This is a genomic window from Trinickia sp. (assembly GCF_051953405.1).
Classification (GTDB): Bacteria; Pseudomonadota; Gammaproteobacteria; order Burkholderiales; family Burkholderiaceae; genus Trinickia.
Genome location: NZ_JBQCIV010000034.1, coordinates 1 through 44,009, shown reverse-complemented (window position 1 = coordinate 44,009; position 44,009 = coordinate 1). Strand labels below are relative to the sequence as shown.

At 64.3% G+C, this 44,009-nt stretch carries 41 protein-coding genes and 1 pseudogene; 16 read left to right on the top strand and 26 right to left on the bottom strand.

Annotation, left to right across the window (positions count from 1 at the left end):
* The coding region (locus ACTHN9_RS05985) for an APC family permease (RefSeq protein ID WP_440535833.1) at nt 1-1,055 on the top strand (1,055 nt) is incomplete at its 5' end.
* Between the two features lie 145 nt (nt 1,056-1,200).
* Here ACTHN9_RS05985 and ACTHN9_RS05980 read toward each other — a convergent pair.
* From ACTHN9_RS05980 to hemA, 8 genes are all read right to left on the bottom strand, one after another.
* The gene (locus tag ACTHN9_RS05980) at nt 1,201-1,482 is read right to left on the bottom strand and encodes a hypothetical protein (RefSeq protein WP_440535832.1); all 282 of its coding nucleotides are present in this window, start codon (nt 1,480-1,482) and stop codon (nt 1,201-1,203) included.
* Nucleotides 1,483-2,064: 582 nt separating this feature from the next.
* Nucleotides 2,065-2,847: a DODA-type extradiol aromatic ring-opening family dioxygenase gene (locus ACTHN9_RS05975; protein ID WP_440535831.1), complete on the bottom strand. Its 783-nt coding sequence runs from the start codon at nt 2,845-2,847 to the stop codon at nt 2,065-2,067.
* 175 nt (nt 2,848-3,022) lie between these two features.
* Nucleotides 3,023-3,619 carry a UbiX family flavin prenyltransferase gene (locus tag ACTHN9_RS05970; RefSeq protein WP_440535830.1) on the bottom strand — a complete coding sequence of 199 codons (597 nt, stop codon included), beginning with the start codon at nt 3,617-3,619 and terminating at the stop codon, nt 3,023-3,025.
* A gap of 61 nt (nt 3,620-3,680) precedes the next feature.
* On the bottom strand, nt 3,681-3,992 hold the full coding sequence (grxD, locus tag ACTHN9_RS05965; protein WP_440535829.1) for a Grx4 family monothiol glutaredoxin: 312 nt from the start codon (nt 3,990-3,992) through the stop codon (nt 3,681-3,683).
* 84 nt (nt 3,993-4,076) lie between these two features.
* Nucleotides 4,077-6,158 (bottom strand): PAS domain S-box protein, encoded by a 2,082-nt coding sequence (locus ACTHN9_RS05960; protein ID WP_440535828.1) that lies wholly within the window; start codon nt 6,156-6,158, stop codon nt 4,077-4,079.
* 172 nt (nt 6,159-6,330) lie between these two features.
* Nucleotides 6,331-7,194: a peptide chain release factor N(5)-glutamine methyltransferase gene (prmC, locus tag ACTHN9_RS05955; protein ID WP_440535827.1), complete on the bottom strand. Its 864-nt coding sequence runs from the start codon at nt 7,192-7,194 to the stop codon at nt 6,331-6,333.
* 27 nt (nt 7,195-7,221) lie between these two features.
* Nucleotides 7,222-8,304: a peptide chain release factor 1 gene (prfA, locus tag ACTHN9_RS05950; protein ID WP_440535826.1), complete on the bottom strand. Its 1,083-nt coding sequence runs from the start codon at nt 8,302-8,304 to the stop codon at nt 7,222-7,224.
* Between the two features lie 84 nt (nt 8,305-8,388).
* Nucleotides 8,389-9,690 (bottom strand): glutamyl-tRNA reductase, encoded by a 1,302-nt coding sequence (gene hemA, locus ACTHN9_RS05945; RefSeq protein WP_440535825.1) that lies wholly within the window; start codon nt 9,688-9,690, stop codon nt 8,389-8,391.
* 380 nt (nt 9,691-10,070) lie between these two features.
* On the opposite strand from hemA, the gene ACTHN9_RS05940 reads away from it, so the two are divergent.
* Genes ACTHN9_RS05940 through ACTHN9_RS05930 form a run of 3 tightly spaced genes read left to right on the top strand, consistent with a single transcriptional unit; the run spans nt 10,071 to nt 12,843 of the window.
* Nucleotides 10,071-10,325 carry a hypothetical protein gene (locus ACTHN9_RS05940; protein ID WP_440535835.1) on the top strand — a complete coding sequence of 85 codons (255 nt, stop codon included), beginning with the start codon at nt 10,071-10,073 and terminating at the stop codon, nt 10,323-10,325.
* 14 nt (nt 10,326-10,339) lie between these two features.
* Entirely contained in the window at nt 10,340-12,175 is a 1,836-nt protein-coding gene (locus tag ACTHN9_RS05935) for an aminopeptidase P family protein (RefSeq protein WP_440535824.1), read from the top strand.
* Nucleotides 12,176-12,213: 38 nt separating this feature from the next.
* Nucleotides 12,214-12,843 carry an HAD family hydrolase gene (locus ACTHN9_RS05930; RefSeq protein ID WP_440535823.1) on the top strand — a complete coding sequence of 210 codons (630 nt, stop codon included), beginning with the start codon at nt 12,214-12,216 and terminating at the stop codon, nt 12,841-12,843.
* A gap of 71 nt (nt 12,844-12,914) precedes the next feature.
* Here ACTHN9_RS05930 and ettA read toward each other — a convergent pair whose 3' ends face one another.
* Both ettA and ACTHN9_RS05920 read right to left on the bottom strand, forming a co-directional pair.
* Nucleotides 12,915-14,582, bottom strand: coding sequence for an energy-dependent translational throttle protein EttA (ettA, locus tag ACTHN9_RS05925; protein ID WP_440535822.1), 1,668 nt, complete (start codon nt 14,580-14,582; stop codon nt 12,915-12,917).
* 97 nt (nt 14,583-14,679) lie between these two features.
* Nucleotides 14,680-15,342 carry a TetR/AcrR family transcriptional regulator gene (locus tag ACTHN9_RS05920; protein WP_440535821.1) on the bottom strand — a complete coding sequence of 221 codons (663 nt, stop codon included), beginning with the start codon at nt 15,340-15,342 and terminating at the stop codon, nt 14,680-14,682.
* Between the two features lie 101 nt (nt 15,343-15,443).
* Between ACTHN9_RS05920 and ACTHN9_RS05915 the strand changes: the two genes are divergently transcribed.
* Nucleotides 15,444-16,733: a glycosyltransferase gene (locus tag ACTHN9_RS05915; RefSeq protein ID WP_440535820.1), complete on the top strand. Its 1,290-nt coding sequence runs from the start codon at nt 15,444-15,446 to the stop codon at nt 16,731-16,733.
* Between the two features lie 280 nt (nt 16,734-17,013).
* On the opposite strand, the gene ACTHN9_RS05910 is transcribed toward ACTHN9_RS05915, so the two are convergent.
* Entirely contained in the window at nt 17,014-17,409 is a 396-nt protein-coding gene (locus ACTHN9_RS05910) for a GFA family protein (RefSeq protein ID WP_440535819.1), read from the bottom strand.
* 118 nt (nt 17,410-17,527) lie between these two features.
* Here ACTHN9_RS05910 and ACTHN9_RS05905 point away from each other — a divergent pair, with 118 nt between their 5' ends.
* Nucleotides 17,528-18,430 (top strand): LysR substrate-binding domain-containing protein, encoded by a 903-nt coding sequence (locus ACTHN9_RS05905; RefSeq protein WP_440535818.1) that lies wholly within the window; start codon nt 17,528-17,530, stop codon nt 18,428-18,430.
* Between the two features lie 45 nt (nt 18,431-18,475).
* On the opposite strand, the gene ychF is transcribed toward ACTHN9_RS05905, so the two are convergent.
* Nucleotides 18,476-19,570 carry a redox-regulated ATPase YchF gene (gene ychF / locus ACTHN9_RS05900; protein WP_440535817.1) on the bottom strand — a complete coding sequence of 365 codons (1,095 nt, stop codon included), beginning with the start codon at nt 19,568-19,570 and terminating at the stop codon, nt 18,476-18,478.
* A gap of 321 nt (nt 19,571-19,891) precedes the next feature.
* Here ychF and ACTHN9_RS05895 point away from each other — a divergent pair, with 321 nt between their 5' ends.
* From ACTHN9_RS05895 to ACTHN9_RS05865, 7 genes and pseudogenes are all read left to right on the top strand, one after another.
* Complete coding sequence (locus ACTHN9_RS05895; RefSeq protein ID WP_440535816.1) at nt 19,892-20,443, top strand: hypothetical protein; 552 nt, start codon at nt 19,892-19,894, stop codon at nt 20,441-20,443.
* Nucleotides 20,444-20,689: 246 nt separating this feature from the next.
* Nucleotides 20,690-22,198, top strand: a complete 1,509-nt coding sequence (locus ACTHN9_RS05890; RefSeq protein ID WP_440535834.1) for a sensor domain-containing diguanylate cyclase — start codon at nt 20,690-20,692, stop codon at nt 22,196-22,198.
* A gap of 163 nt (nt 22,199-22,361) precedes the next feature.
* On the top strand, nt 22,362-22,673 hold the full coding sequence (locus ACTHN9_RS05885; RefSeq protein ID WP_440535815.1) for a cupin: 312 nt from the start codon (nt 22,362-22,364) through the stop codon (nt 22,671-22,673).
* 171 nt (nt 22,674-22,844) lie between these two features.
* Nucleotides 22,845-24,017, top strand: a pseudogene (locus ACTHN9_RS05880) (UbiH/UbiF family hydroxylase).
* A 119-nt stretch (nt 24,018-24,136) separates the two neighbouring features.
* Complete coding sequence (locus tag ACTHN9_RS05875; RefSeq protein ID WP_440535814.1) at nt 24,137-24,865, top strand: DsbC family protein; 729 nt, start codon at nt 24,137-24,139, stop codon at nt 24,863-24,865.
* Nucleotides 24,866-24,922: 57 nt separating this feature from the next.
* A complete protein-coding gene (locus ACTHN9_RS05870) occupies nt 24,923-26,758 on the top strand; it encodes a M61 family metallopeptidase (protein ID WP_440535813.1) in 1,836 nt (611 codons plus the stop codon).
* A 244-nt stretch (nt 26,759-27,002) separates the two neighbouring features.
* Entirely contained in the window at nt 27,003-27,602 is a 600-nt protein-coding gene (locus tag ACTHN9_RS05865) for an FMN-dependent NADH-azoreductase (protein WP_440535812.1), read from the top strand.
* 72 nt (nt 27,603-27,674) lie between these two features.
* Here ACTHN9_RS05865 and ACTHN9_RS05860 read toward each other — a convergent pair whose 3' ends face one another.
* The 8 genes from ACTHN9_RS05860 to rpe form a co-directional block, all read right to left on the bottom strand.
* Nucleotides 27,675-28,631 (bottom strand): uracil-DNA glycosylase, encoded by a 957-nt coding sequence (locus ACTHN9_RS05860; protein WP_440535811.1) that lies wholly within the window; start codon nt 28,629-28,631, stop codon nt 27,675-27,677.
* On the bottom strand, nt 28,628-29,254 hold the full coding sequence (locus ACTHN9_RS05855) for a CYTH domain-containing protein (protein ID WP_440535810.1): 627 nt from the start codon (nt 29,252-29,254) through the stop codon (nt 28,628-28,630). Before ACTHN9_RS05855 ends, ACTHN9_RS05860 begins: the two co-directional genes overlap by 4 nt.
* A 38-nt stretch (nt 29,255-29,292) precedes the next feature.
* On the bottom strand, nt 29,293-30,078 hold the full coding sequence (gene trpC / locus ACTHN9_RS05850; RefSeq protein WP_440535809.1) for an indole-3-glycerol phosphate synthase TrpC: 786 nt from the start codon (nt 30,076-30,078) through the stop codon (nt 29,293-29,295).
* Nucleotides 30,079-30,131: 53 nt separating this feature from the next.
* Nucleotides 30,132-31,163 carry an anthranilate phosphoribosyltransferase gene (gene trpD, locus ACTHN9_RS05845; RefSeq protein WP_440535808.1) on the bottom strand — a complete coding sequence of 344 codons (1,032 nt, stop codon included), beginning with the start codon at nt 31,161-31,163 and terminating at the stop codon, nt 30,132-30,134.
* A gap of 80 nt (nt 31,164-31,243) precedes the next feature.
* The gene (locus tag ACTHN9_RS05840) at nt 31,244-31,828 is read right to left on the bottom strand and encodes an anthranilate synthase component II (RefSeq protein WP_440535807.1); all 585 of its coding nucleotides are present in this window, start codon (nt 31,826-31,828) and stop codon (nt 31,244-31,246) included.
* A gap of 13 nt (nt 31,829-31,841) precedes the next feature.
* Nucleotides 31,842-33,335 carry an anthranilate synthase component I gene (gene trpE, locus ACTHN9_RS05835; protein ID WP_440535806.1) on the bottom strand — a complete coding sequence of 498 codons (1,494 nt, stop codon included), beginning with the start codon at nt 33,333-33,335 and terminating at the stop codon, nt 31,842-31,844.
* 291 nt (nt 33,336-33,626) lie between these two features.
* Nucleotides 33,627-34,388, bottom strand: coding sequence for a phosphoglycolate phosphatase (locus tag ACTHN9_RS05830; protein ID WP_440535805.1), 762 nt, complete (start codon nt 34,386-34,388; stop codon nt 33,627-33,629).
* On the bottom strand, nt 34,385-35,080 hold the full coding sequence (rpe, locus tag ACTHN9_RS05825; RefSeq protein ID WP_440535804.1) for a ribulose-phosphate 3-epimerase: 696 nt from the start codon (nt 35,078-35,080) through the stop codon (nt 34,385-34,387). Before rpe ends, ACTHN9_RS05830 begins: the two co-directional genes overlap by 4 nt.
* Nucleotides 35,081-35,357: 277 nt before the next feature.
* Here rpe and apaG point away from each other — a divergent pair, with 277 nt between their 5' ends.
* Both apaG and mltA read left to right on the top strand, forming a co-directional pair.
* Nucleotides 35,358-35,732 (top strand): Co2+/Mg2+ efflux protein ApaG, encoded by a 375-nt coding sequence (apaG, locus tag ACTHN9_RS05820; RefSeq protein ID WP_440535803.1) that lies wholly within the window; start codon nt 35,358-35,360, stop codon nt 35,730-35,732.
* Nucleotides 35,733-35,746: 14 nt separating this feature from the next.
* The gene (mltA, locus tag ACTHN9_RS05815; protein ID WP_440535802.1) at nt 35,747-36,868 is read left to right on the top strand and encodes a murein transglycosylase A; all 1,122 of its coding nucleotides are present in this window, start codon (nt 35,747-35,749) and stop codon (nt 36,866-36,868) included.
* Nucleotides 36,869-36,922: 54 nt separating this feature from the next.
* Here the strand turns inward: mltA and paaK are convergent, their stop codons facing one another.
* From paaK to paaN, 5 genes are all read right to left on the bottom strand, one after another.
* Nucleotides 36,923-38,221, bottom strand: a complete 1,299-nt coding sequence (gene paaK, locus ACTHN9_RS05810; RefSeq protein ID WP_440535801.1) for a phenylacetate--CoA ligase PaaK — start codon at nt 38,219-38,221, stop codon at nt 36,923-36,925.
* A gap of 131 nt (nt 38,222-38,352) precedes the next feature.
* Nucleotides 38,353-38,832, bottom strand: coding sequence for a hydroxyphenylacetyl-CoA thioesterase PaaI (gene paaI / locus ACTHN9_RS05805; protein ID WP_440535800.1), 480 nt, complete (start codon nt 38,830-38,832; stop codon nt 38,353-38,355).
* Nucleotide 38,833: 1 nt separating this feature from the next.
* Entirely contained in the window at nt 38,834-39,625 is a 792-nt protein-coding gene (paaG, locus tag ACTHN9_RS05800) for a 2-(1,2-epoxy-1,2-dihydrophenyl)acetyl-CoA isomerase PaaG (RefSeq protein ID WP_440535799.1), read from the bottom strand.
* Nucleotides 39,626-39,718: 93 nt separating this feature from the next.
* Nucleotides 39,719-40,921, bottom strand: a complete 1,203-nt coding sequence (gene pcaF / locus ACTHN9_RS05795; RefSeq protein ID WP_440535798.1) for a 3-oxoadipyl-CoA thiolase — start codon at nt 40,919-40,921, stop codon at nt 39,719-39,721.
* A 107-nt stretch (nt 40,922-41,028) separates the two neighbouring features.
* The gene (gene paaN / locus ACTHN9_RS05790) at nt 41,029-42,738 is read right to left on the bottom strand and encodes a phenylacetic acid degradation protein PaaN (RefSeq protein WP_440535797.1); all 1,710 of its coding nucleotides are present in this window, start codon (nt 42,736-42,738) and stop codon (nt 41,029-41,031) included.
* Between the two features lie 162 nt (nt 42,739-42,900).
* Here paaN and ACTHN9_RS05785 point away from each other — a divergent pair, with 162 nt between their 5' ends.
* Nucleotides 42,901-43,677, top strand: coding sequence for an enoyl-CoA hydratase (locus ACTHN9_RS05785; RefSeq protein ID WP_440535796.1), 777 nt, complete (start codon nt 42,901-42,903; stop codon nt 43,675-43,677).
* 143 nt (nt 43,678-43,820) lie between these two features.
* On the opposite strand, the gene ACTHN9_RS05780 is transcribed toward ACTHN9_RS05785, so the two are convergent.
* A partial coding sequence (locus ACTHN9_RS05780) for a hypothetical protein (protein WP_440535795.1) occupies nt 43,821-44,009 on the bottom strand: 189 nt, incomplete at its 5' end.

Sequence of the window (44,009 nt, the reverse complement as noted above, 5' to 3'; positions counted from 1 at the left end):
CGGGCTTTCATAGCGAGAACTTCGGCACCACGAGTTCGTTCGCGCCGTATGGCTGGTCCGCCGTGTTCACGGCAGTCGCCACGAGCGGCATCGTGTTCAGCTTCAACGGCTTCCAAAGCCCCGTGAACCTCGCGGGCGAAGCGCGCAACCCGTCGAAGAGCGTGCCGTTCGCCGTGATCGGTTCGATTCTGCTCGCGCTCGTGATCTACGTGCTGCTGCAGATCGCCTATATCGGCGCGGTCAGTCCGGCCGATGTCATGAAGGGCTGGAGCCACTTCAACTTCGCTTCGCCGTTCGCCGAACTGGCCCTGGCGCTGAACCTGAACTGGCTCGCCATCTTGCTGTACGTCGACGCCTTCGTGAGCCCGAGCGGCACGGGTACGACGTACATGGCCACCACCACGCGCATGATCTACGCGATGGAGCGCAATAACACGCTGCCTAAGATGTTCGGCAACGTGCACCCGTTCTACGGCGTGCCGCGCAACGCGATGTGGTTCAACCTGCTCGTGTCGTTCATCTTCATGTTCTTCTTCCGCGGCTGGAGTTCGCTGGCTGCCGTCATCTCGGTGGCGACCGTCATCTCGTATCTGACGGGGCCGATCAGCTTGATGGCCTTGCGCCGCACGGCTCGCGATATCGAGCGTCCGCTGCAGCTGCCGCTCATGAACCTGATCGCACCGTTCGCGTTCGTTTGCGCATCGCTCGTGCTGTACTGGGCGAAGTGGCCGCTGACGGGCGAGATCATCTTGCTGATGGTCGTCGCGCTGCCGGTCTACTTCTACTACCAGGCCAAGTCGGGTTTCAGCGGCTGGGGGCGCGATTTGAAGGCCGCTTGGTGGCTCGTCGCCTACCTGCCGACGATGGCCGTTCTCTCGGTCATCGGCAGCAAGCAGTTCGGCGGCTTGGGCTACCTGCCTTACGGCTGGGACCTGCTCGTCGTCGCGCTGATCTCGTTGGGCTTCTACTTCTGGGGCGTGAGCACCGGCTATCGTACGAGCTACCTCGACGAACGCGAATCCGAGGAAGATATCCTCGAAGGCGTCGGCGTTTAACACGGTGCATCGCCCGCGGCTAGTACGCGGGCGAGGGCCCAAATGCGCAAAGCCCCGTCTGACGGTGAGTCAGGCGGGGTTTTTTTGCTTTAGGCGGTGCGCTTCACTGAAAGGGGCGATCGGCGCGCGGTTTAGCCTGCGGCGATCATTGCGTCAATTTCTCCGCGAATGCTCGGATCGAGTCGGGATTCCAATCGGTTCCCCCGGTGGCAGCCTTCGTGTCCTCGAGGTACAGCGAGTAGTGTTCGGCGTCCGTATTCCACCCGACTGTCCAAAGGCGCCTCGGATCGGTCGCACTCTCGGACAGCGATAGCACGGCCGGCCTTTTCGCGACTTCGAAGGTTAGCGCTTCCTGCATCGTATACATCTTGCCTTGATCGGCCTTGTAATCCCATACGGCGAGCATCCCGAGCTTGCCTGTGGGCAAGCTAAAAAGAACCGATGCTCGTCTACCGGCGTCAGGCAGCAAGCCTATGACAGAGGCTCCAATCCTTTTGAGTTCCGACGTTTGCGCCATGATTCTGTCCAATTCCACCGATCCGAGAGACTGATGATTGGAAACCGTGGGGATGAGAGCGCGAAGCTCTTGAAGCAGGTTCAGTTCTTCGGATGAGGCAGATAACACTAGATACGTTGCGTTTTGTTCGATCAAATTCTGTTCGAACAACGCGCGCTGTGCGGACGATCCCACTGGCGCAACGATCACAGACGAACTCGCAGTCTCCATCGCAGCCGTTATTTCGTTTAAAGCGCGGTCTTGCATGTTTCGTCGATCGCCCGAGTGGCACCCGAGAAGGCACGCGAGTACCGAGAGTGAAATGATGTGCCTCATGGTCTAGGCCATCCCTCGCTGAGATTGCAATCTTCGGGCACCGATCCGTTCAACACAGCGTTCGTCCGCGTCCTTGGGGGATAGTAGTGGTGAGACTAGCGTTCGCCGCAGACGAACGCTATCGAACGCGCGAAAAATCGGACCTCATCCTGGCGACGGACGTCGTCGATGTATGAATCAGCCCTCAAACACATAGTTCGTCATAGCCAACGCGCGCTGAAACGTCCCGAGCGATTGAATGTCGAGCGCGTAATCGTCGCTCGCTGCACCGAGCGACGCGAATACCGGCAGCAAGTGTTCATCGGTCGGATGCATGAACGCGGCGTGGGGTGCCCGCACTCGATAGTCGAGCAACGCATCGAGATCCCGTTCGCCCAGTCGCGTCTCGAACCAATCCGTGAATTCGGCCACGCGCGGATCCGCATCCTCCGGCTTGGCGCCGAAATCGGCCGCCCGCAGGTTGTGGGTGATTTGCCCCGAGCCGACAATCAGCACGCCATCGTCGGCCAACGGCCGCACCGCCCGTCCGACGGCGTAGTGATGCGCCGGATCGCGATGCGGCTGAATCGACAACTGCGCAACCGGGATATCGGCTTGCGGGTACATCAGCAACAACGGCACCCAAGCACCGTGATCCAGCCCGTGGGGCTGTGTAGTCGTCCGAATACCCGCGCCATCGAGCAGACCGGCCGCGGCCCGAGCGACGTCGGGCGCCCCCGGCGCCGGATAGCGCAGCTCGTACAACGCGCGCGGAAAGCCGTAGAAATCGTGGATCGTCTCGGGCGCCTCGGCGGTGCTGGCCACGGGCATATCCGTTCCCCAGTGCGCCGAGAGCATCAAGATCGCGCGCGGACGCGGCAAGCGAGCACCCAGCGCCGTGAACGCGCCCGACGGCATCGTAGGGTCGATCGGCAGCGTCGGTGCGCCGTGGGACAAGAAGAGCGAGGGCAGTCGGGACATGGTGTGAGAAACGCGCAAGCGCAAACGAGTAGGGGCAATGTCGGAAGACTATATGCCGACGCCCAGGGGCGCGAAACCCGCTTTCAGGAAAGGGATCGTGTCGCGCTGGTTGCGACCGTGGCGATAACGTCCGATCCGGCTAGCAACCCGCAACCCGCACCCGGGCCGGCGTTTCTCACGCCTCGCCGCGTAGCCCCTGCCAAGCGGCCGCTAGCGCGGGACCGAGCGCGAACATGTCGAGCACCCGCGCGACGGTATCGTCGACCATTTGATCGATTGTCGTCGGCCGGTTGTAGAACGCGGGTAGGGGCGGGAAGATCACTCCGCCCATTTCGGTGACGGCCGTCATATTGCGCAGATGCGCGAGATTGAGCGGCGTCTCGCGCGCCAGCAGGACCAGGCGCCGACGCTCCTTGAGCGTGACGTCCGCGGCGCGTGCGATCAGGTTATCGGACAGGCCGTGGGCGACGCTGGCCAAGGTTTTCATCGAACACGGCGCGACGATCATGCCGTCCGTCGCGAACGAGCCCGATGCGATGCTCGCGCCCACGTCGCGCACGCTATGGACGACATCCGCCAGCGGATAGAGGTCGTCCTTCGTCAACCCGAGTTCATGCTGAAGATTGAGCCAACCGGCGCTGGACACGACGAGGTGCGTTTCGAGCCCTTCGATGCGCCGCATCGTTTCGAGCAGACGTACGCCGTAGACCGAGCCGGTGGCACCGGTGATGGCGACGATTAGCCGGCGCGGCGGCACCCTGGCGAAAGACATGGCGGAACCGTAAGAGAATGCGAGCGCGCCGGCGAGCCGCCGGCCGCGCCGTGCGTTCGGCTCAGGCCGAAGCGAACAATTGCTGCAGCTCGCCCGATTGGTACATCTCCATCATGATGTCCGAACCGCCGACGAATTCGCCCTTCACATACAGCTGGGGGATGGTCGGCCAGTTCGAGAATTCCTTGATGCCTTGACGCACTTCTTCGTCTTCGAGCACGTTGACGGTCTTGAACTGATCGACGCCGCATGCCTTCAGGATTTGGACGGCGCGGCCCGAAAAACCGCACATCGGAAACTGCGCGTTGCCCTTCATGAACAGGACGACGGCGTTTTCGTCGACGATTTGCTTGATGCGTTGTTGCGTATCCATAACTGACCTTGTGCTGCGCGCGACGCGCAAAACGGAAAAATTAGAGGGCAATGATAGCGGATTTCGCTGCCGTCAGCCGATGCGCTACCGCGGCGCACCGGGCGCGTCGGCGAGCATTCGGCTCAATTTGTCCGCCAACTCGGCATACGTGAACGGCTTCGGCAGCAAGTTGATGCCGGGATCGAGCCGGCCGTGGTGGACGATCGCATTGCGCGCGTAGCCCGTCGTGAACAGCACCGGCAGGTTGGGGCGGCCCGTGCGCACGGCGTCGGCGAGCTGCCGACCGTTCATGCCGCCGGGGAGCCCGACGTCCGTAAACAATAGGCGGATTTCGGGCCGTTCGCCGACGAGGCGCAGCGCGCTGGCGCCGTCCTCCGCCGTCACGACCTGGTAGCCGAGTTCGCGCAGCATGTCGCTCGTCGCCGTCCGCACGTTTTCGTCGTCTTCAACCACGAGGATCGTTTCGCCGACGCGGCTGGCCGGCACGGGCCGGTTCTCTACTCGGTCATCCTCGGCGGCGTCGCCGGCCAAGCGCGGCAAGAAGAGTTTGATCGTCGTGCCTTCGTCCACTTCGCTGTAAATGCGCATGTGTCCGCCCGATTGCTTGACGAACCCGTAGACCTGGCTGAGCCCGAGGCCGGTACCCTGGCCCACGTCCTTCGTCGTGAAAAACGGCTCCATGGCGCGCTCGAGCACGTCTTTCGTCATGCCGGTGCCGGTATCGCTCACGGCGATCATGACGTACTGGCCGGCGCTGAGCCCCTCGAAACGCGAGACGTACAATTCGTCGAGCACGCAATGGGCCGTCTCGATGGTCAGTTTGCCGCCGGCGGGCATGGCATCGCGCGCATTGACGGCGAGGTTGAGCAGCGCACTTTCGAGCTGGTTCGCATCGACCGACACGCGCCAGAGTTCGGGCACATTGACGGTTTCGATCGAGATCGCTTCGCCGAGCGTTCGACGAAGCAATTCCGACATGCCCGAGACGAGCTTGGCGACGTCGGTCGGCTTCGCATCGAGCGCTTGGCGCCGCGAGAAAGCGAGCAGACGACGCGTGAGATTGGCAGCCCGCTCGGCGCCGCGCAGCGCGTTTTCGACGAAGCGCGTCATGTCCGCGGCGTGCGGCAAGTGCTCGAAACCGCCGACACGCCGCTGGAGCCCTTCGAGGCTGCCGATCACCACTTGCAGCAAATTGTTGAAATCGTGCGCAATGCCGCCGGTCAATTGGCCGATTGCTTCCATCTTTTGCGACTGGCGCAGTTGAGCTTCGACGTTGCGTTTTTCGGTCAGATCGCGGGTGACCTTGGCGAAGCCGATGACTTCGCCCCCCGGCCCGACGATCGCATCGAGCAGCACGTTGGCCCAAAACCGCGAACCGTCCTTGCGCACGCGCCAGCCTTCGCCCTCGAACTTGCCGACGCGAGCGGCGCGCGCCAGGACCGATTGCGGCACGCTGTTGCGCCGGTCTTCCTCGGTATAAAAGCGCGAGAAATGCTGGCCGATGATTTCGTCGGCCCGGTAGCCTTTGATGCGTTGAGCCCCCGGGTTCCAGCTCGTGACATAGCCGTCGACGTCGAGCATGAAGATGGCGTAATCGACCACGCTGTCCACCAGCAGCCGAAACCGCTGCTCCGACTCCTGCAGCCGGATGGATGCTTCTTGGCCGCGATGCGCCTGCTCGCGGCTGACGCGCAGCGCGGCTTCGTCGTGGCGCTGCTGCGTAGCCTCGTGCGCTTCCAGTAACACGAATGCGATTCGTCCGGCATCGTCGCGCACCGGGCGCACGGTGGCATCCAGGATGACGGAAGGATTGCCTGGCGCAATCGAAGGCAGATTCAAATCGAACCGCACGGTCTCGCCCGCCGCGGCTCGCGCGAGGGTGCGTCGAAGCGTGTCGCGCAAACGTGGCTCGTCGGCGGCGCTCGGGAATGCATCGGCGAGTGGGCCGCCGATCAGTTCGGCCTGCGGCTGCAACAGCGCGCCGAGGTCGTCGCGGTTGCATTCGAGCACCGTGCCGTCCGGGCTCACTAAAGCGACGAACGACGAAATCTCTTTCAGCGCGATGCGCGCGAACTTGCTTCGCCTGACATCGGGCGCGTCATCCGGGCGAAGCTCGGTATCGCGAACGATCAAAGGCTCGCTGGTCGGCGGCAAGGGACACTTCACCGTGGGCTCCGCTTGAAGTTCGATTGAGATGCGCCTGAACGAGTCCGGCCGCGCACAGGCGAAGGTTCATCATAACAGTGCCAACCATGCATCCAACTATGTTAGATGCAGATCGGACCGATGGGAATGCGCCGGTGGACGCACTGCACCGGGCCGGGACGCGCCCGGCCGGTTATACGCGCGTGCCGCCGGTCGTGCGCTCGATGCCTGCGAGATCCTTGAGCGAGCGCACATTCGCAAAGCCGGATGCCGCCAACAGGTTGCGAACATGATGGGCCTGATCGTAGCCGTGCTCGATCCATACCTGAGCGCTTTTAGCGAGAAATGGGCCCGCACCCCGTACGATGGCGCGAATGGCCGAGAGTCCGTCCGATTCGTCCGTGAGGGCGCCGCGCGGCTCGAAGCGCAGATCGCCTTCGGCCAGATGCGGGTCGCCCGCGGCGATGTAGGGCGGATTGCTGACGACGACATCGAATTCGGGCGCCGCGCAACCGGCGAGGGCGCCGTACCAGTCGCCTTGCAGCCAGGTCAAAGGGCCGCCCGGACGCGCCGGATCGAGCAGCTTGGCCGCGTTGCGTGCGGCTACCGCGAGCGCCGCGGCCGAGCGGTCCACGGCCCAAACGCGCGCGTCGGGCCGCGCCGAGGCGATGGCGACGGCGATCGCGCCGCTACCCGTCCCTAAATCGAGCACGTGCGGGTGTGCCTTCGATTCGAGGGCGGCCAGTGCCGTTTCGACGAGCAGTTCCGTTTCCGGGCGCGGGATCAGGACGTCCGGCGTGACATTGAAGGCGAGGCCAAAGAACTCGCGCACGCCGACGAGCTGCGCGATCGGCTCACCCTCGGCGCGCCGCGTCTGTAGAGCACGAAAGGTCGCCACCGCGCCGGCATCGAGCGGCTCGTCGTCGCGCGTGATGAGTTCGGTGCGCCGCCAGCCCAGTGCGTGACACAGCAGCACGCGCGCCTCGAGCGTGGGCAGCGGCGAGGCGCGCAACAATGCGCTAACCGTAACGCGGGAAGTAGCGGGGCCGGACGTCATGAACGCACGCGAGATCGGAGGGCGGGCTCAGTCGGCGTCGCCGAGCGAGGCCAGCAGTTCCGCTTGATGCTCGCTGACGAGCGCGGCGATCAGTTCGTCGAGGTCGCCGTCCATGATCGCGTCGAGCTTGTAGAGCGTCAGGTTGATCCGATGGTCGGTCAGCCGCCCTTGCGGGAAGTTGTAGGTGCGGATGCGCTCGGAGCGATCGCCCGAGCCGACCAGGCTCTTGCGCGTGGCCGCTTCCTTCACATGCTGCTCCTGGTACTGCTTGTCCTTGATGCGCGCCGCGAGCACCTTCAGCGCGCGATCTTTGTTCTTGTGCTGCGAGCGGTCGTCCTGGCACTCGACCACAATCCCCGTGGGCAAGTGCGTCACCCGCACGGCCGAATCGGTCTTGTTGATGTGCTGGCCGCCGGCCCCCGACGCACGGAACGTGTCGATCCGCAAATCGGCCGGATTGATCTCGACTTCGCCGATCTCATCGGCTTCGGGCATGACGGCCACGGTGCACGCCGAGGTATGGATCCGGCCTTGCGTCTCGGTGGCCGGCACGCGTTGGACGCGGTGGCCGCCCGATTCGAACTTGAGCCGCGAATACGCGCCTTGGCCGGCGATCCGAACGATGACTTCCTTGTAGCCGCCCAGATCGGAGGCGCTCTCCGACATCATCTCGACCAGCCAACGCTGGCGCTCGGCATAGCGAAGGTACATGCGCAGCAGATCGCCCGCGAACAGCGCCGATTCGTCCCCGCCCGTGCCGGCGCGGATTTCGAGGAAGATGTTGCGCTCGTCGTTCGGATCCTTGGGCAGTAGCATCTTGCGCAGATCTTCTTCGAACTGCGTCATTCGGTCGCGCGATGCCCGCACTTCTTCCTCGGCGAACTCGCGCATCGACGCGTCCGACAGCAGCTCTTGGGCCGTCGCGGCATCGAGCCGCGCCTGGCGCCAGTGTGCGTAATGCTCGACGACGGGGCCGATTTCGGCGTGCTCGCGGGTGAGCTTGCGGTACTGATCGAGATTAGCCGTGACGTCGCTTCGGCTCAGGAGGTCGTTCAGTTCGGCCAGCCGCGTCGTGAGCTGGTCGAGCTTGTGTTGCATGCTCGTTTTCATGTGCGGAGCGAGGCTCCCCGAAAAGATAGTGGAAGAATGAAGCGAGGAGGGCGCACGACGTGCACCCGAGCGCGGGGGGCGCCGCTAATGCTCGGACGAATCGGGATTGCCCGGCTTGGCGTGGCCGTAGAAGCCGCCGAGCAGTTCGACGAGCGTCGCCCGTTCGTCGCTGCCCGCGCGGTTCAGTGCGTGCGTCGGGCCGTGAATGAGCTTGTTCGTCAGCGATTGCGACAGCGCTTCGAGCACCGCGGCGGGATCGTCGCCGCGCGACAGCATTTTCATCGCGCGTTCGAGTTCGGCTCGGCGCAGCAGGTCGGCCTGCGTGTGCATGTGCCGGATCACCGGCACGACGCTGCGCGTGTCGAGCCATTGCATGAAGCTCTGCACGCGCGTCTCGATGATCGCCTCGGCTTGAGCGACGGCCGCTTGGCGCGAGGCGTTGCCTTCGCGCACGATCGCTCCCAGATCGTCGACCGTATAGAGGAAGACGTCTTGCAGCTCGGCCACTTCGGGCTCGATATCGCGCGGCACAGCCAGATCGACCATGAAAATCGGACGGCGGCGGCGTGCCTTGACCGCACGTTCGACGGCGCCCAGGCCGATGATCGGCAAGGTCGACGCCGTGCACGAGACGATGATGTCGAACTCGTGCATGCGCGCCGGCAGATCCGAGAGCGGCATCGCGCGGCCGCCAAGGCGCTCCGCCAATTTGGCGCCGCGCTCGATCGTGCGGTTGGCGATGGCGAGTTCCCGGGGCTCTTGCGCCGCGAAGTGCGTCGCGCACAGCTCGATCATCTCGCCCGCGCCGATGAACAGCACGCGCTGGCTCGAGATTTTGTCGAAGATCCGTTGCGCCAGCCGCACGGCGGCCGCCGCCATCGACACCGATTGCGCGCCGACGGCCGTATTGCCGCGCACTTCCTTGGCGACGGCGAACGTGCGCTGAAAGAGCTGGTTCAGATAGGTGCCGAGCGCCCCTGCCTCGGACGCCGAGCGCACGGCGTTCTTCATCTGTCCGAGGATTTGCGTTTCGCCGAGCACCATCGAGTCGAGGCCCGAGGCGACCCGGAACGCGTGGCGCACCGCTTCCGATTGCGGCAGGGCGTAGACGTGGGGGGCGAGTTCGTCCACCGATAGCCCGTGGTAGCTCGACAGCCATTGCAGCGCAGCGTCGCGCGCGGCGCGATCGTCGGTGGCGCAGTACAGTTCGGTGCGGTTGCACGTGGACAGAATCGCCGCTTCGGGGGCGGAGAGCGACGCGCGCCCTCGCCATATCCCCTGGAACGCGTCCAGAGCCGGCTTCAATTGCTCGAGCGGAAACGCCACGCGTTCGCGCAACGCGACGGGCGCCGTGTGGTGGTTGATTCCGATCGTGAGCAGTTGCATACGTGGGGGTGCCGTGTCCGCCCCGTCACCGGGCGGCGCTGATATTTCAGCCGGTTATTATAGCGGTTCCACCCCGAGGCTCGCCGGGCACGTGCGCGCCCGCGCGCCGTCGAAAAATGGGGCAGGGCCGGCCGCCAGCGCGAGTTGCGGTCGGTGGGCGGCGCCTCTACACTCGCCCGCTTCGCCCGTGCAAGGCGCGTTTCGCGGGTCCGGCTCGGTCGCCGTACCCCGGCCGGCGGGGCGTTTCGATGCCGACGTGCGAGGTCACGTCGGATCTTCTTAAATAGAGACAATAAGAGACTCACCATGCGATTTCGCGGTTTCCTTCGTGGCGCAGTGCCCGCCATGCCATGGGCGGGGCACGCCGCGGGCAGGTCTTGATGGGCTGGCCGGGCGTGATCGTCTTGGGGTTCGCCGTCGGATTGGCGGGCTGGTGGTTTCATCCGCTGCGCCGCGCAAGCCGCGCGCGCGTGTCCGTCGCCCTAATCGCGGGCATCCTGGCCGCAGCCGCGGCCAAGATGGCCGGCGATGTTTCGGGTCTTTTTCACGACGGCGAAACGCTCGAATGGCCCGTTTGTACGGGCCTGGCGCTGATCGCCGTTGCCGTGGCGGTGGGGCTTTCCCCTCGCCGATGAACTCAGGTGTTCTGATGAACGATCGTGTTTCCCATGCCAGCGGGCTCGGCGGATCCCAGCCACCGAGCGCGGATCGCTTGGCTCGCCTGCGCGAGGCGATGGCCGGCGCCGGGCTCGCCGCTTACGTCGTACCGTCCTCGGATCCGCATTTATCCGAGTATTTGCCGCGGCGCTGGCAGGCGCGCCAATGGCTCTCGGGCTTCACCGGCTCGGCCGGCACGCTCGTCGTCACGCACGATTTCGCCGGTGTGTGGGCCGATAGCCGCTATTGGGTTCAGGCCGAATCGCAGCTTGCCGGGACCGGCATCGAACTCATGAAAATGACGGGCGGCGCGCAGGCGCAAGCCCATGTGGAGTGGCTCGCGCAGCGCCTGGCCGCGGGCGAGCGCGTCGGTGCGGATGGCAACGTGCTCGGTCTGGCCGCCGCGCGCACGCTTCAAGCGGCATTGGGTGCGCGTGGGATCGCGCTCGTGACCGAGTTGGATCTGCTCGAAGCGGTGTGGACCGATCGCCCGGTGCTGCCGGACAGCCCCGTGTTCGAACATGCGCTGACGGACGCGTGTGTCGCAAGAGGGGAGAAGCTCGCTCACGTGCGAGCGGCGATGTGCGAAAGCGGCGCGCAGTGGCATTTCGTTTCGACGCTGGACGACGTTGCCTGGCTCACGAATCTGCGTGGCGCGGACGTCAACTTCAATCCGGTGTTCGTCGCGCACGTGCTCGTCGGGCTCGATGAAGCGACGCTCTTTGTCGGGACGGACAAGGTGCCGGCCGAGATCGCCAGCTCGCTCGCGCGCGATGGCATTCGGCTAGCGCCCTACGAGCAAGCGCGTGCGGCGCTCGCGGCACTGCCCTCGGGTTCGACGTTGCTGATCGACGCACGGCGAGTGACGGTTGGGCTGCGCGAAGCGGTGCCCGCGTCGGTGACGATCGTCGAAGCCGTGAACCCGTCCACCTTCGCCAAGTCGCGCAAGATACCCGAACAAGCCGAGCGCGTGCGGCGCACGATGGAGCAAGACGGCGCGGCGCTGGCGGAATTCTTCTCGTGGTTCGAGGCGGCACTCGGGCAGGAGACGATCACCGAACTTACCATCGACGAGCAGTTGACGGCCGCGCGTGCGCGCCGGCCCGGCTTCGTTTCGCCGAGCTTCGCAACGATCGCCGGCTTCAACGCGAACGGCGCGATGCCGCACTATCGCGCAACGTCGCGTGCCCACGCGACGATCGAGGGCGATGGGCTTCTGCTGATCGATTCGGGCGGCCAATATCTGACGGGGACGACCGACATTACGCGCGTCGTGCCGGTCGGCACGGTGTCCGATGCGCACAAACGCGACTTCACGATCGTCCTCAAGGGCATGATTGCCTTGTCGCGGGCGCGCTTTCCCACCGGGATCCGCAGCCCGATGCTCGATGCGATTGCGCGCGCGCCGATGTGGGAAGCCGGCCTGGACTACGGTCACGGCACGGGCCACGGGGTCGGCTATTTTCTGAACGTGCACGAGGGGCCGCAGGTCATATCGCACTACGCGCCGGCCGAGCCGTACACGGCGATGGCAGCCGGCATGATCACGTCGGTCGAGCCCGGCGTTTATCGGCCGGGGCAGTGGGGCGTGCGCATCGAAAACCTGGTGCTGAGCCGTGCCGACGGCGACACGCCGTTCGGCGCCTTTCTCGCTTTCGAGACGTTGACGCTGTGTCCGATCGATACGCGCTGCGTCGAACTTTCGCTGCTGCGCGAGGACGAGCGGGCCTGGTTGAATGCCTACCACGAGACGGTGCGCTCGCGCGTCTCGCCGCTGGTGGACGGTGCCGCCAAGGCGTGGCTCGACGCGCGCACTCGACCGATTTGATCGAACTCACACTCGCACGATAAAAAGGAACGAACGTGATGAAACCGAGGGTTGTCGTCTTCGATTTCGGTGGGGTGCTGATCGATTGGAACCCCGACTATCTTTATCGCCAGTTGATTCCCGATGCTAACGAGCGGCGGCGCTTCCTGACGGAAGTGTGCACGATGGATTGGGTGGTGCGGCAAGACGGCGGGCAATCGATCGCTACCGGCACCGAAGAGCTGATCGCCCGCTTTCCGCATGAAGCCGAGCGGATCCGGGCGTTCTATGGCCGTTGGCACGAGATGATCGGCGGGGTGTTCGCCGAGGCGGAGGCGCTCGTCGGCAAGCTCGAAGCCGCCGGCGTGCCGCTGTTCGGGTTGACGAACTGGTCGGACGAGACGTTCCCGTATGCCTGGGAGCGCTTCGACGTCCTGCGCCGCTTTCGCGACATCGTCGTATCGGGCCGCGTGAAACTCGTGAAACCCGATCCGCGCATTTATGCGGAGATGTTCGAGCGCATCGGCCGGCATCTGCCCGGCATTGCGCCGAGCGAAATCGTGTTCATCGACGATAACGCGAACAACGCCCATGCGGCCGCTCGCGCGGGCTGGCATGGCATTCACCATACGAGCGTCGCGGCGACCGAGGCCCGATTGCGCGAACTCGGTATCGCCTTCGGGGATTGATCCGCACCGGCGCGATGCCGGTGCGGCCGATGCCGGCGCCGTGATAGCGCCGAGGCAGCGCCCGAGGCCGATCAGCGCGTGATCGGCTTGTAGCGCAGGCGCTTCGGTTTCGCCGCTTCTTCTCCGAGCCGCTTGCGCTTATCGGCCTCATACTCCTGGTAGTTGCCGTCGAAGAAGACGGCTTGCGAGTCGCCCTCGAAGGCCAGGATGTGCGTGGCGATGCGGTCGAGGAACCAGCGATCGTGCGAGATCACCATCACCGAGCCCGCGAATTCGAGCAGGGCGTCTTCGAGCGCGCGCAGCGTTTCGACGTCGAGATCGTTCGACGGCTCGTCCAGCAGCAGCATATTGCCGCCGGCGATCAGCGTCTTGGCCAGATGCAGCCGGCCGCGCTCGCCGCCCGAGAGATTGCCGACGTTCTTTTGCTGATCGCCGCCCTTGAAGTTGAAGCGGCCGATATAGGCGCGCGAGGGCGTTTCATACTTGCCCACCGTCAGGACGTCGGCGCCGCCCGAGATCTCTTCGAACACCGTCTTGCTGCCGTCGAGCGCGTCGCGGCTTTGATCGACATAGGCGAGCTTGACCGTCGGCCCCATGACGATTTCGCCCGAATCGGGCGTTTCGCGGCCCGTCAGCATGCGGAACAGCGTCGATTTACCGGCGCCGTTCGGGCCGATGATGCCGACGATCGCGCCCGGCGGCACCTTGAAGCTCAGATTGTCGATCAACAGACGATCGCCATAGGCCTTGCTGACGTTCTTGAACTCGACCACTTCATTGCCGAGGCGGTCGCCCACGGGGATGAAGATTTCCTGGGTCTCGTTGCGCTCTTGGTAATCCTGGCTCGACAGTTCCTCGAAGCGAGCGATACGCGCCTTCGATTTCGCCTGGCGCCCTTTCGGGTTTTGGCGAACCCATTCCAGTTCTTTCTTGATGGCCTTTTGGCGCGCCGACTCGGAGGCTTCTTCTTGCTTCAGTCGGTCTTCCTTCTGATCGAGCCAACTGCTGTAGTTCCCCTTCCAGGGGATGCCGTGGCCGCGGTCGAGTTCGAGAATCCATTCGGCGGCGTTGTCGAGGAAGTAGCGGTCGTGCGTGACGGCGACGACGGTGCCCGGAAAGCGCGTCAGAAACTGTTCGAGCCATTCGACCGATTCGGCGTCGAGGTGGTTGGTCGGCTCGTCGAGCAGCAGCATGTCGGGTTTTTCGAGCAGGAGCTTGCACAGCGCGACGCGGCGCTTTTCGCCACCGGACAGGTGGGCGATTTTCGCATCCCACGCCGGCAGACGCAGTGCGTCGGCGGCCACTTCGAGCTGTTGCTCGGGGCTGCCGCCGTCGCTGGCCGCGAGGATCGCCTCGTACTTGGCTTGTTCCGCGGCGAGCGCGTCGAAATCGGCATCGGGTTCGGCGTAGGCCGCATAGATTTCGTCGAGCTTCTTCTGCGCTTGGAAGACATCGCCGAGACCTTCCTCGACGGCTTCGCGGACGGTCTTTTCGGGATCGAGCTGCGGCTCTTGCGGCAGATAGCCGATGTTCAGATTCGGCATCGGCGTGGCTTCGCCTTCGATGTCGCGATCGACGCCGGCCATGATGCGAATCAGCGTGGACTTGCCCGAACCGTTGAGGCCGAGCACGCCGATCTTGGCGCCGGGGAAGAAGGACAGCGAAATGTCCTTCAGGATCTGACGCTTGGGCGGCACGATTTTGCCGACCCGGTTCATGGTGAAGACGTATTGGGCCATGTGCTTGAGTACGCGAAACGAGCTGCCGCCTTCGCGAACGAGGCGGCGTGCGGGTAAAGGGGAGGTGAGATGCGCGAGCGCATCTCCGGCTAACGCGTCATTTTATCAATCGGTTCGGGGGCGGGTGTTTTCCGGCCCCCGCCATGAAGAGCGCCACCATCTGCGCGAACTCCTCGCGTAGCGCGATCGTCGGCTCCATGAGCCAGCGCATGAGGGTGCCCAAATACAGATGATGGAACCACGTCGTCAGTTGCTTGACGGAGAAACGGTCCGTGATTTCCCCGTCGGCTTGGGCGTCGGCGATCAGCGTTCGCCAGAGCAGGGCGATGTCGCCTCTATCGGCGGATGGGGCGGATGGGGCGGATGGGGCGGGCGTTTGCGGCGGCGCGTCGCCCATCGAGAGAAAGCGGTGGCGCAAATAGGCGGCTAAGTGCGCGGGATGCCGTTGGCACCAATTGGCCGACGCATCGAGTTCGACCGATACGCGCTGCGCGAAGCCGCGCCGCTTCTTCAATTCCGGCAGCAGCCGTTCGAGATCGCGCTTCAGTTCCGCCTCCAACCAATGCGTGAGCAACGCCTCCTTCGTCGGAAAGTGGTTGTAGAGCGTACGCTTGGCCACGTCCGCCTCTAGCGCGATTTGCTCCATCGTGACGCTGTCGTAAGGCTGGGTCTCGAACAGACGTCCGGCCACGCCGACCAGATGGGCGACCATCTGCAAACGCTTACGCTCCCGGCGTCCGGTTTCTTCGACAGTTGTCATGCGCGGTATTCTCTGAAAGAATGCACGTTGTGCATTAATATACGACGTATTCTTTTGTGTTCAATGGCGCGGCCCGCGATAAGTGGACCGGCGGCGAAAGCATGAAATTTACCGTAGCGACGTACGGGACAGAAGGCGATACGCGTCCCTTGGCCGAACTTTGTCGTGCGCTGATGGACGCGGGCCACGAGGCGCAACTGCTGGCGGACCGCGCGACGCTGCATGCGGCTCGCTCGCTTGGGGTGCCCTGCGCGCCGCTATCGGGCGATATCCGGCGGGCCTTGGCGCCGGGCGAATCGTTGGGGGCGGTCGTCGGCAAACGCAGTGGGGCGCAAGCGGCGGCGAAAGCGCTGGCGTCGATCGCGAACGCCAGCACGGCGGCTTGGATGCGCGAAGTGAAGACCGCGGCCGAGGGCAGCGATGCCGTCATCATGTCGGCGCTCGCTTCTTTCGTGGGATTGTCGGTGGCCGAGTGTCTGCGTATTCCGGCGATCGGGGCATCGATGATTCCGATCACGCCAACCCGCGAGTTCGCTTCGCCGTTCTTGCGTCCGGGCGTCGTGCCGGGCTTTCTGAATCGCGGAAGCCATACGTTCGTCAACGATTTGATCTGGCGGTCGTTTCGACGGGCGACGAATGCCGCGCGCGTGGACGTTTGCGCGCTGGCGCCGCGCCGGCGCAACTGGACCGATCACCCGATCCTGTACGGCGTTTCGCGCGCGTTGCTGCCTCGGCCGGCGGATTGGCCCGAGCAGGCGTATGTTTGCGGGCAATGGACGGCACCGGACGAGGGGCTCGCCGATTGGGCTCCGCCCGCTGCGCTCGCAGCATTTCTCGAGGCTGGCGAAGCGCCGATCTACGTGGGCTTCGGCAGCATGGCCGGGTTCGATAACGAACGATTGATGCGAGCGTTGATCGAGGCGATCGGCGGACGGCGGGCGCTCTTCTATCCGGGGTGGAGCGGGGCCGATACGTCGGGCTTGCCGTCGAACTTCCATGTGATCGGCGATACGCCGCATGCGTGGCTCTTTCCGCGCGTGTCGCTCGTCGTTCATCACGGTGGGGCGGGAACGACGCATTCGGCGACGCGCGCAGGCAAGCCGTCGGTGGTGGTGCCGTTCGCCGGCGATCAGTCGTTTTGGGCGGATCGGCTGCATCGGCTCGGTGTCGCGGCGGCGGCGGTCGATGGCAATGCGCCTACGGGGGCGGCGTTTGCGCGCGCGATCGATTTCGCTGCGCAGGGGGCGACGCGCTCGCGTGCGCAAGAACTGGGCGCGGCGATGCGGGAAGAGGATGGATTACGCACGGCGGTTGCGGCGCTCGAGCGGCTGGCAGCTGCGGGGCGAGAACTCCGGGCGGTGGGGATTTGTCCCGTGAATGCGCATGCTTAGGGGGCAATGCCTGTCGCCGTTCATTGCGCGTAATGAGGGGCCAGCGTGATTGGGGGCCGCGCGAGCTTTGCTATTCAGAGCATTCGACTCATCGATTGAGCCAGCCTTTCCGATGTGCCGATCGCCTCTGCCAGAAGGGAGCCCCAATCGTCGGGTGGGCGCTTCTTGTCCAGCATCTTGGCGAAGATCTTGTACGCGTCACTTGCGGAGCCCTATGCGCGCTTCGTCGCATCATCGTTGAGCAAACCCACGATGGCGGCCTGTTAGGCAGTTTCCGTCGTCAGTATTCGACGTGCTGCGCAAGCGTATCCGTGATGTCGTACCACGGTGCCTTGCTGCCGACGAAAACATGGCGCGTGGCTTTCACGCCGGGATCGGTGTCGAGGGTCCCAAGCGGGAAGCCGATTATCTCGGTGTTGTTGTCGAAGCGAGTCAGCAGGCTCGAGCCGCATTCGCTGCAAAAACCCTTGTGCTCGCCGGGCGACGATTCGTAAAACTTGACCGTGTCCTCTCCCGATACCCATTCCCAATCCTTCGTCGCCACTTTGGCTCTCGTGCGGAAGGCCGAAGCATGAAGCTTTCGACACATCGAACAATGGCAATTCAGGACATCGGTCAACGGGCCGTTGATCCGATACTTGACGCGTCCGCAGAGACAACTACCGCTATGAGTCATGAGTTACTCGCAAGAATAAGGATTTGATCGCCAACCGGATCGCATCGTAAGGGCAGCAACCGGTCTGATAAAGTGGTCATCCAAAAATGGATCCTTCACGTTTCCCAAATAATCGGCTATGGATCAGCTAATCAGCATGCGGGTGTTCTGCCAGATCGTGGACTCTGGAAGTATGGCGCAGGCGGCGCGCGTGCTAGGACTCGCGCCCGCGACAGTGACTGGTGCGCTCGCAGGCTTGGAGAAACGGTTGAACGCGCGATTGCTCGATCGGACTACCCGCCGGATTGCTATTACCGAAGCAGGCAGGGTCTGGTATCAGCACGCAAAGCGTATCGTCGAGCAGTCGCAGGAGGCGGAAGAAGCCGTCCGCAGCCTCACGTCGGATCTACGCGGCGAATTGCGTTTGACGCTGCCGCTTGGTGTAGCGCTGACCTTCGTGTACCCCTACCTTCATGAGTTCCACGAAAGCTTCCCGAAAATCGGTCTTGATTTGCAAGTGAATGATCGGCCGATGGACCTGGTTGCCAATGGTTTCGATCTTGCCATTCGGGCAGGGCACCCCGGAGACTGCGGCTTCGCTGCTCGACGCCTCGCGACGTACAAGCGCTTGACATGCGCAAGTCTGTCCTATTTGAGATCGTATGGCGCTCCCCAACATCCCGCCGAACTGCAACAGCATCGATGTTTGATTTATCGCCATGAACCCCAAGCGTCGTCATGGCAGTATTGCGTGAATGGCGAAACGATTGCGATCCCGGTGCGCGGCGCGTTTTCAAGTAACGAGTCGCACGCGCTGATTGCTTGGGCACAGGCTGGTATGGGGATTACGCGGCAGCCGAACTGGCTCGTTGACCGACAGTTGCGCAGCGGGGAGCTGGTTCGCGTGTTGGAAGCGTACGATGGGATCCCTGCTTCGTCGCTGCCGGGCATCTACGCGGTTTTCCCGAAGCCTCGCCATCACCCGAAAAAGGTCGAGGCGTTCGTGAAATTTCTTGCCGGCAAGATGAACTCGACTCGGTAGTCGGTCGAGTTCAATCGAGCCCCGCTGGAATCGAGACGAAAGTCGTCAAACGTTGAACAAGAAGTTCATCACGTCGCCGTCGTGCACGACGTACTCCTTGCCTTCGGCGCGCATCTTGCCGGCTTCCTTCGCGCCTTGTTCGCCCTTATAGGCCACGAAATCGTCGAACGAAATCGTCTGCGCGCGAATGAAGCCGCGTTCGAAATCGGTGTGAATGACGCCGGCCGCTTGCGGCGCCGTGTCGCCGATATGAATCGTCCACGCGCGCACTTCCTTCACGCCGGCCGTGAAATACGTCTGCAGGCCGAGCAGTTTGAAACCCGCGCGGATCACGCGGTTCAGGCCCGGCTCGTCCATGCCCATATCGGCCAGGAACACTTCCTTGTCTTCGTCGGCGAGGTCGGCGATCTCCGCTTCGATCGCCGCGCACACGGCGACCACGGGCGATTTTTCGGCTTCCGCATACTTGCGCACCGCATCCAAATGCGGATTGTTCTCGAAGCCGTCATCCTTGACGTTCGCCACGTACATCGTCGGCTTGGCCGTGATGAGACAGAACGGCTTGAGCAGCGCCGCTTCCTCGTCGCTCAGATCTAGCGCGCGAATCGGCTTGGCGGCGTCGAGCTGCACGCGCGCCTTTTCGAGTACGGCGGCGAGCTTGACCGCTTCCTTGTCGTTGCCGGACTTGGCGGCCTTCGCGTAGCGCGTCAGCGATTTTTCGACGGTTGCCAAATCGGCGAGCGCTAGTTCCGTGTTGATGACCTCGATGTCCGACAGCGGATCGACCTTGCCCGCGACGTGGATGACGTTTTCATCTTCGAAGCAACGGACGACATGCGTGATCGCATCGGTTTCGCGAATGTTCGCGAGGAACTGGTTGCCGAGGCCTTCGCCCTTGCTCGCGCCCGCCACGAGGCCCGCGATGTCGACGAATTCGACGACGGCCGGGACGACGCGCTCCGGCTTGACGATTTCGGAGAGCGCGTTGAGCCGCATGTCGGGCACTTCAACGACGCCGACGTTCGGCTCGATCGTGCAGAACGGATAGTTCTCGGCGGCGATGCCCGCTTTGGTCAGCGCGTTGAACAGGGTGGACTTGCCGACGTTGGGCAAGCCGACGATGCCGCATTTGAGGCTCATGGAAAACCTTTTTAGATCAACGGTTTGCGGTTGTGTGAGGTGTCGCGGTCCATTCGGTAAGGAGCCGAACGGAGCACAGCCGCAAGGTGAATTCTGGACCAAGACAAACGGTACGAAACCGGGCTCGGGGCCTCGATCGCGTACGCGGAACGGTGCAATTGTAACGCGCCCGCCGGTTGGCAAGCGGAGGGCCTGGCGCTTTTGGCCGGACTCAGTGCGTGCTTGTTTCCCGCCTTGATCGTTGCACGCGATGACGTTCCCTCCCTACGCAAGCGGGGAATCCTGTCCGCAGGCCCAGCGCTCTACTTGAAGCACCGCCGATTGTTTTCAATTGCAAGTTGCGCCGCGTTGGCGTTTTCGATCGGGCAGATCACGAATACGTTGCTGCCCGCGCTCGTCGCTGTGCATCTGCGCGGCACTAGCGTTAGCTATTCGATGATCGAGGCCGCTTGGTCGATCGGTGCGCTGCTCGTCGGTCTTTGGCTCGCGAAATTCGCCGCGCGTTCCCCCGGGTCGATGCGCAAAGACTTCGCAATGGTCGCGGCAATGGCCGTTGTCCTCGCCGCTGTCCCATTTCTTCCCGCTTTGCCCGCTCTGCTCACGACGCACTTTCTGCTTGGCGCGGGTTTCGCCCTGGTCCGCATTCGGAGCGAAACAAGATTTTTGGCCGAGTGTCCCAGGCATCTGCTCGGGCGGTTTCGAGCCAACAGCGTATTCATCACAAGCAGCATCGGCTTGCTGATCTTCGCCACACCGGTCCTGTACGGCAGCGCTTCTGTCGCCGGCCTCTATCTGGTCATGGCCGGCGTCGTGGCAGTGTCCGCGATCGGCTTGCTCCTGCTGACCAAGACCGACGGTCGCTCGCAGGTCTAGTCGTCGCGATTCGCCCGCGCATCGCTCATTCCCCCTCCGCCATCGCCCGCGCGGACCGGACCGGACCGGACGAATCCAAGGCGTGTATGCGGGAAGTGCTAGGGGAGGGATCCCGATGCTAAACTTCGCTGCGGATGCGCATAGACGCGCCGATAGTCGTCTTTCGATCACGGGACCGGCATGCAAGGAACTGGCGACGCCCCTCCGACCGCCCACTCCAGCCCCCGCGGCTTTTCTTGGCAGCGCCTGCGGTTTAACCTGCTGACGCCGCCGGCCATCATCGCCGGCGCGCTCGTCGTCGCGTGTTTCATGGTCGCGTTGTGCGGCGCAGTACTCTTCCAGTCGCGTGCCGACGCATTGGCGCGTGCGACGGAGGCATCGCGCAACATCGCGCTCATCGCCGAGCGCGACATCGAACGGAACTTCGAACTCTACGCGCTATCGCTGCAAGCGGTCATCGATGGGGTGCGCGATCCCGACGTCATGGCCCTGCCTCCTCGGCTACGACGCGAGGCGCTGTTCGATCGCGCCGCGTCGGCCAGCTATCTCGGCTCGATACTGGTTCTCGATGCCAACGGCCAAGTCGTGCTCGATTCGCTCGGGGATACGCCCCCCGACGTGAATTTCGCGGACCGAAAATATTTCACCGTCCAACGCGACAATCCGCACGCAGGACTATTCGTTAGCGATCCTTACCATTCGCGCCTGCGCGGCGGCTCGTCGAGCATCGCGCTGAGCCGCCGTATCTCTAATCCCGACGGCTCGTTCGGCGGGATCGCGATGGTGGCGGTTCAACTCGCGTATTTTCACGATCTGTTTTCGGGGCTGCAGCTCGGTCGTCATGGCGCGGTCGCGCTCATCGGCACCGATGGCCTCATGGTCATGCGCCAACCTTACGATCCCAACGTCATCGGGCGCGACATCCGTAGCGCGAGTACATTTCGGCGATTTTTGACCGCGCCGGAGGGAAGCTTTACCGATGTCTCGACGATCGACGGCGTGCACCGGCTCTACTACTTCAAGCACTTGAAGCATTTGCCGCTCCTCATCATGGTGGCCGAGGCGCAACCCGACATCTACGCGGCCTGGACCCAGCGGGCCTTGGTCATCGGCTCGCTGATGGCGGTGTTTGCGCTGGCCTTCGTCGTCCTGGCGGCCGTGCTGGCCGCACAACTGCGCCGGCGCATGCGGGCCGAAAGCGAATTGGCGCTGCTCGCGCGCATCGACGGGCTCACGGGGCTGAACAACCGGCGCACGCTCGGCGAAATTCTCGACCAGGAATGGCGCCGCGCGCGCCGCACGCGTAGCGTCTTCTCGCTGCTGTTCGTGGATGTGGACTCCTTCAAAGCCTACAACGACTACTACGGCCATCAAGCCGGCGACGACGCACTCGCCGCGGTCGCCAAATGCATCGGCGAGAATATCCGCCGGCCGGCCGACAGCGCGGCCCGCTACGGCGGCGAAGAGTTCCTCGTCGTGCTGCCGGACACCTCGACGCAAGGCGCGCTCGCCATTGCCGAGACCATCCGTACGGCGATCAGCGAGTTGGGTATCGCGCACGCCGCGAGCGAGTACGGGCGTGTCACGGCCAGTATCGGGGCCGCCGCTTGGACACCCGAGGCCGACGGCGACGTGACCGAGGTGATTCGCGCCGCGGATCGCGCGCTGTACAACGCCAAGGCGACCGGGCGCAACAAGGTGGCTGTGTGCGACTCGCGCAAGGCCTCCGCGACAATCGCCGGGGCGACGCCGTAAAGCGCGTCGCGGGTCGCTTGCCCAAGCGAACGCCGTGCGCGACCTCGATGCCGGCTGGCAGGAATCGATTGCATCTTGTCTCGAAAGGCGATGTCGGCGGCGGGACGCTTGACCGACAATAAACGCCCGGCACCCGCCGCCATTTTCGGGGAAGACAAACCGCATGAAATACATCGAATCGCGCACCTTCACGGCGCCGCGCGCGTGGGGCGCGCTCGAGCTCGCCAGCATGAACGGCATCACGGCCCGGCTGCACTGGACGGACCAGCCTTACGAATGGCACATGAACGACGGCGAAGAAGTGTTCGCCGTCATGGACGGGCAAGTGCGGATGGACTATCGCGAAAACGGCGAGACGCACTCGGTCCTCATGAACGCGGGCGACATTTTCGTGGCTTCGGTCGGCACCGAGCACGTCGCGCATCCGATCGGCGAAGCTCGCGTGCTCGTCGTCGAGAAGGCAGGGAGCATCTAACGCCCCGATACCGGGATACTGCGACAACACAGGGAGGTGCCCGGGCGGGCGCAACGGGGAGCGGCCCCGAGCCATGGCGCCCATGGCACATCGTCGCGCCTGCCCCTCGGCCGGCACGAATGAGGCGTTCCCCACGCTGGTGCGCCGCAGCGCGCGGCTATAATTGCCCCCATGACCGCCCATCATCAGACGTTTCACGTTGCCGTCGTAGGCGGCGGCCTCGTCGGCAAAAGCGCCGCGCTTGCGCTCGCCCAAGCGGGGCAGCGCGTCGCGCTCGTCGCGCAGCCGGCCGCACCGCGTCCGGCCGAGTTGCCGTTCGACGCACGCATCTACGCCCTGTCCGCCAGCTCTCAAGCGCTGCTCGAACGGCTGCGCATCTGGCAAGCGCTCGACCACGATCGGCTCGCCCCCGTCTACGACATGCGCGTATTCGGCGATGCGCTCGCCGAGCTGCATTTTTCCGCGTTCCAAGCCGCCGTGCCGCAGCTCGCCTGGATCGTCGAGTCCTCGCTGATCGAGCATGCGCTGGACGCCGCATTGCGATTCCAGCCGCACGTTACCTGGCTCGATACGCGCGCCCAAGGCCTCGACGTGAAACCCGACGCGGCCTGTCTCGCGCTGGCCAACGGCCAGGTGCTCGAAGCCGATCTCATCGTCGGTGCGGACGGCGCGCATTCGTGGGTGAGGGCGCAGATCGGCGCGCACGTCACCCGGCGCGATTATCGGCAAACAGGCGTCGTCGCCAATTTCAAGGCGGAAAAACCGCACGGCGAGACGGCCTATCAATGGTTCGTCGACGGCGAGATCGTCGCGTTGCTGCCGTTGCCCGATTCGCATGTGTCGCTCGTGTGGTCGGCCAAGACCGATCACGCCCGCGAATTGCTCGCGCTCGCGCCGGCTCAACTCGAAGCGGCCGTCGAGCAGATGACGCACAGCCGGCTGGGCGCGCTCGAATGCGTCGGGCCCGCGCACGGATTTCCGCTCTCGCGCCAGTCGGTCGATCGCCTGATCGCCCCGCGCGTCGCGCTCGTGGGCGATGCGGCGCACCTGATCCACCCGCTCGCCGGCCAAGGGATGAATTTGGGGTTGCGCGACGTGGCTGCGCTGGCTGACGTCATCGCGAAGAAGGAACCTTTCCGCGATCTCGGCGATCTCGTGCTGTTGCGCCGCTACGAGCGGGCGCGCCGCGAAGATATCGGGGCATTGACGCTCGCGACCGACGGCCTGCAGCGCTAGTTTTCCGTACCGGGCACGCTCGCGCGGTCGGTACGCAACGCGGGCATGGCGCTCGTCGGCGCGCAACCGCTCGTGAAGCGCTGGCTCGTCTCGGCCGCGCTCGGATAATGCAAGGAACGCACGTCGCCGTGCGCGCAGCCGCAATCGGCGGCAACGGAACACCGTATTGACTCTCCCGCACGCCAAGGCGCGTGCGGCACCCGGACCGAACCTCGAGGATACTCATCATGCCCAAAGCCATGCGAATCGCGGCTACCGTGGCGCTCGCAGCCTCCGTCACCCTCGGCTGCACGGCTCACGCCGACCAGACGACCGACAAGCTGAAGGCCACGCTGCAATCGCGTCTTCCCGAAATCCAGATCAAGAGCATTTCGAAGGCGCCGATTTCCGGCCTATACGAGGTGAACCTGGGCTCGCAAATGGTCTACACGGATGCCACAGGCGAGTATGTGATCGCGGGCGACCTCGTCGACACCAAAACGCGCACCAATTTGTCCGAGGCGCGCCTCGCGGAACTGAACAAGGTCGATTTCGCCAGCTTGCCGCTCGATCGCGCCGTCAAGGTCGTCAAGGGTAACGGCAGCCGCCGCATCGTCGTCTTCTCCGATCCGAACTGCCCGTATTGCAAACAGCTCGAATCGACGCTGAAGTCGATCGACAACGTCACCGTCTACACGTTCTTGTATCCGGTGCTGTCGCCCGATTCGGTGACGAAGTCGAAGGCGATCTGGTGCGCGGCCGATCGCGCCAAAACCTGGGAGGCGTGGATGGTGAATCACCAGCCGCCGGCTAGCGCCGCATCCAACTGCGATACGTCGGTTCTCGACAAGAACCTTGCGCTCGGGCATGGCCTGAACGTCACCGGCACGCCGACGATCATCCTGTCCGATGGCCGCCGTTTGCCGGGCGCGGTTTCGGCGAGCGAACTCAACGACGCGCTGACGAGCACGCACTAACGTAAAAACCCGTTCATCCCTCTTCAAGCGACCCACCGCGAGACTGCGCGCCACCCGATGAAGCCTACCCGCTACGCGATCGTCCCCAAGCATCCCGCCGCTCATCTATTCGAAGTCACGCTCACGCTGGACGATCCCGATCCGGCCGGCCAGCGCTTCGCGTTGCCGACGTGGATTCCGGGGAGCTACATGGTGCGCGAGTTCGCGCGCAACATCGTGACGCTCGCCGCGTTCAACGAAGCCGGCCGCAAGGTGAAGATCGAGAAAACGGATAAGCAGACCTGGCAGGCCGCGCCCGTCAAAGGCGGCGCCCTGACGCTGCGTTACGAGGTGTATGCGTGGGATATGTCGGTGCGCGCGGCGCACTTGGACGATACGACCGGCTTTTTCAACGGGACGAGCGTGTTCTTGCTGCCGCTCGGACGAGAGCAAGCCCCGTGCGTCGTCGACATTCGAAAACCGGTTGGCGCTGCCTATGCCGACTGGCGCGTGGCAACGGCCTTACCGGAAGCGCGCGGCACGAAGCGCTACGGTTTCGGCGAATATCGGGCGCAAGACTACGACGAACTCGTCGATCATCCGGTCACGCTCGGGCGATTCGACCTCGCGACCTTCAAGGCACATGGCGTGCCGCACGACATCGTCATTGCCGGACGCACGGTGTCGGTCGATATGGACCGGCTCGCGGCGGATCTGAAGCGCATTTGCGAAGCTCAGATCGCCTTGTTCGAGCCGCGCACGAAGAAAGCGCCCGTCGAGCGCTACGTCTTCATGACGCAGGCCGTCAGCGACGGCTACGGCGGGCTCGAGCACCGGGCGTCGACGGCGCTCATTTGCAGCCGTACCGATTTGCCCGTGCGGGGCCGACCGGAAATGTCCGAGGGCTATCGGACCTATCTCGGCCTATGCAGCCACGAGTATTTCCACACGTGGAACGTCAAACGGATCAAGCCCGCCGCGTTCGCACCGTACGATCTCTCGCGCGAGAACTACACGTCGTTGCTGTGGCTGTTCGAAGGGTTCACTTCCTATTACGACGACTTGATGCTCGTGCGCAGCGGTGCGATCGGCGAAGCCGACTATTACGCGCTCGTGGGCAAGACAATCGGCGGCGTGCTGCGCTGCAGCGGGCGCCTAAAGCAAAGCGTCGCCGAAAGCTCGTTCGACGCCTGGATCAAGTATTACCGCCAAGACGAGAACTCGCCGAACGCGATCGTCAGCTATTACCAGAAGGGATCGCTCGTGGCCTTGGCATTCGATCTCGCGATTCGCGCGCGCACCGACCATCGGAAATCGCTCGATGACGTCATGCGTTTGCTTTGGCAGCGCTACGGCCGCCACTTCTACAGCGGCAAAATGGCGGGCGTGGGCGAGGATGAAGTCGAGGCGCTGATCGCCGAGGCGACCGGCATCGAACTGGGGGCGCTGTTTGCGGAAGCGGTGCGCGGCACGCGCGATTTGCCGCTCGACACGCTGCTGGAGCCCTTCGGCATCGCGCTCGAGCCGCAACTGGGCAACGAGAAGAACGGGCAGGGGGCGGCGAATCCGAAGCGCGACGGCAGGCCGTCTCTCGGTGCGCGCGCCCGGGCCGGAGCCGAATGCGTGCTGACGGTCGTGCATGAGGGCAGCGCGGCGCAAAAGGCGGGGTTGTCGGCCGGCGACGTGCTGATCGCCGTGGACGGCCTACGCGTCACGGGTTCGAACTTGGACACGCTGCTTTCGCGCTATTTGCCCGGGGCGAGCGTCGAGGTCCACGCATTTCGGCGCGACGAGCTGCGTGCGGTGCGCGTCAAGCTCGACGGGCCCGAAGTGACGCGCTATAAGCTCGTCGCGGCTGAAGCCAAGCGCGGCGCGCCGGCAAGGCGCGCGCGGGAGCGCTGGCTCCACGGCTGATCGGCCGGCGGCGCGAGCCGCGCGCGTGTCGGCGCGACATGGCCGGTCGACCGCGCTCGCCAGCGCATCAAGCCGGCCATGGCCTAAGCACCGGGGCGTTTGCCCGGGGGGGATAGGCCTCCGATGATCCGATCGTTCTATGGCTGCAACAATCCGTCTTCGCTAGCCTACTTTTTCCGGGTCGGGTCAATCGCGACAATGGCTTCACTCGCGCATCGCTGCGCACCCCACTTGGAGCCCCGACATGACGACCATCCTTCAACTGAATTCCGCGGCCCGTTCGCAAGGTGCGAACTCGACGCTGTTGGCCAATGAACTGGCCGCGAAGCTGCAAGCCGCGAACCCGGGCGCGAAGCTCGTGCTGCGCGACCTGCTGACCAACCCGCTGCCCCACCTCGACGATGCGGTGCTCGGCGCGTTCTTCACGCCGGCCGAACAGCGGACGCCGGAGCAATCGGCTATCGCCGCACGCAGCGATGCGCTGATCGCCGAACTGCAAGCGGCGGACGTCGTCATCATCGGTGCGCCGATGTACAACTTCGGGATTTCGTCGCAATTGAAGACGTATTTCGACTGGATCGGTCGTGCCGGCGTCACGTTCCGCTATACGGCGAACGGCCCGGAAGGCCTCGTCAAAGGGAAAAAGGCCTATATCGTGTCGGCGCGCGGCGGTAAGTATGTGGGCACGCCCTTCGATAGCCAAACGCCGCACATCAAGGCGTTCCTCGGCTTGATCGGTATCACCGACGTCGAGTTCATCTACGCGGAAGGCTTGAACATGGGCCCGGACGCAGCCGGCGCCGCGTTGGCCTCGGCCCGCGAAGCCATCGCGGCCGCCGCGTAAGCGAGCAATCGGCGGGCAGTCGTCAGGTCGGCCCGGGGCGATTTCGCAACCCGCGACGCCCCACGCCGGGCCCTAGCCGCCGGCGGTTTCGGGCAGCCGCCAATCGATCGGTTCGCGGCCGTTCCGAGCCAGATAGTCGTTGGCGAGCAAAAAATGCCGGCAACCGAGAAAGCCGCGGTGCGCCGACAGCGGCGACGGATGCGGCGCTTCCAGGACGCAGTGCGGCCGCGCGTCGAGCAGGGCCCGCTTCGCTTGCGCATGGGCACCCCAGAGCATGAAGACGAGGTGCTCGTGCCGATGCGCCAGCTCGCGAATCAGCGTATCGGTACAGGCCTCCCAGCCGCGCTTGGCGTGACTGGCTGCCTTGCCCTGCTCCACCGTCAGCACGGTGTTCAGCAGCAGCACACCTTGCCGGGCCCATGCGTCTAGGCACCCGTGCGCCGGCATCGTGTGCCCGAATTCGGCGGCGATTTCCTTGAAGATATTGCGCAGCGACGGCGGCGGCCGGACGGGCGAGGGGACGGAAAACGCCAAGCCGTGCGCTTGCGGGTGGCCCTTGTCGTCGCCGTGGTAGGGATCTTGCCCGACGATGACGACTTTGACGTCGTCGGGGCTCGTTAATCGGAGCGCGCGAAACACTTCGGCCGGGTACACCGTCTTACCGGCGGCGATTTGGCTGTCGACGAAGGTGCAAAGGGGCGAGTAAGCGCCGCCTTCGATGAAGCTGCGCAGGTGTTCGCGCCAGGCGGGCGGCAAGGCGTGGAATTGCGATTCAAGTGGACCGGTGAGCCCGTTGGGCTCACCGGTCCCTTGTGGAGAGGCGAGGCCTTTCGTCTCGCTGGCTCCTTGCGGGCTCGCGATCCCTTGCAACCTGTTCGACTTCTGCATTTCGGCCGGGTCGCTCGACGCCGAACGCACCGGTGTCCCGCGCAGCGCTTGCCTTGCCGAACCGTCTTCCGCTATATCGAACAACGATCCTTGCGCTTGATCGGGCGCGGCGCGACCCCGCGACTTAGCCTTCGCGTTCATCGCGCACACAACCGGTAGCCCCGCTGCGCCTTGTTTACGTTCTCAGGGGCGAGCCCCGGGACGGCGGCCGATAACTGCTCCGTCAACGCATGCAGGGCAGCCTCGTCGCCTTGCAGCAATTCGAGTTCGATTTCACTGATTGCGTCGCTGCGCGTGTGCGCATCGACCCTCGCCGTGACGTCGCCGCGATCGATGGCGGCCTCGATCCGCGCACCCTGGAACTCGATGCGCCAAAGGCGCCGGACGAACGTCGTCCGAAAGCGCTCGCCGAGCGTCGGTGCCGCGGCGCGCAAAACGGCCAGCGCCGCTTCGTCGTCGCAGACCGAGGCGAGCGCATCGAATTCGAGCGCGTCTTTCGCGACAGCCGTTTCCCACTCGTGACGACGATGCATGCCGCCCGCGGCGGTCCCCGCCGCCTTCAGCGTTTGCAGCCAGCCTTCTGGCGTCTTGCGCAGTCGCAGCGCGATCTTGGCCGACGCGAGCGCGAACGAGGGCGTATCGAAATAGACGTTTGCGAGCGGCACGTCGCGCCCCGGTGCGCCAGCGAGACCGGTGAAAAACCGATCGGCCGCGTCGGCTCGATCGGGCGGCAAGGCCAACTTGATTTCGCGTTCGATGCTCATGGTAGAGGGCGGGCCGCGCGGGCGAGAGCCGAGAAAGGTTAGCGAAACATCTGCGACAGCGCCGCGCCCGGATCGTCGGCGCGCATGAACGCTTCGCCGACGAGGAACGTGTGTACGCTGCTCGCCCGCATGCGTTCGACGTCGGCGCGCGACAGGATGCCCGATTCGGTCACGACGATGCGATCGTCGGGCAGCGCGTCGAGCATGCCGAGCGTGGTGTCGAGCGAGGTTTCGAACGTCCGCAAATTGCGATTGTTGATGCCGATCAGCGGCGTCTTGAGCGTCAACGCCTGGGTGAGTTCAGCGCGATCGTGCACTTCCACGAGCACCGCCAATCCGAGCGAATGCGCGAACGCTTCGAGTTCCTGCATCTGCGTGAGCGACAAGGCCGCGGCGATCAGCAAAATTGCGTCGGCACCCATCGCGCGCGCTTCGACGACCTGATACGGATCGACGATGAAATCCTTGCGCAGCACGGGCAGAGCGCACGCCGCGCGCGCCGCTTCGAGGTAAGCCGCGCTGCCTTGGAAGAACTGGACGTCGGTCAGCACCGACAGGCACGCCGCGCCGCCTTGCTCGTACGAGCGCGCGATGTCGGCGGGGACGAAATGTTCGCGCAGCACGCCCTTGGACGGGCTGGCTTTTTTCACTTCGGCGATGACGGCGGCGGCGCCGGCCTCGTGCTTGGCTCGCAGCGCGCCGACGAAGTCGCGCACATCGCGCGACGACGCTTCGAGGCGCAATTCTTCGAGCGGCGCGCTCAATTGGGCCGCGCGCACTTCTTCGCGTTTGACGGCAATGATTCGTTCGAGAATGTCGCTCATAGACGAAGCCCTTCTATCCGATCGATGTTGGATTGCGTCGATGCTTGGCGGCATCAATGCTTGAATTGTTGGGTAAAGCGCACGAGTTCGTCGACCTTGGCGCGGGCCTGGCCCGTCGCGAGAGCTTCCCGCGCGATCTCGATGCCGTCGGCAATGGATGCGACGACGTTCGCCGCATATAGCGCCGTGCCCGCATTGAGCGTCACGATTTCGCGCGCGACGCCGGGCCGGTTCTCGAGTGCTTGGAGCAGCATCGTCTTCGATTCGTTCGCATCGGCCACCTTCAGCGTCCGGTTCGATACCATTTGCAGCCCGAAATCCTCGGGGTGGATCTCGTACTCGTGCACTTGCCCGTCGCGCAGTTCGCCCACGAGCGTCGCTGCGCCGAGCGAGACTTCGTCCATGCCGTCCTTGCCGTAGACGACCAGGACGTGCTTGGCGCCCAGGCGTTGCATGACCCGTACCTGAATGCCGACCAGATCGGGGTGGAATACGCCCATGAGCTGATTGGGGGCGCCGGCCGGGTTCGTCAGCGGCCCGAGAATATTGAAGATCGTGCGCACGCCGAGTTCGCGGCGCACCGGCGCGATGTTCTTCATCGCCGGATGATGATTGGGCGCGAACATGAAGCCCATGCCGGTTTCGGCGATCGACGCGGCCACCTCTTCGGGTTGCAGATCGATGTTCACTCCCAACGCCTCGAGCACATCGGCGCTGCCCGATTTGCTCGATACGCCGCGGCCGCCGTGCTTGGCGACCTTCGCGCCGGCCGCGGCGGCGACGAACATCGTCGCGGTGGAGATGTTGAACGTATTGGATCCGTCGCCGCCCGTGCCCACGATGTCGACGAACTTCGCGTTGTCGGCCACCTCGACGTGACGCGCGAACTCGCGCATGACGGTGGCGGCGGCCGCGATTTCGCCGATCGTTTCCTTCTTCACGCGCAAGCCGGTGATGATCGCGGCGGCCATGACGGGCGACATGTCGCCGCGCATGATGAGCCGCATCAAGTGCAGCATCTCGTCGTGAAAAATCTCGCGGTGTTCGATCGTGCGCTGCAGTGCTTCTTGCGGTGTGATGGTCATGGCGTCCGGCCTGGTTCGTTCGGTCCGTCGAGCATCGCAACGTACGTCGCCGTGTGCGCGCTCGTCCGCTGCGTGCGGCGTCAGGCGGGCTGCGTCGCCCGCGCTGCCTTTAGGAAGTTCTCGAGCAAAGCATGACCATGCTCGGAGAGGATCGATTCGGGGTGGAACTGCACGCCTTCCACGGCCAGCGTCTTGTGGCGCACGCCCATGATTTCGCCGTCTTCGGTCCATGCCGAGATGTCGAGGCAGTCGGGCAGCGATTCGCGCTCGATCGCGAGCGAATGGTAGCGGGTCACGTCGAAGTGCTTAGGCAGATTGGCGAATACGCCTTTGCCGTCGGTTTCGATGCGGCTCACTTTGCCGTGCATGATCGTGCGCGCGCGCACGACACGGCCGCCGAACGCTTCGCCGATCGCCTGATGGCCGAGGCAGACGCCGAGGATCGGCACCTGGCCGGCGAATCGACGCAGCACGTCGAGGGTGATCCCCGCGTTTTGCGGATTGCTCGGCCCTGGCGACAGGCAGATTTGATCGGGCTTCATCGCCGCGATTTCGTCGAGCGCGATTTCGTCGTTGCGAAACGTCCGCACGTCCTCGCCGAGTTCGCCGAAATACTGCACGAGGTTGTAGGTGAACGAATCGTAGTTATCGATCATCAGCAACATGATGTCTCTCCGCTCAAAAATCGCTGTCGAGGCCGTCTTGCACCTGCTCGGCCGCGCGCAGCACGGCGCGCGCCTTGTTCTCGGTTTCCTGCCATTCGGATTCGGGCACCGAGTCGGCGACGATGCCCGCCGCCGCTTGCACGTACAGATTGCCGTTGTGGATGAGTCCCGTGCGGATGGCGATCGCCAGATCCATTTCGCCCGTGAACGAGAGGTAGCCCACGGCGCCGCCGTATAGGCCGCGCTTGACCGGTTCGAGTTCGTCGATCAATTCCATCGCCCGCACCTTCGGCGCGCCGGACAGCGTGCCCGCCGGGAAGGTGGCGCGCAGCACGTCGAAGTTCGTCATGCCGGGCTTGAGCTTGCCTTCGACCGAGCTGACGATATGCTGCACGTGTGAGTATTTTTCGATGACCATCTTGTCGGTCACGGCAACCGAGCCGGTTTGCGCGATGCGGCCGACGTCGTTTCGCGCGAGGTCGATCAGCATGACGTGTTCGGCGATTTCCTTCGGGTCGTTCAGCAGCTCGGTGGCCAGCTCGGCATCGCGCTCGGGCGTATTGCCGCGCGGACGGGTGCCGGCGAGCGGCCGAATCGTGACGATGCGATCCTCGCCGCGCTTTTCCTGGCGCACGAGAATTTCGGGCGATGCGCCCACCACATGGAAGTCGCCGAAGTTGTAGTAATACATGTACGGCGACGGATTGAGCGAGCGCAGCGCTCGGTACAGCGAAAGCGGGTTGTCCCGATACGGCTTGGTCAAGCGCTGGCCGACTTGCACCTGCATGAGTTCGCCCGCGGCGATGTATTCCTTCGCGCGGCGCACGGCATTGAGGTAATCCTCGCGCGCGAACTCTCGATAGATCTCGGTGCGTACGCTCGGCGAGGTGACGGGCGGCTGCACGGTCGTGCGCAGACGCTGACGCAGCTCGCGCAGCCGCTGCTTGGCGCGCGCATAAGCTTCGGGCGCTTGCGGATCGGCATAGACGATCAGATAGAGCTTGCCGGCGAGGTTGTCGATGACCGCCACTTCCTCGGTCAGCACCAACTGGATGTCGGGCAGGCCGAGATCGTCGGGCGGTGCGCTACCGGCCAGCTTCTTTTCGATATAGCGCACGGCGTCGTAGCCGAAGTAGCCCGCCAACCCACCGCAAAAACGCGGCAGTCCGGCCCGCTGAGCCACCTTGAAGCGCGCCTGGAACTGTTGGATGAACTCGAACGGATCGCCTTCGTGCGTTTCGACGACTTGGCCGTCGCGCACCACTTCGTTGACCCCGCCTTTCGTCCGAACGAGCGTGCGAGCCGGCAGGCCGATGAACGAATAGCGGCCGAAGCGCTCGCCGCCGACGACGGATTCGAGCAAGAACGAGTTCGCGCCGCCGCGCTCGGGCTGCGCGAGCTTCAGGTATAGGGAAAGCGGCGTCTCCAGATCGGCGAGCGCTTCGGCGATCAGCGGAATGCGATTGAAACCCTCGTTGGCGAGAGACTGAAATTCGAGTTCGGTCATGTTCCGATCCTGTTCGAACGGCCGACGCATACGTTGCTCGTCGATGAGCGAAGTAGACGTGCGGCGAGCCGTGGACGTACTTGCGCAGCGACGGTCGAAACCGTGCATGCGATTGTCTTGACGATACGGCGAATAGTGCGCGAATGCGCGGCGAAATCAAAAAACGGCGCTGAAGACGAACTTCAGCGAACCTCGAACGAGGTTAGCGCGACGAGCGACGCCAGGGCCAGGCTCCCCGGTCGGTACTGCTCGGACTCCGTTTTTTGTTCAGAAACATGAGTTGAAGGACGGTTAAGTCGACGATTGATCGGTTGCGCCGGAGCCGGGCGGAGCATTCGCGATGAACCTCGCGGCTTCGAGCAACGTGGCGACTATACCATCCGAATTTATCGTTTGTATAGCTCTGCCGTGGTTGTAGCCGTAGGGGACCGTCAGCGTGGCCATTCCCGCGGCGCGGCCGGCGAGCGCATCGTTTTCCGAATCGCCGATCGCCACCGCGTCGCTAGGCGCGACGCCCAATGCGTCGCAGGCCGCGAGCATCGGCTGCGGATCCGGCTTTTTGCGCTTGACGCTGTCGCCGCCGAGCACCACCGAGAAGTAGCGCGCCAGCGCGTATTGCTCGAGCAGCGCGACGGCGAAGCGGTGCGGCTTGTTGGTCACGCAAGCCAGCTTGATGCCGGCCCGCGAGAGTGCGGCAAGGCCCGGTTCGACGTCGGGGTAAAGCCGCGTGTGGCGACCGTTGATGTCGGCATAGTGCGCTTGGTAGCGCTCCAGCGCCGTGGCGAAGCGCGCCTCGGTTTCATCTGCGGAAAACCGCGCCCCGAGCACGCTGCGAACCAGATGCTCGGAGCCCTTTCCGACATAGCCGACCACTTCGTCGCGCGCGATCGGCTGCGCGCCCAGTTCGGCCAGCATGCCGTTCAGGCTCGCCGTGAAATCGTCGGCGGTATCGACCATCGTGCCGTCCAGATCGACGATGGCGGCCCGCAATCGCGGAACGGCCGCGCCTGCGGCGCCTGGCGCGGCGGCGTCTTGTTTGTCGGCGGCGTTCATGCGCCGGCGCTACCGGCACAGGCGGCGAGTTCGCGGCGCATGTCGTCGATAACGGCGCGATAGTCGGGCTTGCCGAAGATGGCCGAGCCGGCCACGAACGTGTCGGCACCCGCTTGCGCGATTTGCGCGATGTTCTCGACCTTCACGCCGCCGTCGACTTCGAGGTGAATGCTGCGGCCCGTGCGCGCCTGGTAGGCGTCGATCCGGGCGCGGGCCTCGCGCAGCTTGTTCAGTGCTTCGGGAATGAACGATTGCCCGCCGAACCCGGGATTCACCGACATGATGAGGATCAGGTCGACGCGATCCATCACGTGATCCAGGTAATTGAGCGGCGTGGCGGGATTGAATACCAGGCCCGCTTTGCAACCGTGATCGCGGATCAGCGACAGCGTGCGGTCGACATGCTCGGACGCTTCGGGGTGGAAGCTGATGAGGTTCGCGCCGGCCTTGGCGAAATCGGGCACGATGCGATCGACCGGGCGTACCATCAGGTGAACGTCGATGGGGGCTTGCACGTGCGGACGGATCGCTTCGCACACGAGCGGTCCGATCGTGAGATTCGGCACGTAATGGTTGTCCATCACGTCGAAGTGAATCCAATCGGCGCCGGCGTCGATGACGGTGCGGACTTCTTCGCCGAGCCTTGCGAAGTCGGCGGAGAGGATGCTGGGTGCGATGCGAAATTGCGTCATGGCGTCAGAAACGAGATGGCCGGAGAATGACCGGAGGATGGCCGAAAGGCGGAAAACCCGTATTTTACCAAGTCGAGCGGCATCGCTTCGCGGCGAGCCGCGGCGGTTGCGGCAAGGGGCGGCATCGAGCAGAATGCGAAACCGGTACGCTGGCCGCGGCGGCGTCGGCGGCCAGCCGAGCATCGTGCGGCAAGCGGCCGGGCTGCCCCGGTTCGATCCCGGTTCGATCCCGCTGCCCCGAGCCCGGCGCTGCGATTCTTAAGAGAATGAAATCACGATGAGCCAGTACGAATTCAGCGTGTCGGCGCAGACGCGCTACTTGCCCGAGCAGTCCGATCCCGAGCACCGGCAGTATGCATTCGCCTACACGCTGACGATCCGCAACACCGGGCAGGTGGCCGCGCAGTTGATCGCGCGCCATTGGATCATCACCGATAGCGAGAACCACGTGCAGGAAGTGAAGGGCCTTGGCGTAATCGGACAGCAGCCGCTCCTGCAGCCGGGAGAACAATTCGAGTACACCAGCTGGGCCGTGCTCGAAACGCCGATCGGCACGATGCGCGGCGCTTACTTTTGCGTGGCCGACGATGGCGAGCGATTCGAGGCGCCGGTGCCGGAATTCGCGCTGCATATGCCGCGCACGCTGCATTGAAGAACGAATCTCGTATGCGCATTCATTCGTCCTTCCTCGGCCGCGCGTCCGCGCTGGCGGCGGCCGTCCTGCTCGCCGCCTGCGGAGGCGGCGCTATCGTGCGGCCGGCGGCGCCTCCATCGAGCGGGATACCCGCTGTTTCGGGCGCGCTTGCGCCGGGACGGCTCACCCCCGTTGCATGGCAACAGGTGCCGGGCTGGGAAGACGATTCGTTGATCGGCGCGGCGGCCGCGCTGCGCGAGAATTGCCTGCGAGTGGCGCAGCAGGCCAATTGGCGGCGCGCTTGTGCGGCAGCGTCGCAGCTCGACGATCTCGACCCGACCGCCACGCGCTCGTTCTTCGAGACGTATTTCACCCCATTCCAGCTCGCCAACGCCGACGGTTCGGTCGACGGCCTTGTCACCGGCTACTACGAACCGCTGCTGCACGGTGCGCGCACGCGCCGCGGGCCCTATCAATATCCGCTCTATCGTTGGCCGTCCGGCTATCGTCCCGGTACGTCGCTGCCGCCGCGGGCGGAACTCGAGCGTTCGGGTGTGCTGCAGGGCAACGAGTTGGTTTGGGTCGACGATCCGATCGAGGCGTTCTTTTTGCAGGTGCAGGGCTCCGGGCGCATCGTGCTCGACGACGGTGGCGTCATGCGCGTTGGGTTCGGCGGAACGAACAACCAGCCTTACCGCTCCATTGGACGATGGCTGCTCGATCATGGCGAGATCACCCCCGCCCAGGCGACGATGCAAGGCATCAAGGCTTGGGCGCGAGCGAACCCGTCGCGCGTAACGAGCTTGCTCGACACAAACCCGCGCTTTGTGTTTTTCCGCGACATGTCGGCGTCGCAGTCCGCATCGGCTGGCGGAGACGGGCCGATCGGCGCGTTGGGCGTGCCGCTCACGCCTGAGCGCTCGATCGCGGTCGATCCTGCCTCGATCCCGCTCGGCACGCCGGTGTTCTTGTCGACGACACGGCCGTTTACCAATACGCCGATGGACCGGCTCGTGTTCGCCCAGGACACGGGTAGTGCGATTCGCGGCGGCGTTCGGGCCGATTATTTCTGGGGGCTCGGCGACGATGCCGGCGACTTGGCCGGCAAGATGAAACAAGCCGGCCGGATGTGGTTGCTGCTGCCTAACTCGTGACGTCGGTGTCGGCCTCGTCGCCTTCGTCGCTTCCCATGCGGCGTTAGGCCGAGGTTAGGCCGATCGTTTATCGACGACGCGCTTGGCTTTGCCGACCGATCGCTCGATGCCGTTCACCGGCACGACGTTCACCACCGCCGTGACCCCGATCAGCGCTTTGATATCGTAGGCGAGTGCGGCTTTTGCCGCCGCGAGCGTCGTGTTGTCGGCTCGCGTGTCCGGGCAGGGCTCGACATTCAGGGTCATCACGTCGAGCGGGCCTTCCTTGGTGAGGACGATTTGATAGTGCGGCGCCAGCGCGGGCTGTTTGAGCAGCAGTTCTTCGATTTGCGTGGGGAAGACGTTGACGCCGCGCACGATCATCATGTCGTCCGATCGCCCCGTGATTTTTTCCATCCGACGCATCGTTCGTGCGCTACCCGGCAGCAAGCGCGTAAGATCGCGCGTCCGGTAGCGGATGATCGGCAGCGCCTCCTTGGACAGCGACGTAAACACGAGTTCGCCGAATTCCCCGTCGGGCAGTACCTCTCCCGTGACGGGATCGATGATTTCGGGGTAGAAATGATCTTCCCAAATCGTCGGGCCGTCTTTAGTCTCGACGCATTCGCACGCGACGCCTGGGCCCATGACCTCGGACAGCCCGTAGATGTCGACAGCATCGATCCCCATGCGGGCTTCGATCGCCCGGCGCATGTCGTTCGTCCAGGGTTCCGCGCCGAAGATGCCGATTCGCAGCGAGGTCTTGGCCGGATCGATACCCTGGCGCTCGAGTTCATCCGCGATCGACAGCATGTAGCTCGGCGTGACCATGATGATGTCGGGTTTGAAGTCTTGAATCAGCTGCACTTGCTTTTCGGTTTGGCCGCCACCGAACGGGATGACCGTGAGGCCCGCACGTTCCGCGCCGTAGTGGGCTCCTAGCCCGCCGGTGAAGAGTCCGTAGCCGTAGCTGATGTGGACCTTGTCGCCGCGGCGCGCGCCCGCCGCGCGCACCGAGCGCGCGACGAGGTTGGCCCACGTGTCGATGTCGCGCGCGGTATAGCCGACAACCGTCGGCTTACCCGTCGTGCCCGAGGAGGCGTGGATACGCGAGATCCTTTCTTGCGGCACGGCGAACATCCCGAACGGGTAGTTGTCGCGCAAATCGTTTTTCGTCGTGAACGGGAAACGCGAGATATCCGCTAGCGTCTCGAGGTCTTCGGGGCGCACACCCGCTTCGTCGAACTTGCGCCGATAGACGACGGAGTTGTCGTAGGCGTGTTTGAGCGTCCATTTCAGCCGTTCGAGCTGCAGGGCGGCGAGTTCGTCTCGGCTCGCGGTCTCGATCGGATCGAGCGGCAGCGCGGTATTCATCGCATGTCTCCTGTTTCATATAAAAAAACTGCCGGCGGGCATGCGTGGACGCTGTCCGTCGCGTACGACTCATGGCGGTTTCGCGAGGCGCCGCTCGGGCCGGCGGGTGCAGAGCCCGTGCAGTTGCCGCGTTACGCGGGCGGAATCACGTGGCCCTTGATGTGTGCGGACTTGCCGCGAAACATCGCGACCGTTTCGCCCGCGCCATTAGTCATGCGAATGTCGTAGATCCCGGTGCGCCCGCTGACGGTTTGCTCGATGGCCTCCGCGGTAAGGACGTCGCCGCCGTGCACGGGGCGCAGGAATTCGATCGAGCAACCCGACGCCACCGTATTGACGTTATACGAGTTGCAGGCGAAAGCGAAGGTGGAATCGGCGAGTGTGAAGATGAGTCCGCCGTGACAAATGCCGTGTCCGTTGAGGAAGTCGGCGCGCACGGTGGCGTGCATGCGCGCGTAGCCTGCCCGCACGTCGTCGAGCACGAACCCCAGCGCGCGGCTGCACGCGTCGGCTTCGTACATGGCGCGACCGACCGCACGGGCGAGTTCGTCGGGCGACATGGGGGGCGACGAAGCCTGCGTGCGCGTTGCTTGCGAATCGGGCGCGGACATATCAGCGGCCCTCGAAGCGCGGCGCGCGCTTTTGGACAAACGCTTGCACGCCTTCCGCGTAGTCGAACGACTGGCCGAGTTCGCGCTGCAAATCGCGTTCGAGATCGAGTTGCCGATCCAACGTGTTCGTCGTGCTCGCGCGCATGGCGCGTTTAATCGCGGCGATGGCGCGCGTCGGCTGCTGAGCTAATTGAGCGGCGAGTTTCTGCGCGCTGCCGAGGAGTTCGGCGTCGTCCACGACTTGCCAGATCAATCCCCATCGTTCCGCTTGCTCGGCGCCGATCTTGTCGCCTGTGATCGCAAGGCCCAGCGCGCGCGCCATGCCGATGCGTTGCGGCAGGAACGCCGTACCGCCCGAATCGGGAACGAGGCCGATCTTGACGAACGATTGAGCGAAGCTGCTCGAACGCGCGGCGATCGCGATATCGCAGGCGAGGGCGAGGTTCGCGCCTGCGCCTGCCGCAATGCCGTTCACGGCGGCGATGACAGGCAGAGGCAACGACTGGAGGCGGCGCACGAGCGGATTGAAGTGTTCGTCGATCAGCGCACCGAGGTCGGTCATGTTGCCCGGCTCGAAATTGAGATCGGCGAGATCCTGGCCGGCACAAAACCCGCGCCCGGCGCCCGTCAACACGATGGCGCGCATGCCGGCGCCGACGGCTTCGTCCAGCGCGGCGCTCAATTCCTTGTGCATTGCGCGGGTGAAGCTGTTTAGTTTCTCGGGACGGTTCAGGGTCACCGTCGCAACGTGCGCGGTCGCGTCGATTTCGACGCCAATCGCTTCGTATTGCATCGCTCGTCTCCTTGCCTCTCCAACGCAGTTGCCTATGAACGCCGGTGCGCAGCCGGCGTGGAATGCGCCGGTCGCGCCTTGTCGCCTTGTCGGTTACACGCGCTCGATCGCGAGCGCAATGCCTTGACCTACGCCGATACACATCGTGCACAGCGCATAGCGCCCGCCGATCCGCTCCAATTGGTGCAGTGCGGTGGTGATGAGCCGCGCGCCCGAAGCGCCGAGTGGATGACCCAGCGCGATCGCACCGCCGTTCGGATTGACACGGGGATCGTCATCTGCGATGCCGAGCATGCGCAAGACCGCGAGGCCCTGCGAGGCGAAGGCCTCGTTGAGTTCGATGACATCGAACTGCGCGAGCGACATCTCGAGGCGCTGAAGCAGCTTTTGCGTGGCGGGAGCCGGCCCGATGCCCATGATGCGCGGCTCGACGCCGGCCGTCGCCATGCCGAGCACGCGCGCGCGCCGACGCAGGCCATACTGGGAGGCGGCCGCTTCGTTGGCGAGCAAGAGCGCGCACGCCCCGTCATTGACGCCCGATGCATTGCCGGCCGTGACCGTTCCGTCTGGGCGAACGACGCCCTTGAGCTTGGCCAGAGACTCGAGCGAGGTTTCACGCGGATGCTCGTCGCGCGTCACGATCAAGGGCTCGCCTTTCTTCTGCGCAATCTCGACGGGGACAATTTCTTGTGCGAGCGTGCCGTCTTGTTGGGCGCGCGCCGCCTTTTGCTGGCTGCGCAGCGCGAAAGCATCTTGGTCCGCCCGGCTCACCGAGAACTGCGCAGCGACGTTTTCGGCGGTCTCAGGCATCGAATCGATGCCGTACTGCGCTTTCAGGCGGGCATTGACGAAGCGCCAGCCGATCGTCGTATCGAAGATGTCGGCCTGGCGAGAAAATGCGCTCGCTGCCTTGCCCATCACGAACGGCGCGCGCGTCATGCTTTCGACGCCGCCCGCGATCATCAAGCGTGCTTCGTCGGCTTTCAACGCGCGTGCCGCGGAGCCGACGGCGTCCATGCCGGAGCCGCACAGCCGGTTGATCGTCGAGCCGGGCGCATGGACGGGTAACCCGGCCAACAGCGCAGCCATGCGGGCAACGTTGCGATTGTCTTCGCCGGCTTGATTCGCGCATCCGTAGATGAGGTCGTCCAGCGCGTTCCAATCCACGCCCGGATTGCGCTCGATGAGCGCCTTGATGGGAACGGCGGCGAGATCGTCGGCGCGAACGTCTTTCAGTGCGCCGCCGTAGCGGCCGATCGGGGTGCGAATGGCATCGCAAATGTAGGCATCGGTCATTGGATGGCTTCCACTGAACGGGGCCCCGTCACCGCGACGGGGCCGATCGATTTGATTCGACTCGATATTAGGGGAGCCGGCGTACCGGCTCCATTCGTCCGATCGGACTATGCCGTTCGGACGACTTCCGCCGACGACTCGCGCGGCGCAACATGAACCCGGCTTTGAACGACGCGGAAACGGTTGGCCACGAACGCGGCGTCCGCCAAGGCGGCGTTCGCGGCCGGGTTGGCCCCCGTGCCGTGGAAGTCGGAAAACGCGGCCGACTGATTCACGAACACGCCGCCGGTCAGATTGATCGAAAGCGCGACGCCGCCGTCGATCGCCGCTTCCTGCGCTGCTTCGATCGTCGCTTCGTCGGTGCTGTAGACCGATAGGGTGAGGGCGCCGTGATTCGCGGCGAGCGACGCGGCTAGCTCGAGCGATTGCCGGGTCGAGTCGGTGGCGATCACGAACGAGATCGGGCCGAACCATTCCGCGCCGAACTTCGCCGAATCGTTCGCCGCGTCCAGTTGCAACACGAGCGGAGTGCGCACGCGTGCTTGCGGGAATGCGGGATGTTCGAGCGTTTGGCTATCCGCGAGCACGCGGCCGAGCGAGCGCGCTTCATCGATCCGAAGCGCGACGCCTTCGTTCTGGATCGCGCCGAGCAGTTCGACAGCACGCGCCGGATCGGCCACGAGCTTTTGCACGGCGCCGGCGATCGCCTGGGCGACTTCGTCGAAGCTGGCATGGCCTTCGGCTGTGCGAATGCCATCGCGCGGGATATAGATGTTCTGCGGTGCCGTGCACATTTGGCCCGAGTACAGCGCGAGCGAAAAGGCGATGTTGCGCACGGCAGCCTTCAGGTCGTCCACGGAATCGACAACGATTTGGTTGACGCCGGCCTTTTCGGTGAACACTTGTGCTTGATGCGCGTTGCGCTCGAGCCAGGTGCCGTTCTGCGTGCTGCCCGTGAAGTCGATTAGTTTGATTTCCGGGCGCAGCGCGAGATCTTGCACGATCGAGCCGTCGTTCGGTTCCGTTGCGAGTAGGGTGACGACGTTCGGATCGAACCCCGCCTCGCGCAACACGTCGCGCGCGATTCGGACCGTGATGGCGAGCGGCAAGATTGCGCCCGGGTGCGGCTTGACGATCACCGCGTTACCGGTTGCGAGATCCGCGAACAGGCCGGGATAGCCGTTCCAGGTGGGGAACGTGCAGCAGCCGAGAACGAGGCCGATGCCGCGCGGTACCACCGTATAGCGCTTTTGCATGGCCAGCGGCGGGTTCTTGCCCTGGGGCTTTTCCCAGTGGGCATTGGCCGGGATGCGGCGCAGCTCGTCCCAGGCATAGGCGATGGCCTCGAGCGCACGATCTTGCGCGTGAGGGCCGCCTGCTTGGAATGCCATCATGAATGCTTGGCCGGTGGTGTGCATCACGCTGTACGCGATCTCGAAGCTCGCGCGATTGAGCCGCTTCAGAATTTCGAGGCTTACGCCGACCCAGGCCTCTCGCCCGGCTTTGCGCCAGCTTCGTTCGGCGGCTGCAGCCGCGCCGAGCAGGGCATCGACGTTTGCTTTCGGATAACGAATCCCGAGCGCAAAGCCGAACGGCGATTGCTCCGCGCCGACCCATTCGCCGGTGCTCGGTTGATCGAGCGAGAATTCGCGATCGAGATGCGCCTTGAAGGCTGCTTCACCGTCCGCGTTGCCGGTTTCCCCGTACACTTTGGGGCTTGGCATTTCCGGGAATGGGCTCCAGTAACCGCGCGAGCCGATGGCGTCGAGCGCGTTCTTGAGCGTGTCTTCGTGCTTCGCAAATAGAGGATGGGTCATAGCGAGACAGGGGGCAGGCCAGACGTTGGTAGGAGCAGGCCGGGTAATAAAAGAATCGTATCAATTAACCGACCGACCGGTTGGTTGGCGAATGTTAGCATTGTTTCCAGGCGGGCGCGAAAGCTTTTCTCGTCCGATCCACATCTAAGACTAGGAGGATGCATGAGCTACGAAAACATTCTGGTGGAGACGCGCGGGCGCGTCGGCCTCGTCACGTTGAACCGGCCGAAGGCGTTGAACGCACTCAACGATGCGCTGATGGATGAACTCGGCGCGGCGCTTACGGCGTTCGATGCGGACGAAAACATCGGCGCGATCGTCGTGACCGGCAGCGAAAAGGCGTTCGCGGCGGGGGCCGACATCGGCATGATGGCCACCTATACCTATATGGACGTCTACAAAGGCGACTACATCACGCGCAATTGGGAGACCGTGCGCGCGATTCGCAAGCCGGTCATCGCGGCGGTGGCGGGGTTCGCACTGGGCGGCGGCTGTGAGTTGGCCATGATGTGCGACATCGTCATCGCAGCCGACACGGCGAAGTTCGGGCAGCCCGAAATCAAGCTCGGCGTGATGCCGGGTGCGGGCGGCACGCAGCGGTTGCCGCGCGCCGTATCGAAGGCGAAGGCGATGGACTTGTGCTTGACCGCGCGTTTCATGGATGCCGCGGAGGCGGAGCGGGCGGGGCTCGTGTCGCGCGTCGTGCCGGCGGCGTCGCTCCTCGACGAAGCGTTGGGCGCCGCCGCAACGATCGCCGAGTTTCCTTTGCCGGCAGTGATGATGGTGAAGGAGTCCGTGAACGCCGCATACGAAACGACGCTGGCCGAAGGCATTCGTTTCGAGCGCCGACTGTTCCATTCGTTGTTCGCGACGGAGGATCAAAAGGAGGGGATGGCCGCGTTCCTCGAGAAGCGCAAGCCGGTGTTCAAGCACCGCTGAAACGGTTCATTGAAATAACGCTTGCACTGCGTATAGAAGCCGCCTAGAATGCGCCCTCTCGTTCAGTCAGTGCGACTGGGCGAAGGGAAGCGGGGCCTTGTGGAGTGCGGTTTTTCGCGAGGTCTTCGTCGACGGTTCGATAGCTAGCAGAAGCCAAGCGACGCAAAAAAACTGTTGACGAGATGCAAAAGGTTCTGCATAATCTCGTTTCTCTGCTGCTGACGCAGCAACGCAAGACGGGCGGTGCTAGAGGGGAAGTTGCTCTGGTGCTGCTGGCGGTTAAGCGACGCGATCTTTAAAAATTTACAGCCGATAAGTGTGGGCGCTTGATG

What these genes read in the sequence shown, in the direction of transcription:
- ACTHN9_RS05885 (WP_440535815.1), top strand. Translation starts at nt 22,362, where the DNA reads ATGAAATACATCGAATCGCGCACCTTCACGGCGCCGCGCGCGTGGGGC.
- trpC (WP_440535809.1), bottom strand. Translation starts at nt 30,078, where the DNA reads ATGAGCGACATTCTCGAACGAATCATTGCCGTCAAACGCGAAGAAGTG.
- ACTHN9_RS05875 (WP_440535814.1), top strand. Translation starts at nt 24,137, where the DNA reads ATGCCCAAAGCCATGCGAATCGCGGCTACCGTGGCGCTCGCAGCCTCC.
- ACTHN9_RS05910 (WP_440535819.1), bottom strand. Translation starts at nt 17,409, where the DNA reads ATGACTCATAGCGGTAGTTGTCTCTGCGGACGCGTCAAGTATCGGATC.
- ettA (WP_440535822.1), bottom strand. Translation starts at nt 14,582, where the DNA reads ATGGCCCAATACGTCTTCACCATGAACCGGGTCGGCAAAATCGTGCCG.
- mltA (WP_440535802.1), top strand. Translation starts at nt 35,747, where the DNA reads ATGCGCATTCATTCGTCCTTCCTCGGCCGCGCGTCCGCGCTGGCGGCG.
- prmC (WP_440535827.1), bottom strand. Translation starts at nt 7,194, where the DNA reads ATGACGTCCGGCCCCGCTACTTCCCGCGTTACGGTTAGCGCATTGTTG.
- ACTHN9_RS05785 (WP_440535796.1), top strand. Translation starts at nt 42,901, where the DNA reads ATGAGCTACGAAAACATTCTGGTGGAGACGCGCGGGCGCGTCGGCCTC.
- pcaF (WP_440535798.1), bottom strand. Translation starts at nt 40,921, where the DNA reads ATGACCGATGCCTACATTTGCGATGCCATTCGCACCCCGATCGGCCGC.
- ACTHN9_RS05920 (WP_440535821.1), bottom strand. Translation starts at nt 15,342, where the DNA reads ATGACAACTGTCGAAGAAACCGGACGCCGGGAGCGTAAGCGTTTGCAG.
- ACTHN9_RS05830 (WP_440535805.1), bottom strand. Translation starts at nt 34,388, where the DNA reads ATGAACGCCGCCGACAAACAAGACGCCGCCGCGCCAGGCGCCGCAGGC.
- ACTHN9_RS05860 (WP_440535811.1), bottom strand. Translation starts at nt 28,631, where the DNA reads ATGAACGCGAAGGCTAAGTCGCGGGGTCGCGCCGCGCCCGATCAAGCG.
- paaI (WP_440535800.1), bottom strand. Translation starts at nt 38,832, where the DNA reads ATGTCCGCGCCCGATTCGCAAGCAACGCGCACGCAGGCTTCGTCGCCC.
- grxD (WP_440535829.1), bottom strand. Translation starts at nt 3,992, where the DNA reads ATGGATACGCAACAACGCATCAAGCAAATCGTCGACGAAAACGCCGTC.
- ACTHN9_RS05940 (WP_440535835.1), top strand. Translation starts at nt 10,071, where the DNA reads ATGGGCTGGCCGGGCGTGATCGTCTTGGGGTTCGCCGTCGGATTGGCG.
- trpE (WP_440535806.1), bottom strand. Translation starts at nt 33,335, where the DNA reads ATGACCGAACTCGAATTTCAGTCTCTCGCCAACGAGGGTTTCAATCGC.
- ACTHN9_RS05865 (WP_440535812.1), top strand. Translation starts at nt 27,003, where the DNA reads ATGACGACCATCCTTCAACTGAATTCCGCGGCCCGTTCGCAAGGTGCG.
- paaK (WP_440535801.1), bottom strand. Translation starts at nt 38,221, where the DNA reads ATGAATACCGCGCTGCCGCTCGATCCGATCGAGACCGCGAGCCGAGAC.
- ACTHN9_RS05840 (WP_440535807.1), bottom strand. Translation starts at nt 31,828, where the DNA reads ATGTTGCTGATGATCGATAACTACGATTCGTTCACCTACAACCTCGTG.
- ACTHN9_RS05935 (WP_440535824.1), top strand. Translation starts at nt 10,340, where the DNA reads ATGAACGATCGTGTTTCCCATGCCAGCGGGCTCGGCGGATCCCAGCCA.
- trpD (WP_440535808.1), bottom strand. Translation starts at nt 31,163, where the DNA reads ATGACCATCACACCGCAAGAAGCACTGCAGCGCACGATCGAACACCGC.
- prfA (WP_440535826.1), bottom strand. Translation starts at nt 8,304, where the DNA reads ATGAAAACGAGCATGCAACACAAGCTCGACCAGCTCACGACGCGGCTG.
- ACTHN9_RS05905 (WP_440535818.1), top strand. Translation starts at nt 17,528, where the DNA reads ATGGATCAGCTAATCAGCATGCGGGTGTTCTGCCAGATCGTGGACTCT.
- ACTHN9_RS05930 (WP_440535823.1), top strand. Translation starts at nt 12,214, where the DNA reads ATGAAACCGAGGGTTGTCGTCTTCGATTTCGGTGGGGTGCTGATCGAT.
- ACTHN9_RS05975 (WP_440535831.1), bottom strand. Translation starts at nt 2,847, where the DNA reads ATGTCCCGACTGCCCTCGCTCTTCTTGTCCCACGGCGCACCGACGCTG.
- ACTHN9_RS05915 (WP_440535820.1), top strand. Translation starts at nt 15,444, where the DNA reads ATGAAATTTACCGTAGCGACGTACGGGACAGAAGGCGATACGCGTCCC.
- apaG (WP_440535803.1), top strand. Translation starts at nt 35,358, where the DNA reads ATGAGCCAGTACGAATTCAGCGTGTCGGCGCAGACGCGCTACTTGCCC.
- paaG (WP_440535799.1), bottom strand. Translation starts at nt 39,625, where the DNA reads ATGCAATACGAAGCGATTGGCGTCGAAATCGACGCGACCGCGCACGTT.
- hemA (WP_440535825.1), bottom strand. Translation starts at nt 9,690, where the DNA reads ATGCAACTGCTCACGATCGGAATCAACCACCACACGGCGCCCGTCGCG.
- ychF (WP_440535817.1), bottom strand. Translation starts at nt 19,570, where the DNA reads ATGAGCCTCAAATGCGGCATCGTCGGCTTGCCCAACGTCGGCAAGTCC.
- ACTHN9_RS05970 (WP_440535830.1), bottom strand. Translation starts at nt 3,619, where the DNA reads ATGTCTTTCGCCAGGGTGCCGCCGCGCCGGCTAATCGTCGCCATCACC.
- ACTHN9_RS05855 (WP_440535810.1), bottom strand. Translation starts at nt 29,254, where the DNA reads ATGAGCATCGAACGCGAAATCAAGTTGGCCTTGCCGCCCGATCGAGCC.
- rpe (WP_440535804.1), bottom strand. Translation starts at nt 35,080, where the DNA reads ATGACGCAATTTCGCATCGCACCCAGCATCCTCTCCGCCGACTTCGCA.
- ACTHN9_RS05870 (WP_440535813.1), top strand. Translation starts at nt 24,923, where the DNA reads ATGAAGCCTACCCGCTACGCGATCGTCCCCAAGCATCCCGCCGCTCAT.
- paaN (WP_440535797.1), bottom strand. Translation starts at nt 42,738, where the DNA reads ATGACCCATCCTCTATTTGCGAAGCACGAAGACACGCTCAAGAACGCG.